The organism is Mesorhizobium sp. M0243, assembly GCF_040321775.1.
GTDB lineage: Bacteria > Pseudomonadota > Alphaproteobacteria > Rhizobiales > Rhizobiaceae > Mesorhizobium.
Genome location: NZ_JAMYSF010000010.1, coordinates 57672 through 113428 on the forward strand (window position 1 = coordinate 57672; position 55757 = coordinate 113428).

Below are 55757 nucleotides of genomic sequence, written 5' to 3' on the forward strand. Positions count from 1 at the left end.
CAGAAGCAATTGCCGATACCAGGCCACCGCGCCGGTAATCAGTGTCGGCGGCAGGAAGGTCTCGTCCAGAGAGACGCCACCATCGGCTCGAACCCCCTTGAGGTCGGCTATCGGCAAGGCTGTGTAGCCACCGACCGACTTGCCGGGTGCAAGCAGCAGCGCCTGCGGACGGGCGATCTCGATTTCTTCAGGATCTGAACCGCCCTGGACGGCGTCACGCACCGAAACGACCCGCCCGTGATAGCGTGCTCCCGAGGCGGCTGCGTGTGCCGGATCGAAGCCGACACCTCCCGGAGGCTCCAGAGGCAAGGCCACCAGCACCGGCCCGGCGCTCGTGTCCGGGGTGACCGGCAATGGTCGCGGCGCGTCCATCATGTCTGGAATGGAGAAAGGTGTTCCGTCCGGAAAGATGCCCCGTGCGGACAGGATCGAGATCTGGCCGGCCTCCAGCAATGCCTGATCCAGCGTCAGCTGCTGGAAGCCGAACGTATGCAACTGCCCGGCCTGCAACGCGCCGCGCACCGTCGCCTCGAAAAAGCGATCCTGCTGCTGGAAATGCTGGGTCCGGAGAAACAGACCTTCGGACCACAGCACCCTGTTTGCATCGCTCATGCCGCTACTCTCTGCATCGAGCTCCCCTTGCCCTGGCCGTTAGGCGGAAATGCCGCCGCTGCCAAGCGAGACGTTGACCGTAAATTGTGATCCCGCCGACACTGACTTGGTCGTCCGCCAGTTCCGGCCGCCGGGCTCGCGGATCAGTGCAACGAAGCCCAGCGCCGTCGCGTCCGGCTCGACCGTGATGGTCTTGGACGCGGTCTTTCCCGGCCCGACGGCTATCTGGTCGGATCCGATGAGGTCGCCTGCGAGTGCCGAACCGGCATCCCCCTGCAAGGCAAAGTAGTCGGCGGAATTGAATTTGCCGGTGCTGCGCAGCCGCATGACGAGGACCGTCACCGGCCGGTCGCCGCCGCCCGGTCCCGGGTTCATACCGGCCCCGCCGGTCAGTTTGACGGTGATCACCGATGGTTTCGGCGGCCCGCTCTGGCAAGCCGTAAGCAGCCCGGTTGCGCCCAAGGCGACAATGAATTCGCGTCGATCGATCATGTCTCACTCCTCCTCATATGCATCCCGAAAATCAGCGCCGATTTCGCCCAGAAAGCTTTTTTCCGCGCTCTCGGCGATTTCACGGTGGCGTTTCTGGTAAAGCTCCCACAGCTTGGCGCTGCGTCCGCCCGAAAGCAGCGTGCCGATCGCGGAATTCGATTTCAGCTCTTCCTCGATCGCTGTCGGGTCAAAACGGTCAATCATCCGCCGCAAGGCGCCCTGTACGCCGCGCCAGGCGCGCACGTGATGTTGGGCGAGGTCGCGAACCGCGTCGGCGATTGCCGCTTCGCCGGCGAGAAATCCAGGGCTGCGCTCGGCGAGAAGCGTGACGATGGCGTCGTCGACCGTCGGCAGAAACTTGAGCGGATTGACTTCGGAAGCCCCAACCATGGTCTGGGCGACGCGAGCGTTTCCCTTTTCCTCGGCCCGTTTGCGCAGAAGCTGCATCAGGCCTTCCATCATCAACCGATATTCGCGGCCAAACTTCTCCATTTCCGCAATGCTGTCGCGCTCGGGGAAATCGGCTTCCTCGACACCCATGCCATGCAGGAATGCGGAGCGGAGCGCCATGTCCCCCAGTTGCGGCGCTGCCGGCAGGCGGGCGGGTTTGGCAGCAGCACCTGCCCGCGCCGGAGGCGGGACGTCAGCCGCTTGCGCGGGCAAATCCCAGGGATTGGCGGATTGTGGTCGTTGGGCGATGCGCTCGCGCTGCCCGGCCGAGCCGGTGCCGTTTGCCGAACCGGGCGCCGCGGCCGATCCGAAACCAAAATCATCCTTGAAATCGGACGGCTTTCCATGAGCGGGCTCGGCTCCCCGGCTGGGAGACGGCACGGGGTCGAGGCCGAAGGGGTCCGCCTGGTTCGCCGCGCCGCCCGGTTCGCGGTAAGAGGCGGCATTTTTCGACACAGGCGTTGAAACCGGATCGAGGCTGAACGGGTCATCGAAACCAGGCGAACTGCGCTGGCCGGAGGTGGCACGCTCGAACGCGCCTGGAACCGGCCGTTCGAACGGGTCCGGCAAATCCGCCGGACGTGGCCGTCGCGGCTCTTCTTCGACCGTGGCGGAAAAGAAGTCGTCGTGGCCGATGCTCACCGGCGCCCGGGATGCCGGCGGCAGGCGTTCCGGAGCCGGCTGGCCGGCTGTGGGTGCTTGGGCGGTTGGCGTCTGCAGATCGACATAGACGACGTAGTCGCCCAGTCTTAGCCGCATACCGCTTTGAAGACGCGTCGACTTGCCGGCGCCGAGCGGGCTGTCAGAATCGTTTATGAACAATCCGCTGCTTGACGTATCGGTGACGAAATATCCATCTCGCCCGCCCGAGATCCTGCAATGAGCTCGCGAAACGAACATGTCGGGATCGTCGATCTGCCAGCCTGCGTCCGCGCTGCGGCCGATCACCAGGTCGCCTTCGTCCAGCCGGGTGTGCCGTACGGCCTGGGTGCGTGGCCCTTGCTCCAGCGTCAGCAGCAGGCTCATGTCGCGACCCCCGCCATTTCCGGCTGCCATCCGACGATTGTGCGCAGCCGCAGATCGTCAGCATCGCCCCTTTCAACAGGCCGCGCAAGCCAGGCAGTTCGGCCGAGCAGTACCGCTCCGAGACGGGGCGGCGGCACGGCTTCCCGCGCAAGCACGATGCGCAGATCGACGTCGAGCGATTCCCCGACCATGTCGCGAACGGCTTGCTTGAACAGTTTGAACCGCTGGCCACCGGGCAGGAACGCCTTGAAGTCCTCGTACCCCAGCGGGCCGACACGGAGCTCGATTCGGCTTTGGCGGTTGAAAACGCGCGGGCCGATTGTCGCTCCTCGGCCAAGCCCTGCATAGGCTTTTGCAAGACGGGTCTGGAGCCCGGTTGGGATGATTATCCAGGCGGCGATGAACTCCTTAATCTGAACCGGCACCTTGAACGCTTCCGCCAGGAACAGCGTCAGCCGTTCCGGGCCGTCGACCTGGCTGGCGAGCGAAGCCGCCTGGCGAAGCTTCACCGTATCGAGATCGGTGTTCTGGGTGCCCGGAAGTCCTATTCCCGCCATGGCTTCGAGCATGGCGCGAACGCGCCCGCCGACCGCGCGTTCGACCTGTACGGCCGGATGCGCATCCGCCCATGCCCGATAATACAGGGCGATCATGCGGTGCTGAAGAATGTTGACGAAGTCCACGAATGTCGTGTCGCTGGTTTGCTGGGCATCGGCGCCGGTGAACCAGCGCTGCGACAGACGATCGAGCACCCAGCGTGTCAGATGCAGCGGCAGCGGACCTTCGGGTCCCATCAGGCCGAGATTTGCGACGGTGACCCTGGCCGGAGCCTTGTCCTTCGCGTCGTGGAATTCAACCACGTCCCTGGCCGAAAAGCTAAGACGCACATGCTGTCCGAGCCTTGCAGGCTCGCGCTCTGGCGAGCCGGAATAGCCGAACAGCCCGCCCCTCCGTTCGAGTCGGCGCAACAGTTCGAAGAAGTCGAACGTCCCGGACAGCGCCTCGGCATGGTTCGGGTCGACTGTGTCTAGATCAGGTAGCGATTGCCGGGCGTCATCGGCCATGGCACATCCTCCTGCTTCTGCAGCAGCCGCGTACGGGTTCGCACGAAGCCGTTTATCCCGGCATGCCGGGCAAACAGCCGTGCCAGCAGGGCCGAAAGCAGCAATGTGCTTTGCCCTGCCAGGACCAACTGGTCGACATGCAATGTTACTTCCGTGCCACGTCCAAAGCACATCGGGCCGTCGATCTGCAGCCGTTCGATGACCGACCGCGAGTCGATGCGAACGATCGAATGCACGTTGCGGGCAAGGCTCGGATCTCCCCGGTCGGCGTAAAGATCAAGCAGCGCATGCAGCGGATCGACGCCGCGGCCTTCCTTGGCAAGGCTGAGAAAATTGAGCGCCAGTTGCGCCACCAGCCGCCAGGCGAGATTGTCGGCGCGCGATTCGCCCGCCGCGCCCGAAGGCAGCGCCGCGGGGATGGCCGGGCGAGGCGGACGCAACGCGCCGAGAAGCCGCACCGTTTCGACCGGGTCGCCGGCCTCCAGCGTCAAAGTGGGATTGTCATCGAGGATCGGCAGATCGCGGTTGGTGCAAAGCGCCACGATGTCGACACGCTTCAGCGACCGGTTCGCCTGGCTTTCCACCGGGCGTGAAATTGCCAGGAAAACATCGTCCCCTGCGTAGGAGGTGCGGGTCAGCCCGTCGCGCCGCTCGTCTTCCGTCGCGCGACGAGGACGCCGCTCGGTCGAGTAGACCCAGCCACTGCCACGATTCTGACCCAGGCTGAAGAGCTCCGGAATTTCGGCATCGCTGCCCCCGGTGTCGGCGTCCTCCACGCGGATGACCCGATAGATTTCGAAGTCACGCGCCCGCGTTCGGTCGGCATGCAGCACCTGGCGCGTCCTGCGCGGATCAAGCTCGATGACGTTGCACTCACGCTCGAAGAGATTGATGATCGGCGTTGCGAAAAGTTCGAAATCGGCCGGGGTCAAGTCGGCAAGCTCGGGCACTGGACGCCTGAACATGAAGATGATCTCGAGCCCGGCGGCGCATCGGCGCACGACGGGCTGCAGTCCGGAAACCCGCGCATAGTGAAAGCGCTCGGGCATCATGAAATATTCGCGCAGCAGACGGTACCCCTCGAATGTCGGACGGGTCCGAGGCATCAGGGCTTCGTCGTCGCTGATGCCGATCATTTCGGGTTCCGGCAAGGGCGATACGGGGTTGGTCTTGCCTTCCGCGCGTGCGCCAACGGCCGAACAAGCGCCAAAAATCGCGTCGAGAATCAAGGGTGCCTTGGTGCGCCCGGAAAAATAGAGATCAAGCTTGTCGAGCGACAATTCGTCGAGCCTGCCTTTTCCGGTTCGGGCCAGCACGATGCGGAGCGCCGCCTCGCCGGCCACACCGCCGATCGGCCCTATGCCGGCCGCCGCCAGCGCGCTGCGATCTTGAAAATAGCTTACCGAAGTCACCCCTATCGGCCACAGCGTGACGTCCTGGGCGGTGGTGAAGGTGCAGCGCGTCGAAAGGCCGGGCTGCAGGCCGGAAACCAGCCGGGTGTTGCGCTTGACGACATGGCCGGCAACCATCGTCTGGACCTGCTGGCCGGGTTTCAGCACCACCATAGCCGTTGCCGGCGCCGGCGTGACCAGATCGGGATAGAGGACATCCAGCACGCTGCGTGAAAACCGCGAGCGCTCGGCATCGACTTTCAGCCGGGTGCGCGCCGCGAGAAAAGCGACGCCGTCAAGCAACCGCTCGACATACGGATCCGGACACGGCACCGTGTCGAGGGAGAGATTGCGCGCCACCGCCGGATGCAGGTCGGCAAATTCCGCCGCCAGCGCACGGATATGGGTCAGTTCCTCCTCGTAATATTCCACGAAGACCCGATCCATCTCAGGCCTCCCTAAATTCGGTCCGCGCCAAGCCGTTGTCGAGATTGATCGTGGTGCGCAGACGCATGCGTTCCGGCGTCGGCGTCATGATCAGCACCGCGTCAATCTCGATCTTCAAACCCACGCTCTTGTCGCCAAGCGTCACCGTGACCTTCGTCGTACTTTCCTTGAGGCGTGGCTCGAAGGTAGCAAGCACCGAGCGGATCTCGCGGGCGAGCGCCTCGCGATCAAAATCGCGGGAGGAACGGCCCGAAAAGGAGGGCACGCCGTAGTTGATCACGCTTCGGCGCACCTCCGGGAAATCGGCGAGCGACGGCGGGTTGTCCGCTGCCTGCTCGCTTTCGAGATCGGAAAGAAGCGGAACAGCCTCGAAACGCTCGGTGTTGAACAGGGCCTCGATATCGCGCCGCACGGCCTCCCGGAGCACGCGGGCCGACACGACCACGCCGCGGCTTTCCATCTCCACGCGATGCTGGATCTGAAAGGCCAGGCGGTGCAGGCGCCGCTTCTGATCGGCCGTCAGCTCCGCATCGGCATCGATGAGCCGCGCGCTGCCCGCAACCAGACCCTCCAGCCGGTCGGCGCCGAGTTCGTCCTGCAAGGCCTGGCGCAGCCCGTCTATCTCGGAGGTCATGCCCGGCAGGTCGTTTACGAGGCGGTCCCAGAGAGAGGGCTGGACCGCTTCGCGTTTTGCTCGCGAACCAGCGGTGACCTGCAGCTTGTCCGCGTCGGGCCGCCGGCCCTCACTTGCCGACATAGACATCCATTTCGATTTCGTCATTGCCGTCATAGACGAACTTGATCTTCTTGTAGGCGAAGCTGACCTCTTCCTCGATCAGGTCTTCCTCATCCTCCGCCTGCGACAGGTCGTATTCCATGATCGAGGCGTCGGTGAGGGTGACGACCAGGTAATCATTCGTCTCGCCATCGATGGTCCGGCGAGCCGAGAACACCACTTCGTCCAGCGCCTTGTTCTCGAACAGTGCTTTCTTCAGATAGGGCGAGGACTTGTCGTAGTGCTTGGTGAACTTGATCATTCCCAAGGAGACACGGCCGCGGCGCGAGAGCGAATTCGGATCGTATGGCGCGACTATCTTGTAATCGACCCCATGGATTTCGATTTCGTCCTCGTGGCCGTCACGAACGCTTGGGCCTTTGATATCCGGAACTTTTAGAAAGCCATCAATCTTCGTACCTGTGGGCATTGTCTTTCTCCACCGCTTTCAAAAAACCAAGATGGTGTTGCTGCAATTCAAGTCTTCACGGACGGTAGTTCCGAGACCAGTCGGAGCGAGGCATTGATGCCCTCGAGCTGGTAATGCGGACGCAAATAGAAGCGGGCGTTGTAATAGCCCGGCCGCCCCTCAACGCTGTCCACCTGAACCTCGGCCGCGGCAAGCGGGCGCTTGGCGCGCGCCTTGTCGTCGGCGAAGGCCGGGTTGGCCAGCACATATCGGTTGATCCATTCGGTCAGCCAGATCTGCATGTCGGAGCGCTCTTTGAACGAGCCGACCTTGTCGCGCGCAATGGCCTTGAGGTAATGCGCAAAGCGCGAGACCGGGAAGAGATAGGGCAGGTTGGCACTCAGCCGCTCATTGGACTGCGCGTCGGGGTCGACCAGCCGCCCCGCCCGCGTCTCGTCGTCCTGCAGTGAGTGTGCGCCGATGAAGGCCGCGAGATCGGTGTTCTTTCGATGCAGGATCGGCATCAGGCCTAGCTTGGCCAGTTCCGCTTCGCGCCGGTCGTCGATGGCGACTTCGGTCGGACATTTCATCGCGATCGATCCGTCATCGGTCGGGAAGCTGTGCACCGGCAGGTTAAGCACCGTGCCGCCATTCTCGACGCCGCGGATCTGCGTGCCCCAGCCATAGAGCTTGTGGCTGCGGTTTATGTTCACGCCCATAGGGAAGGCGGCGTTCATCCAGACATATTTGTTGTGATCGCCCTGCACCTCTTCCTCGAAGGTGAAGCCCTTCACCGGAACGGTATCCGTGCCGTATGGCAGCCGCGCCAGAACACGCGGCATGGTCAGGCCGATATAGCGAGCGTCCTCGCTCTCGCGCAACGACTGCCACGAGGCATAGGCCGGGTTGGAGACGATCTGCTGGAGATCTTGCGGGTTCGGCAATTCCTGCCAGCTGTCCATGCGGAACAGGCGCGGCGAGGCGGCTGCGATAAACGGCGTGTGTGCTGAAGCACAGATGCCGGAGATGTTACGCAACAAACCGACGTCGCGCGGGTGGTTCGAGAATTCGTAGGCGCCAATCACACAGCCGATCGGCTCGCCGCCAAGCATCGAATACTCGTCCGTATAGACTTTCTTGAAGATCGGGCTCTGATCCCACATCTGGCCTTCATAGTCTTCGAGCGTGTCGGCCAGTTGCTCCTTGGAGATGTTCATCACCCGGATCTTCAGCTTCTGATCCGTCTCGGTGTTGTTGATGAGATACCAGAGGCCGCGCCATGTGCCTTCCATCTCACGCACTTCGGGCGCGTGCAGGATCTCGTTGACCTGTGTCGTCAGCATCTTGTCGATGCCCGCGATCAGCGACTTGATCGACTTGATCGCATTGGAGGAGATGGTGGTGGTCTCGGAACGGGACTGCGCCGCGAGTGCGAGATTGCGCACGAGTTGCTGCAGTTTCTCGCTGTCGTCCTTCTTGACCTTGAAATCCTTCTCGAGAAGCCCGCTGAATTCTCCAAGATCTATGGCTTCCGCCTCGGCGGCGACGGCGGCGGTCTTTTGCTGTTCGGCCATGATTTACTCCCCAACCTTGTCGTCGTCGGCCAGCGCCTGGCTGGCGATCTTGCCAAGAAGTGGTTCGTTGTTCAGAAGTTGCGCGATGCGTTTTTCGGCGTCGACGCGGCCATCCATGAAGCCAAGCAGCTCCTCGAGCTGGCGCCGCATCTTGAGGATCTCGGCCAGTTGCGGAACTTGCTCGGCAATCTTGTCCGGGGCGAAATCGCCCATTCTGGAAAATGTAAGGTCGAGCGCCAGTTCCTCGTCCCGCTCGGCGCCCTCAACCTGAGGCAGCGTATTCTTCACGCGGGCTTTCACTCGTGGTCCGAGCGCCTCCATGAATTTGGGGAAGCGGTTTGCGTCGGTCTCGACAAAGGAACGGTCCAGCACCGACTTTGACGCTTCCTTGGTCTGCGAAGCACCGGAAAGGTCGGCCATCACGCCCATGACAAACGGCAATTCGATCGTCGTCGGGCTACCGTAGGTTTCCACGTCGTAGGCGATCTGCACCCGCGGTGCGCGATTTCGTTCGATAACCTTCGCTTTGCTTTCGGCTGGCATGTGCTGTTACCTTTCATCCTTCTGAGCCGTCTTCTTGACATCGGGAACGCCGGCAAGGAGCCGGAATTCCTTCAGCCCCGACGGCGCGAGATCTTCCATCAGTTCAACGAAATCCATATGCACCATCCGGCGCACGCGCCGCGCTAGGTGCGGAATCGGGCTCGACGGTTCAGTGCGGTCATAAAAGGCGACGACGAGGTCGAGGCATTTCACCACGTCGTCGCGCGAGGAAATCCGGTTGGGAAGCCCCGTGCTCGAGTCCGCGTAGCTTGCCGCACTTGCCATAGTATCGGCTCCATGACCGTTTCGAGCAGGCGTTGCCGGTTCTGCCGGCGTGGGCGGCTTGGCCGCGCCATTCGCCAAGGCGCCGGCTGCCGAATTCCGTTCGAGGGTCGTCAGCAGACGCTGCAGAAACCGCTTCAATTCCGGAACAGGAGCGCCGCCGCCCTCGAGACGGGCGTTGAGAGCGGTCTCGACCGCATCAAGGGCTGCGATCGCTGCCCGGGCGTCGGCGACGAGCAAGACCATTTCTGCGTTGGCTTGATCCATCTGTGCCGCACATCCAGCACGCACCCGGTTCAACAATTGTCCGTGCGCACTGACCAGTGCGGCCTTTTCTGCCGCGTTCAATCCCGAGGCGGCTTCCTGGAGCATGACACGGTCGTCGAGCGCACACCTTTCCAGATCCTTGCCCTGGATCGGGCCGATCGCACGTGGCGCAAAGAACGTCATTTGCCGCAGGTTCGCCAACAACCCCTCCTGACCATTCTGGAGGTCGAGCAGCGCGTTGATACGGCGCAAGGCGGCATCGCGTGGCAAAGCGTTGGGCCGCAGTGCCGGATGCATTGTTTCCCAATGCTGATCGAAGGTCTGCGCAATAAGGGCCAGCCCCTGCGCGAGCCCGGCCAGTCCTTCTTCATTGGCCAGCGCGCGCGTGACGACGACGAGCAGGCGCAGGTCCCGGCCATGCGCACGCAATTCCTCCGCCTTGGCGAGCACCGCGGGCCAGTCGACCGGAATGGTGCTTTGCGAGGCGGGTTTGTTCTGGCCGTCGTGGACGACCTTGATCTCGGGTTCCGTCAGGCGCTCCAGCTCATGAAAAGCCGGGTCGTTGCGCAAATCCTCCCCTGACGGATTTTCACCGTCGAGCGGAGCAAGCCAGAGTGCGACATCAATCACACCAACCCCCAGCGATCGGCCCTCAAACCGTACGTGACCCTACGGTATCACACGGTTGCACTTTACCACAATTCAAGCACTGCTCAAAAAATTAACGAAAGCTGACCAAGCCGCGTCTTGGGTGCTGGAACCCTTGACCAGATTGCTGACCCTGTATGTGAAATGCATTACACCGAGGCGGACAATTGCGTGGTTGTTTGCATCTGATGGCGCGGCACTCTCCACAAGTGGAAGGGGCGCTGTTCATCACGCTTTGTCAAGTGACGGCTTATGTGGCAGGTTATCGACTGGCAGATTGCAGGAGCACGTTCGATGGAACAGCGCCGGTCATCGCAGACCTTCAAACGCAAGGAACTGGTCGGCAAGCTCAATCCTGTCGGTGTGCGCGCCTTCAAGGCTGCGGCCGACACCGCCAAACTGCGCGGCAATCCTTACGTCGAGCTCGTCCACTTCATCGAGCAACTGGTACTTTCCGACCGTTCGGATATGCAAATGATAATCGCCGATGCGGGCCTTGATGCGAGCCGGCTCACGGCCGATATGACCCGCGCCGTCGACAAGCTGCCTTACGGCGCAACGTCGATCGAGGAATTTTCCGACCATATCTTCCATGCCATCCAGGAAGCCTGGAACCTAGCCACGCTGGAGTTCAGCGTCGAGGAAGTCCGCAGCGCCCACATTCTCCTTGCCTGCCTGAAGACGCCGGTCCTGGAAGGCCTGCTGTCGAAGATCAGCGGCGAGTTTGACAAGATCGACGCCGCCGCGGTCATCGCACGGTTCGCCGTTGTCATGGAGGGCTCGCTCGAAGCCGGCGCCTCGACCACGGTCTCCACCGCAGAGGCGCCGCGGCGGCCTCCGGGTGGGGATTCGGCGCTGGCGAAATACGCCACCGACCTGACCCAGCGCGCCCGCGACGGTAAGATAGATCCGGTTGTCGGCCGCGATCCAGAGATCAGGCAGATCGTCGATATCCTGATGCGACGCCGGCAAAACAACCCGATCTTGACCGGTGAGGCCGGGGTCGGCAAGACCGCGGTCGTCGAGGGCTTTGCCTTGCGTATCGCTGCGGACGACGTGCCGCCGACACTGCAAGGGGTCAGTGTGCGCATGCTCGATGTCGGATTGATGCAGGCGGGTGCAAGCGTAAAGGGGGAGTTCGAAAAGCGGCTGAAGGCAGTCATCGATGAGGTGCAGTCTTCCGAAACGCCGGTCATCCTGTTCATCGATGAGGCTCACACCTTGATTGGCGCTGGCGGCGCGGCTGGAACAGGCGACGCGGCCAATCTGCTGAAGCCGGCGCTGGCGCGCGGCGAACTGCGCACGATCGCGGCAACGACCTGGGCCGAGTACAAGCAGCATATCGAGAAGGATCCGGCGCTGACCCGCCGTTTCCAGGTAGTCAAGATCGACGAGCCGTCCGAGGCGGTGGCCGTTCTCATGTTGCGCGGTATCGCCGGCGTTCTTGAACAGCACCACAAGGTGCAGATATTGGATGAGGCGATCGAGGCGGCGGTTGGTCTCTCGCATCGCTATATCCCGGCGCGGCAACTGCCTGACAAGGCGGTGAGCCTTCTCGACACCGCTTGCGCCCGTGTCGCCATATCGCAGCACGCCACGCCGGCGGAGGTCGAGGACATCATGCGCCGACGCCAGGCGCTGGAGGTCGAGCGCGGCATCATCGGTCGCGAGGCCGCGATCGGCATCGAGGTGAGCGACCGGCAGGCACGGGTCGACACCGGGTTAGCCGAAACCGAAGTCATGCTCGCCGCCGCACAGGAGCGTTGGGACGGGGAAAAGGCACTCGTTGCCGAAATACTCGAACTGCGCGCCAGGCTGCGTGGCGAAGGTGTGCCGCTCGATGCGGTGGAGACGCCGGAGACCAATAGGGAAACAGCAGGCACGGACTCGGTTGAGACTCCGCTGCCCAAGGTCGAAACGCCCAAGACCAAAACGGCCAAAATCAATGTGGAGGCACCGGCGGCTGCCAATGCCCCTCCACCCGATCCGGCCGCCGATCTCACCCGGTTGCGCGAACTGATGGTCGAACTGGCCGAGGCGCAAGGCGAGACGCCGCTGATCCTGCCGTCGGTCGACCGCAACGCCGTGGCGGCGGTCGTTCAGGACTGGACCGGCATCCCGACGGGGCGGATGCTGTCGAGCCAGACCGAAAAAGCGCTGCGGCTGGCCAGCACTCTGTCCGAACGCGTGGTCGGCCAGGATCACGCCATGGAGATGATTGCCAAGCGTGTGCAGACCAGCCGCGCCGGGCTCGGCGCGCCGGAGAAGCCGGTGGGCGTGTTCCTGCTCTGCGGCCCCTCGGGCGTTGGCAAGACCGAAACCGCATTGGCCTTGGCCGAGACGCTCTACGGCGGCGAGCAGAACCTGATCTCGATCAACATGTCCGAGTTCCAGGAGGCGCACACGGTCTCTACCTTGAAGGGGGCGCCGCCCGGATATGTCGGCTACGGCAAGGGCGGCATCCTGACCGAGGCGGTCCGCCGCAAACCCTATTCGGTGATCCTGCTCGACGAGGTCGAGAAGGCGCATCCTGACGTGCACGAAATCTTCTTCCAGGTCTTCGACAAGGGGATGATGGACGACAGCGAGGGCCGGCGCATCGATTTCAAGAACACGCTGATCCTGCTCACCTCGAATGTCGGCTCCGAAGTCATCATGGATCGGACCAGGAATGGCACGCTGCGGGCAGGGCTCGACGATCTGGACACCGCGCTGCGCAGCCCGTTGCTGAAGGTCTTCCCTGCGGCCTTTCTTGGCCGGGTGGTGACCATTCCTTACTATCCGCTTTCGGGTTCGATGATCGAAGCGATCACCCGTCACCAGTTTGCCAGGATCGCTCGCCGGCTGCGTGCGACCAACGACGCAGAATTGGTGATCGGCGATGGCGTCATGGACCTAGTCAAGGCCCGCTGCACCGAGATCGAATCCGGCGGGCGGATGATCGATGCCATCCTGACAAACACGCTGCTGCCGGAATTGAGCCGCGGCGTGCTGAACCGCTCGCTCGAGGGCGAAAGGATGACAAGGGTAACCGTCGGCGCCTCCAAGGAGGGCTTCACCTATTCCTTCGAGTAAGGAAAGTTGATGACGGTTTGCTTCGGCTTCTTCGTGCATAGGCAAGCTGAGCCGACTAGCCTGGGAGCGGCCGGTGGCGGTGAATTCGTATGACGCAATCGGTTAGAAGAATGACGGTATTCTTTTACCTGCCACGACACCGGATCTGCGAGTGGCTTTAGTCAAACACGCTGCGGCCGCTGTGGGCGAAGGCATCCAAGGGTCGCGGAGAAGGTGCTACAGATTGTGATACCTATTGTGATACAAATCGGACGTTGGAGCAGAAAAAACATAATAAAAACAATAGCTTGATCCGGGGATAGGTCCCAGCCAAGGGTACCATAAATAGTCAGGTCATTTCAAAGACTTAAAGATTTCTGGCTTAGCCAAGCTGGCTTGAGTGTCAGTGCATTCTGTGGACGTGTACCATAGGGAGCTCGTCGAGCTATGCCTATGACGGTCGAACCTGCGACGTCGGCCGTCGTTTCGCTTGAGATCTTTGCGCAGCCAAAAATGCCGGCGTCCACAGGAGGCTAACGCTTGCGGAAACCGCAGGCCTGAGGCCGAGCGGCTATAGCCGGCAGGCCAAGTACCTTCTCGCCGGGAGCGGAATTGCTGGCCCGGTGGTGAGCGGATCTGGTTCTGACGCAAAAGCTGCGTTGCCCGCGGCCGGTGCCCCAATCCCTTTCTTGGCCAAGACGGATACTCCAGCGTTCAGCGGGCGTTGCGGCTCCATGCATACCGCCTCGTTTTCAGCAGCCCTGCATGAGGCGATCTCGAATCATCTCTGCAATCGGGATCGCCGAGGAGGCGGCGGGTGAAGGGGCGTTGCAGACGTGCAGCATGCGGTCCGTTTGTGCGAACAGGAAATCATGGATGAGGGCACTGTCTTTGCGCACGGCTTGCGCGCGGATGCCTGCTTCGTGCGGGAGCAGGTCGGCGAGGCCGAGGCTCGGACAGTATTTCCGGCCAACAGCATCAGGCTGCAGCCGGGATATGTCTCAACCAGCCGCATGGCCGTCGCCAGGCCGACGATGCCGCCGCCGATAACGCAATAGTGGGGCACGCTTGCACAGCCTTTGGCCGGCAGTTTCAAAACTCATTGTCCAGAGGGGCTTCCAGACCCGCGATCTGTCGCCGTCCTTGTCGGCAAGCAGTAGCTGACGATCAATCTCCTCGCGTGGTATCGACATTTCACGGCGGCCAGATATCGCTGCCCAGATCTCGCTGCCAGCGTGGACCGGATGTCGCCGCAGCATACCAAGAAGGACGGTGCTCTTTGACAATCTTCCCCTTCACCGAAGCCACCCCGATCCAGTTCCAGCAGCCCCTGCCGAAGACTTCGGACGTCGTGATCATCGGCGGCGGGGTCATTGGCGTGAGCACGGCACTGTTCCTGGCGCGACGGAACGTCTCGGTGACGCTGCTGGAAAAGGGCCGCATCGCCGCCGAGCAATCCTCGCGCAATTGGGGCTGGATCCGGCAGCAGGGCCGCGATGCCGACGAACTGCCGATCGTCATCGAAGCGCAGCGCCTCTGGCGGCAACTGGCGCAGGAATGTGGCGAGGACATAGGACTGAAGCAGACGGGCGTTACCTATCTTGCGCGGACAGACAAGGAGATGGCCGGTTTCGCGAAGTTTCTCGAGATTGCCCAGGCTCATGGCGTCGACACGCGTCTCCTCGACCAAGGTGAGTTGGCAAGCCTGATCCCGGCCATGTCGCGACCGTTCAAAGGCGCAATGATCACCCCATCGGACATGCGGGCGGAACCTTGGGTCGCGGTGCCCGCGCTTGCTCGCCTGGCGGCCCGCGAAGGTGTGACGATCATCGAGAATTGCGCGGCACGTATGCTCGACATCTCCGTGGGACGCATCAGTGGCGTCTGGACCGAGAAAGGGCGCATCGCGACCTCGAGCGTCGTCGTCGCCAGCGGCGCGTGGACGTCGCTCTTTCTGCGCGCCCACGGCATCTCGATTCCGCAGCTCAGCGTCAGGGCGACCGTCGCCGCGACAGCCCCGATGCCGGAGATCCACGCCGGTGCCGCCGCGGACGAACGCATCGCTTTCCGGCGCAGGCAGGATGGCGGGTATACGCTCGCATCGGGAGGCAGCAGCCAACTCTACATAGGGCCGGACGCATTTCGCCATGCGGGCAAATATTTCAGCGCCCTGATGGCCAATCCCTTCGGCACGCGCTACCTGCCGGCCGCGCCGCGAGGATACCCGGATGGCTGGTCGACGCCGCGCAGATGGAACGCGGATGAAGAAAGCCCTTTCGAACGGATGCGGGTCCTCAATCCCGCTCCCGAGACAGTCGGCGCTCCGCGCCATCGACCGCGGGTTCAGGGAGCTTTTCCCTCAGTTCACGACTGTACCGCTCAAGGCGAGCTGGGCGGGCATGATCGATGCGATGCCTGATGTCGTGCCCATCGTCGATCGCGCCGCTGCGATCCCGGGTCTCGTTATAGCGACCGGGATGAGCGGCCACGGCTTCGGCATCGGACCCGGCATCGGCCGTGTGTTGTCCGACCTCGTCCAAGGCAACGAGACCGGGCACAACCTCTACAGGTTCCGTCAATCCCGTTTCAGCGACGGCAGTCCGATCCGATTGGGGCCATCGCTGTAAGCGTTCCTGCCGCCCGCCAGCCCATCCGCTCTGGCCTTGAAGGACCGGACGAGGATCTCAGGTGCCGCATGCCCGGGCGTAGGCCTCGATGCTCCGCCGGACGTGACCGATCGCGATCTCCTCGACGTCGCAGGCCCGGTCAGCCCATGTGACTGCAGAAGGCAGGTGCTGGAGAAACAGCGTCACCGGCACCTTGCGGCCGTTCAGCGTATCGAAGAGACGGTTGCAGGCGGCACGGGCTTGCGGGATCGCCCAATAATATCGGATGCGATCGGAATAGGAGTAGTGGCGCAGCGTCCGCTTGTCGGCATCGCTTCCATGATAGTGGCTTGCCCAATTCTTGGGGGTGCCTTGCATCAGCTCTTCCATTGCGTGGTAAAGCGGCCGCTCGCCATAGTCAGGCACCAGGTCGGAAGCGATCAGGTCGAGCGCGTACAGCGCCTCGCGCAGCTTGAAGGTCAGCTCGGGTCCGACCTTGAGGACGGCGAAGCCGTCCTCGACGAGTTCACGCAACGGCCTCTCACCCTGATAGTCCGTCGAATGGGCTTCGAAAATGAGCGACGGCAATCTGTCGAGGGTTGCCGCCAGGTCGCGGGCCTTTGCCCGATCGTAGAAAATCACATTCTGGTTGCCGAACTCCACGCCCGGCTGCACCACAAGCCCGATGACGCGGGAAAATGCGCTTTCAAGCCCGGCTGTGTGGAATGCTTGGGCGTGAATGGCATGTGTCTGGCGAGCGGCCTCCGGACTGGTCGGGGTGATCGCATCCAATGTGTGATCGGCGCCACCGGGCGGCGGCACCTCCGTCCCGATGATGTAGACCGGGCTTGCCCCGCCGCTCTGCGCTGCCGCCTGCTCCGCGACGCCCGCCAGCCTGGCCGCGCGCCCGGCCACCGTGTGGTCGTCTAGCGTCGCCGGTTCACCCGCGCAGCCCATCGAAGCATCGAGGTGGATCTTGCGGAAGCCGGCGCGGACATAGGCATCGACCATCGTCCCGGCCTGCGCCATCGCCTCCTCGGCGGGCCGGTCTTTCCAGGGATTAGGGCCGAGATGATCCCCGCCAAGCACGATCAGCTCTTCCGGGCACTGCTCGACTGCCGCGAGCGCTTCCACCATCGCCGCGAAATCGGCCGGCGTCATGCCCGTATAACCACCCAGATGATTGACCTGATTGCACGTCGCCTCGATCAGCACGGTGGTGCCGGTTTCCCGGCCGTGGCGCAGTGCGGCTTTAAGCACCAGCGGGTGCGCCGAGCACACCGAGGTCACCCCGATTTTCTTCCCGTCCCTGTGCAGGGCCGGCAAATCTTCGATCGCCACACGCATCAATTTCTTCTCGCCGTTCTTGCCATGAAATCTTCCAGCTCGGCCGGCGTGCCGGCTCCCTCCATGGGACCGTGGCGTGTGACGTTGCGCGCCCCTGCCGCGTTGGCGAATTCGAGCGCCGTCTGCAGCGCCATGCCCAGCCGCCGGCATGCGACATAGGCTCCCCCGAAACAGTCGCCGGCCCCGGTGGGGTCCGTTTCCTCGACGATCAGGCCGGGGCAATCGGCGCGGGCTCCGGTGCTTTGACGGGCTGACGCGCCATGTTCGCCGCGCTTCACGGCGATCTCCTTGACCCCTCGTCTGAACAGCGCCTCGATCGCGCGTTCCTCGCCGTCCGTGCCGGCGGCCAGGAACAATTCATTGCCCGACGGCAGCAGCAGGTCCGCTTCGTCCACCAGACCGGCGAATTTCTCCTCGGTCTGGCCGTGCGCCAGCAATTCCTTGCGCAGGTTCGGATCGAGCGACATCGTGCCGCCGCGTGCCTTGATCAGCGGGATCGCGCGTTCGGTGATCGCCCAGGCTGCGGGACTTGCGAACACCGTTCCCATGACATGGATATGCCCGCAACGCGCGATCAGCGCCTCGACCTGCGGGGTCCATTCCAATCGAGCGGCGGCGGATTTGGCGATGTTGTAGACGAAATCGCGGCTTCCGTCCGTGCGGTAGCGAACAAAGGCGCTGCCCGTCGGATAATCCGGGGAAACAGCGATGGCGGAAGTGTCTACGCCGTCCCGCTTCAGGCGCTCCACGTTGACGACGCCGAAATCGTCGTCGCCGACCACGCCCACCATTGCGGCCGCTCCGCCCATACGTGCGCATTGATCGATGAAGATGGCGGGCGCGCCGCTCGGAAAGGGGCCAATGAGGTCGATAGGTTCCCGGAAGCCGGTGCCTGTCTGCCTCGCGACGATCTCTACCAGGATTTCTCCAATCGTCACGGTTGGCCCGAGCGAGTCCGCTGCAAGTGTTTGGGGGAGGTCGTTCATCAAGCGTCCATCCTGGTGTGGTGTCGTTTGCGGTTTCACGACGCCGAGGCGCAAGGGGGATTCCTACCGGTCGATGTGAATCGATCAGTTGCCATCACGCTACGATCCTGAATGCATGGTCAAGCGCACACCTGGAAGGTAACGACGCGCAAATCCTCAGCCTGGAAACAGATCCAGGATCGACGACAGACGGTTGGTGCTGAGATCGACGTCGCCGAGCAGGCCGCCGCTGGGGAGATAGCCAACCACGAACAGACCGGCGGCTCGTGCTGCCTTAGTGCCGGTGCGGCTGTCTTCCACGGCCACCACCGACCCTGGAGCTACGGCGAGCTGCCGGCAGGCCTCGCGATAGGGCGTGGGGTCGGGCTTGCCGGCCGACACGTCGTCGAGGCTGATTGTGAGACTCATATGATCGAGCACGCCGAGCGCATCGAGATTGGCATTGACGACTTGCCGGCCGGAATTCGAGACGCAGACCTGCGGGACGCCGCGGTCAGCCAGGGTTCGAATCGTCTCGACCGCCTCGGGGATTGGGACGGCGTTCGCCCGGTTCGCGACGTAGTGGGCATTGATAGCGGCGAGCCACTCCGCCTGGTCGAGCCCGACTGGGAGACGCGGACGCAGCATTGTCCAGACGTCGCCCATATGGATGCCGCGAAAGGCTTGGTCGGGCAGGTCGTCAAGATCGACGTTCCAGTTGCGGCAGCCGGCGAGGAGGGATTGATGATGCAACGGCTCGCTGTCGATCAGCGTTCCGTCGATGTCCCAGGCGACGGCGCGATACATCACGATGACGATCCCGCTCTGGTCGCGCCAGGAGCCGACAGGCGCGCATAAAGATCGCGATAGCGGCGATAGCCGTCGCGGTAGATGTCAGCCTTGCGCGGGTCGGGATCGAGCCGGTCGGCGAAGCTGACGAAACCGGAAACGCCCGACCAGTCGTCGGTTAGGCCGACGCCGATCGCCGCCGTCCAGGCAGCGCCGATGCAAGAGCCGGGGTGCCCGGTCAGGCGTTGGACCGGCTTTTGCAGGACATCCGCGACAATCTGCATCCAGACCTTGCTGCTTGAGCCGCCGTCGGAGGCGAGATAGCGCTCGGTCCGGTGGCCCATGTCGTTGAGCACCTCGACATGATGCGCGATGGCAAAGGCATAGGCCTCGAGCAAAGCGCGCCAGACATGGCCGATATCGTGCGACAGCGTCAGCCCATCGATCACGCCACGGGCCGCTGGATCATGGATCGGCGTCTTCTCGCCGAGGAAATAGGGCAGGATGATGAGGCCATCGGCACCGGCGGGACGCTCTGCCGCCAGCGCATCGAGCCGCTGGTGTACCGAAATACCCTCGGCCTGTGCCGCGACCATCTCGCCGCCGGCGAAATTGCGTACGAACCAGTTGAGGCCCGAGCCGCCGGTCGACATGCAGCCATTGGGCATGAACAGGCCCGGCACCAGATGGTAATCGAGATACATGCGCGGATCTGGCTTGATCTGATCGGTGGCGATCAGGATATCGACCGAGCCGCCGAATTTCAGGAGGACATCGCCTGCTTTGGCAACTCCGGCGCCGAGCGCGGAAGCGATCATGTCGGCCGCACCACCGACGACAGGTGTTCCCGCCATCAGGCCGGTCTCATCCGCGGCCTTCGCCGAGACGGAACCGAGGATCTCATGCGAGGCGATCTTTCGTGGCACGGCCGAGCGCGGTATGTGAGCGAGCGCCACCAGATCGTCGTCGATCCGGTGCGTCGAAACATCGACGAAGCCTGCCTCCAGCGCCCAGTTCTGCTCGACCGCACGTTCGCCGGTGAGGCGCCAGTTGATATAGTCATAGGAGCCGAAAACGGTGGCGATGCGGCTGAACACCTCCGGCTCGTGACGCTCTATCCAGCGCAGCTTTGCGGTGACGAGCTGTTGGTTGATGCCGTTGCCGGCCTTGGCGATGAAAGCCGCCTCATCGCATTCGGTCCGCAGTTCGGCCACTTCGGCGCCACAGCGGCCGTCGCTCTGCTGAATGCTTGGCCGCAGCACTTCGCCCTGGTCGTCCAGGAGAACGACCGCCGGCAGCATGCCGGTGGTGCCGACCGCCACGATCTCCTCGGCCTTGATGCCGCTGGTCCTGAGCAACTCCTGCACGATGTCGCGGACATTGATCCACCATTGCGCGGGATCTTCCTCGGCCCAGCCCGCATGCTCGGAATGCAGCGTGACGGGGCGCGAGGCGAGGCCCAGCACCTGATCGGGAAGCCGGATCAGAATGCCGATCGTCGAGGTGGTGCCGATATCGAGACCGAGAACGAACGTCATGTCGAATCCATTGAAATGCCGGGAAGGGCAGGCGGGCGAACCTGTCTGCCTCGTTGTGTCCCACTGCTCGATACCAGTCGATCATTCCGGACGCCGGCCCGCAACGATCGATATGATCACCGCGAGCCGGCGGTGGCCGGCATCGCCGTGGAAGCCGTCCTCAGCGCAAGGTGGCGACAACGTCCATGAAGCGCTTGACCCGATCGCTGTCGACGGCGTTCCAGGTATTGCCATCGATCTTGAAATGGGTGCCGATCACGACGCCGCTCGCCAGCGAAAGGACATCGCGGACATTGTCGAGGTTCACGCCGGTGTTGGCGAAGACCGGCACGTCCTTGATCGTCTCGCAGACGCTGCGCAGGTGGGACTGGTCGGCCGGCTGGCCAGTGATCGGACCGGAAACGAGGATGGCGTCGGCCATCGACGAGAACACCGCGCTCTTGGCGCGCAATTCAATAGGACGCTGGTCGAGCGAGTGTGCGAACTCTGCATTGATGTTGAAGAGAAGCTTCATGTCGTCGCGGCCAAGATTGTGCCGCAGGCGCGAGGCGGCGGCGCAATCGGGCTCCCACAAGCCCATGTCGGAAGCGAACAGGCCGGTGAAGATCTCGCGCACGAAACGGGCTCCGGTGGCAGCCCCGATCGCGACGCTGGCGGTCGGATCCCAGAGATAATTGACGCCAAACGGCACTTTCAGTTCGGGCTTCACCGCCTGGACGATCGCAGTCATGGCGGCAATGCCTTCGGGCGGCGCCTTGAAGACATAGGGGCGGTCGTTCTCGTTGCCGAACATGATGGCATCGACGCCGCCGCTCTGCAGCTTGCGAATGTCGGAGAGCACGCCATCGATCAGCTTGTCGAGGCCGCCATCGGCATCATAGAGGGGCGTTCCCGGCAGGGCACCGATGTGGGCCATCGAGATGACAGCCTTCTTCTTGTCGCCGAAAAATTCAAATACCATCGAGTCGTCTCCTTGGGGATAAAGTGAGAATGTTGCGCCTCAGTCGCGCGTCAGTGGCGGCGCGATGCGCAGGTCGACCTTGGCCGCGGCGAGCGCCGCGGCGATCTTGGCCGGCGGCTCGGCATCGGTGATGAGGATATCGATGTCCGATAGTGGCGCTATCCGCACCAGCGACATGCGCAGGAATTTGGCGGAATCGCAGAGCACGATCTTGGTGCCTGAGCGTCTCAGATAGGCGCGCTTCATATCGGTATCATCGAAGGAATAGTCGAAAAGGCCGTCCGCCGTGATGCCGGAGACGCCGATCACGGCGACGTCGAACCACAGCGCCTCGAACTGGGCGATAGCCGCGGGTCCGCCGGTCGACATCTCGTCGGCTCGTACGCGGCCGCCGGCAACATAGACTTCGGGCATACCGCCGTTCAGCGCCGCCGCGATCCTGAGGCTGTTGGTGAACACCTTGGCGTGCGGAAGGTCCTTGAGGTGCTCGGCCATCAGATAGGTGGTGGTGCCGACATCCAATGCGATCGTGCGGTATCCCGAAACCAAGGCGGCCGCGGCGGCGGCAATCGCGGCCTTCGGGTCACGGCGCTGGCGCAAGCGCGAATCGAAACTCGGCTCCTCACTGTCCATGGCGACCAGCGGCGGGTTATCGGCCTCGATCGCGCCGCCATGGATTCGCACCAGCCTGCCCTCGCGTTCCAGTTCGACGAGATCGCGGCGGATCGTCATGTCGGAAACGGCGAGTTCGGCCGCTGCCGCGGCGACGGTGAGCGACCCCGTCCGGCGCAGGAAAGCGAGGATGCGGGCTTGTCGATCGTGCGCGAGAAGGCGCTGACGATCGGCATCGCGCGGTGCGCCATGCGTGGATGTCTCAGGAGCGGCGGTGTCGTCTGCCATCGATGTATCCGGTGGGTAAGCCGCTGACGAAGCGGTCTGCAGTTTTGACTCTATCGCATGATCAAACATTTTCAAACAAAAATATGTTTGCAGTGTTCGAATTTATGGTATGCATCTCCATATCAACAGAACGCATTCCGTCACCAAGCAGAGAGAATACGACCATGCCGGCTGTCTCCGTCATTCCTCCAGTGCTTGCCGAACTCGCGGGCAAGCGTGCCTTCGTGACGGGCGGCGGCGCGGGGATCGGTCGCGCTATCGCGACCGCCCTGACGCGGCAGGGCGTCGCCGTGGCGATCGGTGATCTGGATCCCGACGCGGCACGCAAGGCGGCTGAGGAAATTGGCGGCGATGCCGCCGCCGTCACGGTCGATGTTCGCCGCCGCGATTCCGTCGAGACGGCCTTTGCCACTGTGCTGGAAGCGCTAGGCGGCTGCGACATCCTGATCGCCAATGCCGGCGTGTCCACCATGCAGCATGCGCTGGACCTGACCGACGAGGAGTGGGACTTCAACTTCTCCGTCAATGCACGTGGTGTATTCCTGGCAAATCAGATCGCTGGACGGCATTTTGTCAAGCAGGGCACGGGCTGTATCGTCAACACCGCCTCGCTTGCGGCGAAGGTCGGTGCGCCGCTCCTGGCGCATTATTCGGCGTCCAAGTTCGCCGTGCTCGGCTGGACGCAGGCCTTTGCCCGCGAGCTCGCGCCCAAAGGGATACGCGTCAATGCCGTCTGCCCGGGGTTCGTCAAGACCGGCATGCAATCGCGAGAAGTCGAGTGGGAGGCGCATCTGCGGCAAGTCACGCCCGAACGGGTGGTCGCCGACTATATCGCGCAGACGCCGCTCGGCCGGCTCGAGCTGCCGGAGGATGTCGCCGACGTCGTCGTCTTCCTCTGTTCGGATCAAGCCCGCTTCATGACTGGCCAGGGGGTCAACGTGACCGGCGGCGTCTACATGACCTGACGGCTTTTGGCGGCTGTAACCGGATCCTGATGCTGGCACGCGCCATCCAAAAAAAGTGAACACATATGATCAGAAGGCAGGCTTTCAATGTTATATTTTGTTCTCTAAGATGACCGTTCGCTCGACTCCGGCCTTCGGCGTTCAGCCGGGTCAGACGGGTTCATGAGGAAAGTCTATGGCGTCTATCGAGCTCGATCGCGTTTCCAAGCTCTACGGCAATGGCAATTACGGGGTGCATGAGGTCGATCTCACCATTCCTGACGGTGAATTCGTGATCTTTCTCGGCCCGTCGGGATGCGGCAAGTCGACGACGCTGCGGATGATTGCCGGCCTGGAGAGTATCTCTTCCGGCGATCTCCGCATCGGTGGCAAGAGCGTCGCCAATGTCGCGCCGCGCGACCGCAACGTCGCGGTGGTTTTCCAGAGCTACGCGCTCTATCCGCATATGTCGGTGCGGCAGAATATGGCCTTCGGGCTGAAGATGCGCGGCACCGACGCAGCGGTCATCGATGCCAAGATTGCGGACGCCGCTAACCTGCTCGGGCTGCAGAATCTTCTCGGCCGCAAGCCGGCAGCGCTTTCGGGCGGCCAGCGGCAGCGTGTCGCGCTCGGTCGGGCGATCGTTCGCGAACCGGCGGCCTTCCTGCTTGACGAGCCGCTGTCCAACCTCGATGCGCAGCTGCGTGCAGAGATGCGGCTCGAACTCGTCAAGCTGCACCGGCGCCTTGGCCGCACCATCGTCCATGTCACGCATGACCAGGTCGAGGCCATGACCATGGGCGATCGCATATGCATCATGCGCGATGGTCGCCTGGTCCAGGCCGGCCGGCCGCTTGAAGTCTATGCCGACCCGGTCAACACCTTCGTCGCGCGCTTCCTGGCGACGCCGCCGATGAACCTCATTCCGGCCACGCTTCAGCCCGCACCTGGCGAAGGGCTCTCCGTCGTGACCGACAGTGGTGCCGTGCTTACCGTCCCCGCCCGCCACCGCAACGCCTATGGCGAGCGTGTCGGGCGCCGCGTCATTCTGGGCGTTCGAGCCGAAGATTTCCACGAACGCGCCGACAAGCCGGACTGGCAGAAGATTGCCGTACGGGTCGTGGCCGTCGAGGCTCTCGGCGCCGAGAACGTCCTGATCGGCCAGATTGCGGGTCAGGCCACCGGCATGGATGATGCCCACCCCGCCGGAGACGACAAGCCGTTGGAAATCGCCGCCCGCCTGAGCCGTTATTTCACGGCGCCCGTCGGCTCGATCGTCGAGCTCTACATCGACCCGTTGCCGATGCACCTGTTTGATCCCGAGACCGAACTGGTCATCGCACGGCCGAGCCTCATGGGGGCCGCTCAATGACCAGCATGGACGGAAACGAACGGCCTGCCTTTCGCCGCCGCTTCGGCCTGCATTTCGGGCTGATTGTCGTTTGCGCCATCGTGCTGCTGCCGCCGCTCTGGGTACTGCGGACGAGCTTCGTGCCCGAGCAGCTATCCTACAGCAACGAGCTGATGCCGGCCTTTACGACGGACAATTATTCGGCGCTGCTGTCAGGTCGCTTTGGTCAGTCCTACCTCAACAGCCTGATCGTCGCGCTCGGCTCGGTTCTGCTCGCTTTGCCTTTCGCCGCCACCACCGGCTATGCCTTCGCCCGCTTCCGTACGGGCGGTCGTTGGGCGCGCTTTGCGGTTCTGGCGACGCAAATGCTGCCGCCCGTGGCGCTTGTGCTGCCGACCTTCACGCTGTTCCGAAGCCTGGAGCTCAGCAATTCGCTGACCGGGCTGATCATTGTCTATGCCGCGCTCAACCTGCCTTTCCTGACCTGGATCCTGATGGGCTTCTTCGAAGGCATTCCAGTCGATCTGGAGTGGGCGGCGATGACCGACGGCGCGACCGCCTGGGGCGCCTTCTGGCGCATTGTGCTGCCGGTGTCGATGCCCGGTATCGCGGCCGCCGGCGTGCTCGGTTTCATCCTGGCGTGGAATGAGTTTTTGTTTGCCCTGGTTTTGAGCGGGCCGAAGACGGCGACCATACCGGTTGCGCTCGCCGCGTTGCAGACCTCGAACGGCGTCCAGATCGCCAAGGTTTCTGCCGGCGTCGTGCTTGCCATCCTGCCGCTGGTCGTGGCTTCCCGCTTCATCCAGCGTTTCATCGTCCAGGGCTTGACGTTCGGCAGCGTGAAATAGGCCGGCCGCTCCGAGAGCCGACATGGCTCGCTAGCCGGTTAGGAAATCGTGGCGGGATCACCGCCGCGTCCAGAGGGAAAGAGGAGTAGAGAGTTATGACTTGGAACAAGCAGACCTTGATCAAAATGCTGATGACGGCCGTGAGCGGGGCAGCTGTTGTCAGCGCATCGCTTCCGGCCAGGGCGGCTGAGCCCATCACCTTGCACGCCTTGATGGAGGACGTGCCGGAAACCAAGATCATCGAAGCGCTGTTGCCCGAATTCGAGAAGCAGACCGGCATCAAGGTCGAGTTCGAGAAGATCGGCTATCCCGACATGCACGACAAGCTGGTGTCCCAGCTGACCGCGCCGCAGAGCTACTACAATGTGCTCGAGGTCGACTTCCTGTGGGCCGGCGAATTTCCGGCCGCCGGCTGGCTCGCCGATCTGAAACCCTTCGTCGAGAAATCCAAATACGATCTGAGCCCCTTCATTCCCTCGACGCTTGACCTGCTCGGCCGGACCAAGGACCAGCTGTTTCTGGTGCCCATGTACAACTACTCGATGGGCCTCCTCTACCGCACGGACCTGATCGGCGACGAGAAGCTCAAGGCCGCCTACAAGACGGCAACCGGCAAGGAGCTCGCTTTGCCGACGACGCTCGAAGACTATGTGAGGATTTCCAAATTCATGAAGGCCAATGCCGGCGTCGCCGGAGCCGCGATGCAGGGCCAGCGCGGCGATCCCAACAGCATGGAATTCTCCAATTACCTGTTCTCCGCCGGCGGCAGCTATCTCAATGCCGACGGCAAGGCGAGCCTCGACACGGCAGAGGCCAAGAAGGCGCTCGATCTCTATGTCGACAACATCCAGCACGGCGCCCAGCAGGGTGCCGTGTCGGCGACGCTCGATGACACCATGCGCCTGATGTGCAGCGGTTCGGCCTTCAGCATGGTCACCTATTGGTGGATGCTGCCGCAGATGGACGATGCCGTGAAGTGTCCGACGGTCGCCGGCAAGGTCGGCCTGTCGGTGATGCCGGGTGGCCACGGCGAAAGCGGCGGTTGGGGCTGGGGCATTCCCAAGAACACGTCGCCGGAAGAGCAGGAAGCCGCCTGGACCTTCATACAGTGGGTGCAGAGCAAGGATGTTTCGGTGAAGCGCGCGCTCGAGGGCCACGCGCCCGTGCGCAGCGATGTTTATGCCGATGCGGCGGTGCTGGCGAAATATCCCTTCTACAAGACCGCCGAGGATGTGGTGGCGACCGGCAAGTCGTTCCCGATCTTCACCTATTCGGCGCAATACGAGGATCTGCTCGGTACCCAGCTCTCGCTGGCGGCTGGCGGCCAGGCGACATCGGACGCGGCGCTGAAGGCGGCTTCCGACGGCCTGCAGGGGCTCCTCGACAAATAGCGGTCCGGCTCGGCAAGGAGATCCGGCGCGGCGGTGTCAGCCGCGCCGGACTTGTCCAGACCCCGGATCTTGACGAGATCAGCAACGCCACCCCGACCAAGGCTCGGCTACGATGCACAATGCGATCAAAAAAGGATGGGCTGCCCGTGGCCGCGAGTGGCGGACCGGCTGGGCCTTTGCCTTGCCCGGCCTGCTGCTGCTGGCGATCGTGATGGGCTTTCCGCTGGCCTATGCCTGCATCCTCTCGATCTCCTCGATGACCTTGATCAAGCCGCAGCTTCTGCCGCTTGTCGGGTTCAAGAATTTCGCCTCGATGATCGGCGATGAGCTGTTCTGGAACGCGCTCTGGCTCACCGTGCGCTATTCGGCGGTGACGGTTGTCGGCGAATTCGTGATCGGGCTCGGTATTGCCCTGATGCTCAACCGGACGGTCCGGATGAAGCCGGTCTATTTCGCGATTCTGACCATTCCCATGGCGATGTCGCCGATCAGCGTCGCCTTGATCTGGCGCATGCTGCTCCAGCCCAATCTCGGCATCGCCAATCATCTGATGGAAACGTTCGGCCTGCCGCGCCTCGACTGGCTCGGCACGCCAGGCATGGCGCTCTGGACGATGGCGGCGATCGACATCTGGCAGCAAATGTCCTTCGTCGTGCTGATCCTCGCCGCGGGGCTCGCCGCTCTGCCGCGCGATCCCTATGAGGCAGCTGAAGTGGATGGCGCACGCGGCTGGCAGCAATTCTTCTACATCACGCTGCCGATGCTTCGGCCGGTCGCGGCGATCACCATCATCATCCAGCTGATCAACGAGTTCCGGACCTACGATCTGCCCTATGTCCTGACCAAGGGCGGGCCAGGCAATGCGACCGAAGTGCTGAGCTTCTTTGCCTATCGCCGTGCCTTTCTCGGCCTTTCGCTCAACGAAGGCGCGGCAGCCGCGTTCGTGCTGCTGCTGATCGTCCTTCTGCTCACCGTGATCTTCTTCGCCGTCCTCGAACGCTCGCAATCGGGAGAGGGCAGGAAGTAGGCTGTTAAGCCTTGAGCAATCTATGCGGTCTATCCTGGCTTGCAGATTGTCGAGGGAACATGAAACGCAAGCCGCTTCTGCTTTTCGCCTTTCCGTTTCTCATTCTGGCGGTTCTGGCAGGGGAGCGCGTGGCGACCTTGTTGCTGGGCACCTATCCAGCCAGCCCCACCGCATGGTGGCTATGGCTTGAACTGCGCCCTCTGTCGACGGTGCTTTGGCAGCAGGTCGATGTCTGGCTGGGTGGTTCCATGGCTGTCGACGCCGTCATTCTTGCCGCGGCAGCGATCGTCTGCTGGGTGGCGTGCCACACCAAAAAGTCGGCATTCTCGTTCCTCGCCAACCACGTCGCCTTGATTTTCGCTGGCCTGATGATCGCCGTCGGCAGCCATTCGGAAACGGCGAGCACGATTGCCGAATTCACCTCGCCCAAGGGTCTTCCGTATTCGCTGGCCGTCGATTTCACCTTGAAGAACAGCCTGGTTCTGCTTTTGGGCATCGTGGCCTGTGCCTACTGCCACATCGTCTTCCTCACTGAGGCGCGGGAGCGGTCCGTCCGGGCCATCCGTATCCTGGCGCTGCAGCGCGATCTCTAGACCGATCGCCACCTGCAACCCGCCCGCTCCGGGCTCGGCCGGGTCTAGTTGATCCGGCGGTAATAGACCTTGCCGTCGGGCTGCTGGATGCGCTGGTAGTTGGAGCTTGGAGCAGGGGGCGAGGCCGATGCAATTCTCCTCCTGGGTGCGGGCGCTTCGATGACGCCGGGTTCGCTCGCGCTCTCGCCGTCGAGCGCTTCGGGCGCTTGCGCCAGCGTGCTGGTGGCGAATTCGGACGGTTCTTCCGCACCCGGCATGGCCTCGCCGCTGGCGACCGGTACATTCTGCCCCAGCCGGGCAATGCCGGCATCGATCTCGTTGAAGCTGCCTTGCAACTGGCTGTCCAGTTTCTCGAACCGGCTCTGGAAGCCGTTGTTGACCGTGTCGAGCCGGGCCGCGATCCGCTGCTCGAACGCGCCGAGCTGCTCCAGCCGCGCTTCGACGAAACGCAGGTCGCTCATGCCCCGATAGAGATAGACCGCGGCCGCCATGTTGATCGCGGTGATCAGAAGCGCGCCACCGGCGACGATGACGGCGATCGTCTTTGCCTTGCTGGGTTTCCCGGTGGCAGCCGGTTCGCGCTGTTCCTGGTTTCCGATGTCGATCGCCGGCATGTCCGGTTCGCTGATCATCGTCATTGGACCACCACCTTTGCGCCGACCGCGACGCGTTTGAAAAGATCGATCACATCCGTGTTGGTGAGACGAAAACAACCCGATGTCCCGTCGAAGCCGACACCCGACGGGTCGTTGGTGCCGTGTATGCGGTAGAGCGTGTCGCGCCCGTCCCGCGACAGGTAGAGCGCCCTTGCGCCGAGCGGATTGTAGGGGCCGGCGGGCACCATTTTCGGCAGCTCCGGCTGGCGGGCGCGCATTTCCTGCGGCGGGCGCCACTCCGGCCATTCGGTCTTCGCCCCGACCTTGACGATTCCGGTCCAGCCGAACCCGTCGCGCCCGACGCTGATCTGGTAGCGCAGCGCCTGGCCCTGGCGGGTCACCAGGTAGAGCGCCTTCTCGTCCTTGCGGATGACGATCGTGCCCGGCTGCTCGGCGGTCGCGAAGGCAACCGCCTTGCGCAGGCTGGGTCCCATCGCCGGCAGCGGCGGCCGCTCCGAAAGTGCTGATCGCGCCTCGGCGAAGTCGTGGACGGACAGCGCCAGCGCCACGCCGAGCACGCAGGCGCCGGCGAGCTTCGGGGCGATCCGAGATCTATCGGGCAGCGTCATCGAGCCGCTCTTTGAACATCCGCTTCAGATCCTTGTTGAAGCGCGCGCGCCCATCCACTTCGGAAGGCGGGATGGCCCTGTTCAGCGCGTCGGTCAGGAGCGCGTTGTCGAGCGCGACCGACTTGATGTGCGGCGCCTTGAAGATCTTTTCGAGCTCGCTGCGCGAAAAATGGTTCCCGAACCATTTGCGCTTGTGCTTGTTGGCGACCAGCGTGATCGAGACCGCATTGCCGCGCAGCTCGCGGATCTTCTTGTAGAGCCGCTTGCCTTGCCGCAGCGAAGCGACGTTGAGTTCGAAGACGATGAAGATCTCGTCGCTCGTCGACAGCACGGAATTGTGCCAGGGCGTTTCCAGATTGGGCAGGTCGATGACGATGTCGTCGAAGCGGTAGGCGACGAGGTCCAGAAGCCGGAAGACGAAATCGCTGCCATGCGGCTCGAAGGGCAGTTCCGGCCGCTCGAACGCATAGAGCGTGAGCCCGGACGGGCGCGACAGCTTGATGACGTCCATCAGCTCGACATCGAGCCGCTCCGGCTGGCCGATGATGCCGGCAAGGTCGAACTGGTTGAACAGATTGAGATAGGCGCCGCAATTGGCGCTCTGGAAATCCAGGTCGACGAGACAGGTGGACGCCGCGCGCTCGGCCGATTTCGAAGCCAGGAATTCGGCCGCCGACAGCGCCAGCGTCGTGGCGCCCGCGCCGCCGCTGGCGCCGATGAAGGTGATGATCCGGCTCTTCGTTCCCTGGTTGCCGGTGTCGTGGAAGGTCACCGCATTGAGCAGCTCCTTGCCGTCGAGAGGCTTGTGCAGCCAGTCCGAAGCGTTCATGCGCACCAAAACGCGCGTCTGCTCCGAACTCAGCTCGTCGGAAACCGCGATCAGCGGCACGCTGGCCCACAGCGCGCGCGCCTCGACGATGCCGGGCCTGCCGAGCAGCTCGCCATTGCCGAGATCGAGGATGACGATGCCCGGGCGCGTCTCGGCCGGCGGACCTTTCAGAAAGTCGCTCGTCTCGGAAACCCTGACATCATAGATCGCCAGCGCATCGAGCCGCGTCGCCACATCGCGCTTGAAATTCGGATCCGACGAAAACAGCGCCACCTGCTTGCGCTTGGTCGGCGTAACCTTGGTGTTGATGGCATTCATGGCCAGGTACTCTTTAGGTCTTCGCCCGTAACCGTGCTCAGCATGGAGGGCATGGTGATGTTCCCGAATCCGAGCAGTCCGCCTAGGAAGAAGAACTGGAAGGGATGATTGGTGATGCTGACAGTGATGGTCGGCACCGGCCCGCTGGGACGCGTCCAATAGCCGAGACCGGACGCCTGATATTGTATCCGCACTTCGGACTTAGCCAGCATTGGCAGGAATGTCTTCATTCCGGCCCGGCTGCTGTTGCCGCTGAAAATGAAATCAAAGGCGGCCTGGCTCACATTGAGGTTCTGACACGTAGCGCCTGTGCCGCAAATGCAAGAGACGCTTCCGGCGGTATTGGCCGTGCAGATATAGTTATAGGTGTTTGCGGCCACCGCAGTGCCGACTTTGGTTACATCGCTCTGCGTTATCGTCTCGGCCAGGAGCCCGCTGGCGACGGGTGTAGAAATCTGCGCCAGCCTTGCGCCGGCTTGCACCGCTTTATTCCCTGCATTCCATTGGTAAAACGCATAGCCGAAATCGACGAAGCCAAGCAGAAGCGTCAACAGCAGCGGCATTGCAATGGCCATTTCGACCATTGCCGCTCCAGACTGGTTAGCCCAAAACTTGGTGCGTCCCGTCACCATCCAATGACTCGTTCCTGATGGGATACGCTAAGGGTCAGGGCCCCAAAGCCAAGATACGACCAGAATCCAACGCCCGGATAAGAATAGGACGTGCTGACGTCCACGACGTCGACATTGGCCGTGCTGCTAAGATAAAGCTGCGTGCCCGTGGCCACATCGACCGCCGGCGTGGACAAAGCTTTGGTGATCAAAACTGTGGCTGGAAGCCATCCGGTCACCCTAGCGCTACCGCCAGCGACCGCCCCATTGGCGGCAAGGTTTTGAGCCCGCGCCTTGCAGGTATCCCAATCGCTGCTGCATCGTGCCATGTAGCGACCCGCATCCTCGACGCCGGCTTCGAGAAGCAGGCGCGTGTTCAGGATGTTGGAGAACTCAAACACACCAGCCGATAACAGCAGCACGAGTGGTGCGGTAATCGCGACTTCCACCAAAGCAGCGCCACTTTCGTCGCCTCGGAACCGCCCAATGATTTTGCCGAACCTGGTCATGTCGACTTTACCGATACAGCTGGGCTTCGTTGCGGAATGCTTTGTCTAGAAGGGTGTTGTTGGCAAACCCTCCATCGACGTCGACGATCTCCAGACTGATGGGCTTCTCGCCGGCCGTGGAGTCCTCATCGTCCTTGCTGTTGTCCTGCTTCTGGATCGGGCTGTTCAAAAAGACGCTGGCATAGCCGTCCGGCTTGAGCTGGATATGGCCATTGATCTTGGCTCGGTTGGCAATGCAGTCGACGATCGCCATGTTGAGCAGCCGGCGATCGGGATCCAAGTTCGGCGTCGCGCCTTTGAAGCAGGCTGGAACGCCGGTTTCCTTTGTCGGCGCGAGGGACTTGTCCCCGACGAGCCCGTTCGCGATCTCGTATTTATAGACGTCATATCTGGAAGCCGGCACAGCGGCGCCGGTCGGGTTGGTGGTGCTAGGGACGTTGGGATATGACGCACCATGATTGATCTGCCAATAATTGCTGCGGTCCCATGTCGAATTCGTCATGCCCGTGGCGGAATCGAAGCTATCGCCCGGCGGCAGCGCCATGGCCGTTCCGTCTGTGTTGGGTGTGTATTTGTTGCAGTTAGCGGTCTTGTCCACGCCCTTGCGCACATTGGTTGCCGGCCGATATGCCCAGTCCTTGTCATGTGACTTAAGCGAGGAACTGTAGATGTCGAAGCGGACGTTGAGCCCAGCATTGACCTGACCCAAGGTGACGCCGGTTTTCGTGATGAGCTTGTCGCGTTGATAGCAAGTGCCTGCGGTACCGGTAGCCAGGGCGTCGCGCAGTGAGGCCAGGCTGTTGTCGATCAGCCCGAAATTGCCAGGGCCAGGATTCGAGTCAACCTTGAGAATACGGTACTCGCGGCTATAGGTGAGGCCGGCGGCAAAAGCCTGCTGGATGGTCTTGCTGGTTAACGGGTCGGTCGTCTCGAACGGATTGCACATGAAGATTGGCACCGTTTCGCAGATCGACTGGACAAATCCGGCCACAGCCTGGGGCCGGATGTCGAACGTATTGTTGCTGCCGACAAAGCTGGCCGGAAAAATTGTCGCGAAAGCACCGGGGCCATCCGCCAGGCCGGAAGCGTTCACCGTCACCAGAGAGAATGTCACGGCTTTGGGGTCGGTGCTTGCCCAGTTCACGCCATTGGTGTCGACACCGGCGGCATTCAACCCGATGCTGTCGTCGGCAGGTATTCCGGTCAGATATGTGACGGTCACATCAGCCACGCCAAGCGTGTGATCGTGAGAAGTGGGATCGTCGGAGGTAGAGAATTTGGTTTTGTTGGTAAGTAGGGTGGTCTTCGCCAAGTTGGCCCGAGTGATTGAATCGGCTCTGCCGTCCAGTTCCGCCGCTACAGCAAGCGCGAGCGCATCGACACCTTTCTGCAGATCGTTATGCAGTCCGTTGGCCCGGCTCATATCGATTGCCAGCAGAGCGAAGCCGATGATCACCGGCAGCATGATAGCCACGAGGATCATCGCAACGCCGCGTTGATCGTTCCAGAAGGCCCGAATGGTCCCCAACATGACCTTGCTTTCTCTCATTGCGCCAGGGCCCCTCGCATGCCCGGCGCCCTCCGCATCCTTCCGTTCAGTTCACTGCGTCACGCCCGACCCGCCGACATTGACCGTGATCGCCGGCGGCGGCGGCGGTGGCGGTGGAAATTTGTAGTTACGTGCGACAAGTGCGGCGCGCGTGCCGTCGCCTTCGATATGTGTGTTCCTGGACGCCGGGTTGAGCGGGTCGACCGTCTGCAGCATCGAATTGAATTTCTGCGTGTCGCCGGCGGCCAGGGTCACCGTGTCATAGTGGTTCAGATAGTCCGCGGCGCAACCCGACAGCGCACCGGCACAGAGAATGAGGATCAAGGCGCTATTTCTTGACATAGAGCATCTTGTCCTTCGATTTGAAGTCGAGCATGTGGCCATAGGGGCCGGTGACGCCTTCGCCCAGTTCATATTTGCGGACCATGTCCTTGGTCACTTCAAGCTGGCCCAGCACGAAGAATTCCGGATCGTTGGCGGGCCGTGTCTTGTCGAACGGCGTTGCCAGCTGCTCGCCGGGCTTCACCGGCCGCACGATGTGCGGCGTGACGATGACAACCAGCTCGGTCTCTTCCTTCTGGTTGCTCGAATTGCGGAACAGCGTTCCGATCACAGGCACCTGGCCGAGCCATGGCACCTGCTCCTGAAGCTTGGTGGTCTTGCTGGACAGCAGCCCGCCGACGGCGAAGCTCTGCCCGTCGCGCAATTCGACGACGGTGGCCAGCTTGCGGTTGGTGAAGATCGGGTCGCCGGCGGTGGTGAAGCCAGTCAGGTCGCTGACTTCCGGTGCCAGCCTCATGTGGATCTTGCCGTCGTCGAGTACCACCGGTGTGAACATCAGATTGACGCCGAATTGCTTGTACTCGATGCTTATCTGGCCATCCTTGTCGAGAGTACGGATAGGCACTTCGCCGCCGGCATTGAAGCTGGCTTCCTCGCCGGAAAGCGTAGTGAGGTTGGGGTTGGCGAGCGTGCGCACCACGCCCTTGGCTTCGAGCGCCTCAATGTACAAATCGACTTTGATGTTGCTATCAATGACGCGTGTCAGCAGTGCGCCAAACGGAGAGGATACAGACAGCAGGTTGCTGAGCAATCCTCCAGTGCCTAAAATCACGTTGTCTTTATCGGCAGCGGCGATGCCTGTTCCGACCTGAGTGGAGCCGTCGCGGTTCGTGGTTTTGATCGACACGCCGAGATCGCGGCCGGCGTTGCGCTTGGCTTCCAGCACGCGCACTTCCAGATTGACCTGCTGGCTGTCGTCTACGATGACCGAGTTGATGATGGCATCGGGTCCATATTGCTGCGCCACCTCCAGGATCGCCGCCAGCGTGGGGCCGTCCTTGACATGGCCCCCAAGCCTGACCCTGCCGTTGACCGAGCCGATTTCGATGCGCGACTTTGGCGCCACCTGGCGGATCGCCTGCGCCATGTCGCTGACATCGACGCCGACCTCGATCTGCAGGGCGCCGAGCGAACGCTTGTCCGTCGAGAACAGGTTGACCGTGGTGGTACCGGCCCCCTTGCCGATGACATAGAGCGTGCGGTCGGTCATCGGCTGGGCATCGGCGATCTTCTCGTCGCCGACGACGATGTCGCCCAGATTGGCGCTCACCTGGATCGTCACCGATTGCGACATCGGCAGGAAAACCCGGTGGACGCTGGGGGTCGACACGTCGATGAAGCGGTCTGCAGCCTGAACGGCGAAGCTAAACGACAGCAACACACAGAAAAAGGCCAGAACGGTGGTCAGTGATCCCCGAAATACGCGCATTAACACTACCCCCTCGCCGGCTGATTCGCTCTCCACGTATCTGATATGCCGGTGTTATTTTTGTCGCGGCACATCATATGTTTCAAGCTTTATACCCCGAAAGACACCGACTGTCGCCCGCGCCGGTGGTTCCGGCTGCACATATTTGACCACTTCCTTGACAACTTCTTTCACCTGCGGCTCAGCTGCCACAGCCGGCGCCGGTTTTACCTTGCCCAACTCATCGAGGCGGCTTCCCACTTTCTCCACAGCCTGGGTCAACCCGGCGATCTTGTCTTCGGCGCGCTTGCGCTCGGCTGCAGCCGCGGCTTCCGCCGCTGCCTTCCTGTCGAGCTCCGCCTGCCTGGCGACGACATCGGCCGGCGTCTCGCCGGTCAGGTCGGAAAGCGTCACGCGTTCCGTCGTCTCGCCCTTGCTGGCCGCGGCCTGGCGAAGCGCCAGCGACAACTGGCCGGCCCCTGCCGCCAGTGTCAGCTTCTGCGCGTCCCTGGTGCTGGCCTCCAGCGTCACGGACTTAACTACCGTCGGGCTGTCCTTGCTTTCGTCGGCCACCTGGTCGATGGCCAGCACCTTCATGCTCTGCAGCAGCACGTCGACGAAACTCTTGTCCGTGCCATCATCGCCGCGCGCCGTGCGGGTGAGTAGAATATCGACTCGATCGCCCGGGAAAACGAAGCCGGCAACGCCGAGCACGTCATTGACGCGGATGGAAACGGCCTTCATGCCTTCGCCAAGCACTGCCGAAAGTGTGGCGCGTTGGCCGGGGCCAGTAATCTTGGTAGCAAGAATCGGCTCATTGACGCCGATCGCTTGCAGTGCCTGCTTGGCACCGTCACCTGCTAACAGGTCTTTCGTTGTCTTGAACGCCCCGGCCGGAACCGCACCAGCAGGCCATGCGACTTCGCGCAATTTGTCTGCGCTAAGCGCATCGCCGAACTTCAGCGGCATCGCCGCAACGACAACCGTGCTGCCTTGGACGATGCCCGTTTGCGCAATGGCGCTTCGCTGACCAGCGAGCCATATGTTGACAAGTACGACCGCGAGAACGCCGAACACGCCGGCGAGCACGATCATGATCAGTGTGTTGGCACGCATGAACCCCAAGCCCCAGCAGACGCGGGAATTCGCCCGCAGCGATTTGAATCCAGGCCCGGAAGGTCAATTCCGGGCCTGGGGATTATCGATCAGCTGCCGGCACCAGTAGCGCAGGCGCCGACGCCGCTGGCTTGCATCGCTGCGCAAAGACCGGTGAAGCGGCCCGTTACCCACCCGCCAATGCCGATGATGAAACCAATCGCGGCGACCGCGATGATTCCGATCAGGATGGAATATTCGACCATGGCAGCGCCGTTTTCATCGTCGCGGAACTGCCGGGTCATCGTCATGAGCTTGTTCATGTCAATTTCTCCCTTGGAGTTTGAACCCGACGAGACAGAGCAAGAGATGAAATCCATACCCAAGCATCCCCCGTCATCTCGATCCTAGGTCCCGAGAAAACGCAGAGTCAAACGACATTAAGGGTTCCTTAACTTTCATGTACCTGATTCGGCAAGAAGATTGCAAAGCAGAATCTCGGCAAGGGATTGATTCGTTTGAATTTTCAATCTCCCTTAACCATTCGTTCACAATTTGGCCGCGGATGTGGCGGAATTAGGGAAGTATTAGTCATAACGCATATTCCTTTATATCTAAGGGGTTAGGGGGCAGTTCTTGCCGGGCTTTCCCGACAAGGACCGGGTGAACCGAAACTCGTGGCAAATGGGGAAGCCCCCAGCGCCGACCCGCATCAAATAAACAAGGGATTGCCAGCTCTTGCTCTTAACTATGTCTGAAGTAATGACCGTACGGAGGGCATCCAGGCGCTTGTGTCGTCGTTGGTTAACGTTTAGTTTCCGCTAATACGCAGCCGAGGGGAGTATAAGCGACTATGCTGGGGCGGTTCATCAAGGGACCAGGCGATCCGAAGGTCGAGGCAAGAGCCGAGCCGACAGCAGCGCTGACTGTTGTTCCAGCACTATCTCCGGCCCCCGAAATCGAATCGTATGGTGACGATTTCCTGACGCTCAAAGTCGAGCTTCATCGCCATTTGATTGATCGCTTCAATCTGACCGCTCTTGAAAATGCCTCCAAGGATGAGATCCTGAACGAGATCCGCCCCATCGTGCGCGAGTTCGTTCGTGCTCGTGCGGTGCCGCTCAATGCCCGCGAACTCGATCTGCTGACCAGCGACACTGCCGACGAGATGCTGGGACTTGGGCCGATCGAGCCCCTGCTCAAGGACGATTCGATTACCGACATCCTGATCAACACCCACAAGCGCGTTTTCATAGAGCGGCGTGGTATTGTCGAAGAAACGCCGATCCGGTTTCGCGACGAGGCGCATCTGTTGCGCGTCATCAACAAGATCGTTTCGGCCATCGGCAGGCGTGTCGATGAATCGTCGCCTATGGTCGATGCCCGCCTGGAAGATGGATCGCGCGTCAACATCGCGGTGCGGCCGGTCTCGGTCGACGGTCCCCTGGTGTCGATCCGCAAATTCTCGAAAAATCCATATTCACTCGAGCGTTTGATGGCGTTCAATTCGATCCGCCCGCCGATGATCGAATTGTTGCGGATCGCCGTGCAGGCGCGCAAATCGATCCTGGTTTCAGGCGGCACCGGCAGCGGCAAGACCACCTTGCTCAATGCATTGTCGAGTTACATCCCCTCGAAGGAGCGCCTGATCACCATCGAGGATGCGGCCGAACTGCAATTGCAGCAGCCGCATGTCGGGCGCCTGGAGACGCGTCCGCCCAATGTCGAGGGTCGGGGTGAGGTGCGCCAGCGCGAGTTGCTCAAGAACGCGCTGCGCATGCGGCCGGACCGCATCATCGTCGGCGAGGTGCGCGGCGAGGAAGCCTTCGACATGCTGCAGGCGATGAACACCGGCCATGAAGGCTCGATGACCACCATCCATGCCAACACGCCGCGCGATGCGATCTCGCGGCTGGAGCAGATGGTGGGCATGGCCGGCATGCCGATGACGCATGATTCAATCCGCGCGCAGATCGCGTCGGCCATCGACATCATCGTGCAGACACAGCGTCTTTCGGACGGCGGCCGGCGTGTCACCTCCATATCGGAACTGACCGGCATGGAGGGCAATGTCGTGCAGCTCCAGGAAATCTATCATTTCGTCCGCCGTGAGGTTACAGCCGAGGGCAAGGTCATCGGAGATTTTCGCGCAACCGGTGTCCGTCCGCGCTTCGCTCCGGAGGCCGCGACGCTTGGTCATCATTTCGCCAAGGACGCCTTCAACCCGCAGGTTGCCCTCTGATGCCGACCGGTCAAGCTCTGCTCTACTTCATCTATATGCTTGCGGCGGCTTCACTCATTCTCGCCGGCGAAGCCCTTTATCTTTCCTTTGCCGGCCGCCGCTCCCGGTCCATGGCAGTCAATCGCCGCCTGAGGCGGCTCGCCGGCGAGGTTCCGGCCGAACAAACGTTACAGGGATTGCTGCGGGAGCGTGGCCTCACGGACTCCGGCGATTTTCTTTTCGGCATGGTCTGGCTGAACAGGCTCTATACCCAATCCGGCATTACCGGAAATCCCCTGACCTTCGCCGCAACGTTCCTGTTTGCGGGGCTGGCGATGGCGTTGCTGCTGGCGTTCCTTTTCAATGTCTCCACCTTGGCATCGCTCATTGTCTTTCTGGTCGTCGGGCTCGTCTTGCCGCTTCTCGTCCTCCGGCGTGCCCGCAACAAACGAATTCAGAAGTTTGCCAAACAACTGCCGGATGCGCTCGACATGATCGTTCGTTCGCTGCGCGCCGGACACCCCGCTTCGGTCGCCATCGGTCTGGTCGCGCGCGAAATGCCGGATCCGCTCGGCACCGAGTTCGGCATCGTCTCCGATGAGATCACCTTCGGTCTCAGCATCGAGCAGGCCGTGCGAAAGCTTTCGCAGCGTGTCGGCTTCGAGGGCCTTCAACTGCTATCGGTGTCGCTGTCGATCCAGGCCAAGACCGGCGGTAATTTGACCGAAATTTTGTCCAACCTGTCTTCTGTACTCCGCGAAAGGCAGAAGCTTCGAATGAAAATCCGGGCGCTTTCCGCCGAGGGGCGCGTGTCGGCCTGGGTCATATCACTGTTCCCCCTCGTTATGTTCGCGGTCCTCCAAATAATTTCCCCATCTTATTATGGGGGCGTGTGGCACGACGAACTAATATTCCCAATCTTCACATTATTCGGGATGTTGGCTCTGCTAGGAGATTTTATCATGTATCGGATGGTGAATTTCGATTTCTGACAGGAGCGAAGAATAACTTGTCTCCATATATTCAGGATATTGGTTTCTTGGTGTCTATCGTCGTATTTGCGGCGGCGGCGTCCTTTTTCCTGTTCGGTGCGCTTGTCTTCTTGCCGGCTCTGCAAACACGAAAGCTTGTCGCGCAGAGCTTGATAGGGGAGGGAATTACAGACCGCCGGTCCATGCTTGGACAAGACGTGCTTGCCAAGGTTGCGGCGCAGCGGCCGGTCGACGCATATTTCAAGTCGATCGAGAAGGAACGCGATGAGCCAAATGCTTTGGAAGCGAAGCTCTTTCGCGCCGGCTTTTATAAATCAAGCGCGCCACTGCTTTATACTCTGTCCCGTCTGGTCGCGGTCTGCCTGGGGTTTTTGGCCATCTATGCGCTTTTGTCTCGGATACTTCCGCCACAACTGCCAGGTTTCATAACCTTTGCTGGATCTGCTCTGTTTGGCCTGGCCTGCATGGTGATTCCGAGCATCATGCTCGATCGCTTCGAGAACGGTCAGAAACGAATCTATCGCCGTGCCTTTCCCGACTTCATGGACATGATGATCACTTGCGCCGATGCCGGTATGAGCCTGGAGGCGGCGGTCGAACGTGTCAGTCATGAAATGGCTGCCACCCACAAATGGCTGGGAATACAGCTGTCGATCATGAATTTGCAACTGCGTGCCGGCAAGCCGTTGCGGGAGGCACTACGGGAACTCGCCGATCGCATCGGTCTTGAGGAGGCGAGGGCACTGGCGGTGCTGTTCCGGCAATCGGAAGAACTCGGCACCAGCCTTACCGATGCCCTGCGTGTTTATAGCGCCGAAATGCGCAGTCAGAGAATTCTGAGTGCCGAGGAGCGCGCCAATGCACTCCCGGTGAAGATGATGATTCCGTTGGGCCTCTGCATCTTCCCAGTCGTTATGATGGTGATAATGTTGCCGGTCATCATCCGGATGAAAGGCATTTTCTTCTAGTTTGCTATATGATTTTATCCTAATGTGAGTCGGGGGGCCAGGGGACACAATTTATGAAGAGGGTTATCGCGGCCGCGGCCTGTCTGCTCATGGCGGTGCTTGCCGGCTGCCAGACGGCGGACGTAACCGACGGTGTCGTTCGCACCAACGAACCGTCGAAAGGCGACCTGACGTCTTTTGGCGATGCTTTCGACGGGCTGAAGACGGTCAGCGATGTCGAATACTATGCCTCGGACCAGGCTGTCGCCGAAGCCAAGAACCAGTTCCGTGCCGAGAATTACGGCAATGCCGGCGCGCTGTTCTTCAAGGCGACGCAACTGGCGCCCAATGATGGTAACGCCTGGATGGGGCTGGCCGCCTGCACCGACCGGATCCACCGCTTCGACCTGTCCGACAAGGCCTATGCCAGGGCGTTCAAGCTGGTCGGCGCGACGCCCGAATATTACAACAATGTCGGCTATTCCTACCTGCTGCGCGGCAAGCTGCAGGATGCGCGCTCGAACTTCCTCAAGGCTTACGAACTGGCGCCCAACGACCCGACCGTCGCCAACAATCTGAAGCTTTTGTCGTCAAGCGTGCAGAACGTCGAGCGCTAGCATGCTGCTGGTCGAGGCGCTGCTGCTGAAGGTGCTCGCCATCCCTCTGCTGGCAAGGATTGGCTGGCTCGATTTCACCACCCAGAAGATTTCCAATCGCGACGTGCTGCTGCTGCTCTGCCTGGGCGCCGGGGGCCTGCTGTTGCTGTCGCTCCAGTCCGGCTCGTGGTGGGACATGGGGCTGAGCGCTCTCGCCGGACTTCTGCTGTTCGTCGCGCTCTTCCCCTTCTGGGCCTTGCGCAAGATCGGCGCCGGCGATGTCAAGCTGCTGGCAGTCGTGCCATTCCTGATCGGCGGCAGCGATCTCGCGGTGTTTTCAGTGCTGCTTCTGGTTTTCGCCCTGGCAACCGCGGTGATCGTGAAAAACCCGTTCATGCTGCCCGCGGGCGCTTTTCGGCTTGTCGTGCAGCATCTGGATCGCAAGGGAGTGGTGCCATTCGGCGTGCCGATCGCGCTGGCCGCGATCTGTACGCTGGCGTTCCTGATCTACAGGAGTTTGGTACTGGCGAGCAGTTCTGGAATTCTCAACCAGCTCAACTGACCCTGACATCTCACGCGGCTGAATTTGTCAGGGAGATTTGACGGAGCATCAAACGAAAAACCCGCCTGTGCGGCGGGTCATTGGCGCAAATCTGCACCATAGACAAAAATGTACCATAGCTGAGGGCAGGAAGTCAAGAAAAGATTCCTATCGTGAAACGCTGCCGGCGCTGCGGCGCTCCGTTCAGTCCCGCAGCAAATCGAACATCAGCTTGAAGAAGCGGTCCGCGTCGACCCCATGGGCGATGCGGGCATTGTCCTTCTCGCCGCGCTCGCCCCAGTAATCGGCGATGGTCGCGCCGAAGGCGTAGGTGCCGGACAGATCGACGCCGATATGGGCAGGGCGCGTGCGCACCAATGTCGGGTCGATGGCCAGCGCCAGCGCAAGCGGATCGTGCATGGCGCCGCCGACGCCCATCGAGTTGCGGTGCAGCTTCTCGTAGAACAGCAGCCAGTCGTTGACGAGCCGGCCGAGCGGCGTGTCGATGGTGGCGAGTTCGGCATATTGCGGCGCCTCGATCAGCACCTGCATGGTGACGTCGAGGCCGACCATCAGGATCGGCACGCCGCTGTCCAGAACGATCTTCAGCGCTTCGGGGTCGCAGAACGCATTGAACTCGGTCGGCGTGATGATCTCGCTCTTGCGGTAGAACACGCCGCCCATCCAGATCAGCTCCTTGATCTTGGGCAGCACGTCTCGATGCTTGAGGATCATCAGGCCGATGTTGCTGAGCGGGCCGGTCGCAACGACCAGGATCGGTACGGGCGCGGCGCGCAGTCTGTCGGCCAGGAAATCGACGGCGTGCTGGTCAACCGGCTTGATCGTCGCCTGCGGCAGGTAGGGCGAGCCCTCGAGCCCGCTTGGGCCATCGGCGGTGCCGAGCACCAGCGGGCGCGCCAGCGGACGGTGACAGCCCTGCGCGACAGGCACGTCGCCGGCGCCGATATACTCCAGGATGCGCAAGGCATTGGCGGTCGTCTTCTCGACTTCCGCATTGCCGCAGGTCGTGGTGACGCCGAGTAGCTCGATGGCCGGCGAGCGATGCGCCATGACCAGCGCGATGGCGTCGTCGTGGCCGGGATCGCAGTCGAACAGGATAGGGGTTGGCTTGGTCATCATGTCGTCTTTCACGCCGCCCGCTCGTAGCGCGCTATGGTTTTCTTGAAGCCGTCGAGGAAACGCCGGCCGTCGAGGCCGGTACAGATGCGGGTGGTCTTGGGCCCGCCGCCGGGCAGCAATTGCCGGCCGCGATAGGCGACGGTCTGGCCGCGCGCCAGCCTGCCGTCGAGCACGACATCGGCGAACAGCGGCTCGGTCATCGTCGCCAGGCCCGGATCGAAAGCCAGCGCCACGGTGATCACGTCGTCCATCGGGAACCCGACGAGGTCGAAGAATTCGCGCCAGATGTCGATGTAGATCGGGAAGCTGTCGGCGATCATCTCAAGGACGGGATTGTCCCTTGCCACGGCCTGCATGTCGGCGATGTCGTCGCGCGTCAGCATCGAATCGGCGACGCGGTTGTCCTCGCAGATGTCGAGCGGCACGAGGATCTTCTCGACATCGGCGTTGAGCACGATGCGCGAAGCCTCCGGATCGGCCCAGATGTTGTACTCCGACAGGGGTGTGATGTTGCCCGGTGTCTGGAAATTGCCGCCGAGCACGATCATCCGCTTGAGTGCACCGGTCAGTCCCGGCTCCTGCAACAGCGCCATCGCCGCGTTGGTCAGCGGGCCGGTCGTCACCAGCGTGATCTCGCCCGGATTGGCCATGACCGTGCCGATGATGAAATCGACCGCATGTCCCGACGTGGCCTGCCGCACCGGCGTCGGCGCCGGCGGGTTGAACTTCTTCAGGCGATCGCCGAAACGGGCAACGAGCCGTTTTTCGAAATGCACCGGCGCCTCCATGTCGGCCTTGGCGTTGCCGACGATCGGCCGCCACGCGCCGGCGTGAACCGGGATGTCGTCACGCCCGGCGAGCGTCAGCGTGTTGAGGACGACGTTGGTGACCTGTTCGATCGGGCCGGCGGCACCGGTCACGGTGGTCACGCCCTCGAGCCGCAGCTTGGGATTGACCGCTGCAAACAGCACGGCGAGAATATCGTCGCCGGCCGAATCCACGTCGAGGATTATGCGTTCCATAAAGGCTTCCTTCACTGGGGATTTTTGCGGCCGGGTTCGGTGTTCTTGTCTACCGACAGCAGCTTCCGCATCGATTCCAGCGTCTCGGCGATAACCCTTGGACGCGCCCGGTAGGACAGCGCGAACAATGCGATCAGCGCGACGACGTAGGGGACGGTGAGAACCAGGTAGGACGGGTAGCCGAACGTTTGCAGGCGCAACGAAAAAGCATCGGCGAAGCCGAACAGCAGGCAGCCGGCCAGAACCTTCAGCGGATCGCCGTTGGAAAAGATCAGGATCGCCACCGCCATGAAACCACGGCCCGACGACATGTTTTCGGTGAACATGGTGATGTAGCCGAGTGACAGATGAGCGCCGGCGAGGCCGGCCAGCAATCCGCACAGCAGGGACGCGATGTAGCGGACGCGGGTGATCGAGATGCCGAGCGCCTCGGCGGCTTCCGGCTTTTCGCCGACGACGCGGATATAGAGGCCGAGCCGCGTCCGGTTGTAGCAGACGACCAGCAGCGGCACGGCGATGAAGGCGACATAGACGAGCGGCGTGAAGCCGGAGATCAGCGGCGCCCATGAGCCGAGAAGGTCGCGGGCACCGGGCAGCTGGACTTTCGGCAGGCCGACGATGCCGTGTCCGACGATCGAGCCGCGCGTGCCGAAGATCGCTTTCATCAGCGAGATCGTCATGCCGCCGGCCAGGATGTTGAGCGCCAGCCCGACGACCACTTCATTGGCCTTGAAGCTCACCACCAGGACGGCAAAAACCAGGGCGAAGACGAGCGCCGCCACGACGCCGCAGGCGACCCCCGCCAGCGCGGAACCGGTCCAGATCGAACCAAGGACGGCGAAGAAGGCGCCGACCAGCATCTGCCCCTCGAGGCCGATGTTAAAGATGCCGGCCTTGGTGGTGAACGAGCCGCCAAGCGCGACCAGAAGGATGGGCGCAGTGGTGCGAAGCGTCGCAGCGATCAGCGCGACGTTGATGAGCTTGTCTAGAATTTCCATCGCCGCTCCCCTGCCTGGCTGTCGCCACGCTTTCTCACCAGCACCTGGGCCGACACGCTGAGGATGATCAGCGCCTGGATCACGGTGATGATCTCGCGCGACGCGCTGGTATCGACCTCGAGCAGCAGCGATCCGTTGCGCAGGGCGCCGAAGAACAGTGCGGTGAAGATGGTGGCGACAGGCGAGCCATTGGCAAGCAGGGCGGCGATCAGCCCGTCGAAGCCGAAACCGGGGGCAAATCCTTCCATGAAGCGGTGATGGACGCCGAGCGTCTCGACGCCGCCGGCCAGCCCGCCGACGGCCCCCGAAAGCAGCAGGACCAGGAAACCCTGCCGTTTCACGTTGACGCCGCCATATTCGGCGAATTTCGGCGCCGAACCGACCATCGTGACGCTGTAACCCCATTTGGTGTAGCGGAAGACAAGGGCTGCGCCGACCGCCAGCACCAGGCCAATGACCAGGCCCCAGTTCAACCGCGAAAAGGTGAAGATCTCCGGCAGATAGGAAGTCGCCAGGATCGGCGGCGTCTCCGACCAGCCGCCCGGCCGCTTGAACAGGAAAATGGTGAAGTAGGACGTGAGCAGCACCGCCACGTAGTTCGACAGGATCGTCGAGACGACCTCGTTGGTGTTGTAGCGGGCGCGGAAGTAGGCGGGGATGGCGACCCAGGCCGCGCCTGCCACGACCGCGAGCGCCAGCGCGGCCAGCGTGTGAATGCCCGCGGGCAGGGGCATGGCAAAGCCGACCCAGGCGGCAGCGAAGCCGCCGAGGAACAGCTGGCCCTCGATGCCGACGTTGAACATGCCGCCGCGCAGGCCGATGCAGGCGGCGACACCGCAGATCAGGATCGGCGTCGTCTGCAGCAAGGTCCCGGCGATCTTCTCCTGATCGCCGAAGGCGCCGCGCAACAGCGTCATGAACACACGCAACGGGCTTTCGCCGACCATGAGGATGATGATCGCGCCCATCAGCAGCGCCACGCCGATGGCGATGACCTGGCCGGAAACGGCACGCAAATGGTCTTTCATGATGCGGTCTCCGCGGCGAATTCCGGCGCGGCCACGCCTGCCATCATCATGCCGATGCGCTCCTCGTCGGCATCGTCGCCGGCGACCTCGCCCATGATCCGCCCGTTGAACATCACCAGGATGCGGTCGGCAAGGGCGGCCAGTTCGTCGAGCTGCACGGAAATCAGCAGGATCGCGCGGCCGGCGGCCCGCTGGCGCATGATCTCATCATGAATGGCCTCCTGGGCGCCGATGTCGACGCCGCGCGTCGGCTGATCGATCAGCAGGAAATCGGCGCCGTTGGTGAATTCGCGTGCCAGAACGACCTTCTGGATGTTTCCGCCCGAAAGCCGCTTGACCGCATCGCCGGCTGCGCGCGCGCGAATATCGAAGCTCTTGATCAGCGTTTCGGCGTTTTGATTTATGGCATTCCAGTTGAGCATGCCGCCGCGGCTCCATGGTGCGCGATGCTGGCGGCCCATCAGGGTGTTGGCCGCTATCGAAGCGTTGCGATCGACCCCGCGCACCATGCGGTCGCCTGGAACATGGGCGAGGCCTGCCTGGCGGATCGCGGCGGGGGAGAGAGCGGTGAGATTCCGGCCCTTCAGCCACGCCCCGCCATGGCTTGCCGGTCGCAGGCCCGAAAGCACTTCCGCCAGCTCTGTCTGCCCATTGCCGGCCACACCCGCGATCCCCACCACCTCGCCGGAGCGGACCGTGAAACTGGCATCGCGAAGGGCCGGCAGCAGGCGATCGTCGCGCGCCCACAGGTCCTTGACTTCGAGCACCACGTCGCCGTGCAGCGACGCACGCGCCCGGCGGTCGAAGCTGACCTCGCGGCCGACCATCATGTGCACCAACTCGTCCTTGCTGAGCTCGGCCGTCGGCCGGGTCGCCACCTTCCTGCCATTGCGCAGCACCGTCACCGTGTCGGACACTTCCATCACCTCTTCCAGGTGATGCGAAATGAAGATCACCGTCATGCCTTCGGCCACGAAGCTGCGCAGTGTCTGGAACAGTTCACGGCTTTCCTGCGGCGTCAGCACGGCGGTCGGTTCGTCGAGGATGATGGTGCGCGCGCCGCGCACCAGGACCTTCAGGATTTCGATGCGTTGCTCTATGCCGACCGAGAGCAGCCCGACGCGCTCGGTCGGATCGACCTGCAGGCCGAAGCGCTTCGACAGGTCGCGCGTGCGCGCAATTTGTGCGGCGTGGTCGATCAGCCCATGGCGACGGATTTCCATACCGAGAAAGACGTTGTCGGCAACCGAGAGCGAGGGAACCAGCTTGAAATGCTGGTGAACCATGCCGAGGCCGGCCTTTATCGCCACGGACGGGTCGGCGATCACGATCTCTTCACCGTTCAGCCGGATCGAGCCTTCGTCCGGCTGCAAGAGGCCGAACAGGATGTTCATCAGCGTCGTCTTGCCGGCACCATTCTCGCCGATGATGGCGTGGATCTCGCCGCGGCGGACCGCAAGGTCGATGCCGTCATTGGCGACGAATGCGCCAAAACGCTTGGTGATGCCAGTCAACTCGACGGCCATCGCGGCATTGCTGTGGAGGGTCGGCGACCCCGGCGTGTTCGACAACGTGGCTCTCGCAGATTGGACACTGATCCGCCGCGGCAAGCCGCGGCGGATCAGTGTAGCGCTTTCTTGGGAGGGAGGCGCTGTTGTTGGCTTATTTTGCCTTGGCGATCACGATCTTGCCGTCGACGATGCCCTTTTTGATCTCATCGAGCTTGGCGGTCATCTCTGCCGGGATCTTGGCGGCGATGTCATCGCAGACCTTGACCTCGACACCGCCCGAGGCGAGGTCGAAAGTGCGGGTGCCGGCGGTGATCTTGCGGCCCTCGACCTCGTCCTTGATCAGCGTGTAGACGGCGATGTCGCCGCGCTTCAGCATGCTGGCGAGCACATTTCCGGGAGCCGAGCCGCACATGTCGATGTCGACGCCGATCGAATATTTGTCGACCGCGGCACTTGCCTGCATCACGCCTTCACCCGTCGGGCCGGCGACGTTGTAGACAATGTCGGAGCCTTGGCCGTAAAGCGCCTGGGCAAGTTCGCTTCCCTTGGCGGGATCGTCGAAGGTTCCGGCGAAGACGGAGTTTACCTTGACGTCGGGCGCGGCATATTTGGCGCCTTGCTCGTAGCCGCCCAGGAAGTTGCGGATCACCGGGATATCTCGGCCGCCGACAAAGCCGATCGCCTTGCCGTCGCCGATCTTGTCGAAGGCGGTGCCCTTGGCTTCGATCATGCCGGCAAGCGCGCCGGCGACGAAGGATCCCTGCTCCTCGGCGAAATTGGCATAGATCATCTTGGGGTTGTCGAGGACGCCATCGATGAATACGAAGCGCTGGTCAGGATATTCGGCGCTGACCTTTTGCAGCGAGTCCACCAGCTCCCAGCCCATCACGAAGATGAGGTCGTACTGTTTGCCCTTGGCAAGATTCTCGAACTGCTGCTGGTAGTCGAGCGCGCGATTGCCGGTGTCGACCAGCTTGAGGTCGATGCCGAAATCGGTCTTGGCCTTGTTGAGGCCGTTGACGATCGAAACGCCAAAACCCTGTGCAAAATATCCCGAGATGGCGGCCACGGAAACCTTGGCCTGTGCCGCGGCCGGTCCGAACGAAATGGCAAGCATCGTGCCGGCCAGAAATAAACTCTTGAGCGCCCTTTTCATGTCATTCCCCTTCAGCTTTTTTCAGCTTTTGAAGCCACGCTTTGACCATCCCCACGTGTCCGCCGGGACAACGGCGAGTTCGTTGATGGTCATATGAGTTTAGGAGCGGCTTAACAGGCTGTCAATCGTCATCCGATGCAGTTTTCTTGGCCCTTCGCCCACTTGCTCGACGTCTGCGCTTGACAAATGTCCATGGGCATAATTGTTGATACTCTAATGAGTTTTTATGAACGACGGGATGAAGGAAGCGAACGATGCCGGCTGTGGTGGTCAGGAAATTTCTGGTTCAGGTCGAAGAGATATTCCATGAGGGCGGACCCCACGCGGCACGCCCGCTCAAGCGGGGCGCGGTCGTCGCGGTCATCGCCAACCCTTTTGCCGGACGTTATGTCGAAGAGATCACTGGCTTCATGGAAGACCTGAAGCCGCTCGGTCTCGATATGGCTCGGCGCCTGATCGACGCCATTGGTGAAGGCGGCCAGGCCATCGAAGGCTATGGCAAGGGTGCCATAGTCGGCGCCGCCGGCGAGCTTGAACACGGCGCGCTCTGGCACAATCCGGGCGGCTATGCGATGCGTGAACTGCTCGGCAATGCCAAGGCGATCGTGCCTTCGACCAAGAAGGTCGGCGGCCCCGGAACGCGCATCGATATCCCGATCACGCACATAAACGCCTCCTATGTGCGCAGCCATTTCGATGCGATCGAGATCGGCATTGCCGATGCGCCGCGCGGCGACGAAATGGCCGTCATCCTGGCGATGACCACCGGCGCACGCGTTCATGCACGGGTCGGCGGCCATTCCGCCCCCGACATCAAGGGCGAGGACGGATTGCGATGAACCCGGAAATCCGCCGTATCATCACCATCGTCGAGGAAACCCGGATCGAAGGCGGGCGGCCCGTCGATCCGCCGACGCGGCGTGCCGCGGCCATCGCGGTGATCCGCAACCCCTATGCGGGTACCTACGTCGAGGACCTGTCGGCACTGAGCGCCATAGGCGAAGCATTGGGAGATATCTTGCCCAAGCGCGCCGTCGCTGCTCTGGGCATTGCCGGCGACCGGGTCGAGAGCTTCGGCAAGGCCGCCGCCGTCGGCGCCGACGGTGAGCTCGAACATGCCGCCGCCATCCTTCATCCAAAGCTCGGTGCCCCGTTCCGCGATGTGCTCGGCAAGGGGGCCGCGCTCATTCCTTCATCGAAGAAGCGCGGCGGCCTCGGCGTGCCGCTCGATATTCCGCTCGGTCACAAGGATGCGGCGCGGGTGCGCAGCCATTTCGACGGCATGGAGGTTCGTGTTCCCGACGCACCGCGGGCCGACGAGATCGTCGTCGCTATCGCCGTCACCGATTCCGGCAGGCCGCACCCGCGCGTCGGCGGGCTGACCAAGGACAAGATTGTCGGGATTGACGGCGTCGGCTGACCGTCAGGCCGCCAGGACTTCCGGCACCCGCATCGCCGGAGGCGTATTTCTGCTCCGGCCGGTCCGCACCACGCCGTCGATGACGACCATTCCAATGCCTGGAAGATTGCCCAGCGCCACGCTGTCGAGCAGCCCGTCGCCGGCACCGCCGATCGCTTGATCCATGAAGATCAGGTCGGCGGCGCGACCGGCCTCGATGATGCCGCGATCATCCAGTCCGCGCACACGCGCCGTGTTGCCGCTGGCAAGACAGAACGCCACTTCCGGCGCGATACCACCCAGCGAAGCCAGCATGGTCAGGGTTCGCAGGATGCCGAGCGGCTGCACGCCGGATCCGGCCGGGCTGTCGGTGCCGAGGATGACGCGCGAAAGTTCGCCGCGCTGCCTTGCCAGGTCGAGCACGAACAGTCCGGTGCGCAAATTGCCGTTATGGACGATTTCAAGCGCCCTCGAGCCCTTCTCGCAGATCTGCCGTATTTCCGCGTCGGGCAGGGCGGTTGGCCCGCCATTGACGTGGGCGACGATGTCGGCGTCGACCTCCAGCACGACATCCGCGCCGATGCGGCCGGAGCCGGGCAGGGATGGACCGCCCGTGTGGGTCATCGAGGTCATGCCGTATTTGCGCGCCCAGGCGATCATCTGCCGGCCGGTCGGCCCGTCCTTGACGCCGCCAAGTCCGACCTCGCCGACAAGCGTCACGCCGGCCTCGGCGAGACTGCGGAAGTCTTCCTCGGTAAGGCCGGGTTCCAGGATCGGTGCCCCGGCCAGGATCTTCATGCCGTTCGGACGGAAGTTGGAGAAGGTGCGTTGGGCAGCGATCGCCAGCGCCTTCAGCCCGACAAGGTCGCGCGGTCGGCCCGGCGTGTGGACTTCACCCGCCGAGATCATGGTGGTGACGCCGCCATGCACAGTCGAATCCATCCAGCCGATCTGGTTCTGCCGAGGCGTCCAGTCGCCGGCCACCGGATGGGCGTGGTTATCGATAAGACCCGGCGAGACCGCACAGCCCATCGCATCGATGATCGTCGCCGCGCTGCCGCCATCAATGTCGCCTGCCTTGCCAATGCTGGTGATGCGTCCATCGCTCACGACGATGGTGTCGGCGTCGATGATCGGTTGTGCGAGATCGCCACTCAGCATGAGACCGATATTGCGGACGACGAGCGTGTTGGCAGACGACTGGGAGTCGGACGACATCGGTTCTCACTTTTGCTGTTATGGAAAAAAGGACTGGACGCGGCTTATTTGCCGCCGTCGCCATTCGATGGGTCGTCGTCGTTGATGCGCTGGAGCAGGCGAAGCAGCGTCGCCTGCTCAGCCGGTGAGAGCGGCGACAGGAACCGCCGCCCGACCTCGACGCTGCGTTCGAGCCGCTCCAGCGTATAGTCGGTCCCTTTGCCGGTCAGCGCGATCATCGTCAGGCGTTGGTCGGTTTCGGAGGCGCTGCGCGTGATCAGCCCGTGTTTGAGCAGTTTGCGCATGACGATGCTGATGGTCGACGGGTCCATCGCCGTCAGCCGGCCGAGATGGTTCTGCGAGACTTCGCCATGCTTGAGGATCGTGGCGAGCGCCGCGAATTGCGTTGGCGAAAGGTCTTCGCCGGCCATCACCTGCTGGAAGCGCAACGTCGCGCGCTGATGCGCCCGGCGGATGACGTGCGCCGGGTGGCGGTCCAATTCATAGCCGGTCTCGGCGTATTGTTGCAGCACTTGCTCGCGGCTCGGGGGTGCATCGCCGCTCGGCGTTTTCGGCGTCGCGCCTTTTTCGGATTGCGGTTTCTTTTCAGTCGTCACACCGGACTCCTATCGCCGCTGTCTTGGATGTCGCCGGTTTGAAAAAAGCTCAAGCCGCGACCTCCGCTGGTTGAAGCGACCTCCCGTCGCGGAGGGCTGCGGCGACATCGGCCGAATCGCTGACCACGCCGAAATGGGTCGCTATGTCGTAGAGCGAGCTTTCCTGCTCACGCGGTCCCGTCGCCGCGCAGCAATCGCTTGGCACCACCACCTCATAACCCTCGAAAAAGGCATCGTGGACGGTCGAGCGCACACAGATATTGGTGACCACGCCGAAGATGATCAACTGATCGATCTGCATGTCTTTCAGCGTCAGGTCGAGGTCGGTTTGGAAGAAGGCCGAGTAGCGTCGCTTGATCACATGGATCTCATCATCGCGGGCGCCGAGATCCTCGATGATCTCCGGCCCCCAGCTTCCGTCCAGGCAATGCGGCGTGCGCTTCAGCCATTCGCGCTCGCGTCGCATGCCCGGCCGGTGGCTGTCATGGACCCAGATCACCGGCACGCCGGCGGCGCGCGCGGCCTCGATCACGGCCACTTGCGGCCCGACCAGCGTCTCGTACCCAGGCAGGACCATGGCCCCGCCGGGCTTGCAGAACTCATTGACCATGTCGATGACGATAACGGCTGCACGGCGTGGATCGAGGCGCACCGCGTCATCGTGCCGATGTGAGGAAAAACTGTCCACGGACATGGCGAGCTCCTTTGACCGATCGTTGATGCTCATACAAAAAACCTTGATGGATGCCAAGTCAATCCCGTTCGACGCAAAGCGTGCTGGTCGGCCTTGCGCACCGCGCTCCGACAAGCGTATGCGCTATTTGTCCATCGCGAAATGGCCTTGACAACGCTTGTCAGGGATGTGCCCGATTTGTATGACCATCAATGATATTCAAGCCGCTGAATTGCGGAACCGAGGCCGAGATATGAAAACCATCGTCACCGGAGCCAGTGGCCTGCTTGGCCGCCATGTGGCCGAGGCTCTGGTTGCGGCCGGCCACGATGTGCTTGGTGTCGATGCCGTGGTGCCGGGTGAGGTCGCATGGCGCCACGCAACCGCCGATTTGACCGATCTGGGATCGACGCTGCAGCTGGTGCGCGATTGCGATGCCGTTGTGCATGTCGCGGCCATTCCGCGGCCGACCGGCCGGGCCGGCGGCGAGGTGTTCACGACCAACATCGCGACCGCCTACAATGTGGTCGAGGCAGCTGCCATGGCTGGCGCCAGGCGCTTCGTCTATGCCTCGTCCTTCAGCGTTTTCGGCTATCCCTTTTTCGAGAAACCTGTGCGGCCGCCCTATCTGCCGGTCGACCTGAACCACCCGGTCGGCGCGCAGGATCCGTACGGCCTGTCGAAATGGCTGGGAGAGGAAATCGTCGACGCGGCGGTGCGCCGCGGTGCCTTCTCGGCGGTCAGTGTCCGCATGCCGTGGATCCAGACGCCGGGTTCTTTTTTCGAGGGCGTCGGGCCGCGCCGCGCCACCGCCGACAGTGCCCGCGACCTGTGGGCCTATCTCGATGCGCGCGACGCCGGGCAGGGCTTCCTGCGGGCGCTTGAATGGCAAGGCGACGGCCATCTGCGCGTCCTCCTTAGCGCTGCCGATACGTTCATGGAAGAAGAAACCGAAGCGCTTTTGCGCCGGGTCTACCCTGATGTCGCGCTGTCGCGGCCGATCACCGGCTTCGGCGCCGTGCTTGATACGATCCATGCGCGCGAAACGATCGGCTTCGAGCCAAGCCATTCGTGGCGTTCCTATCCGAAGCCGGAGGCTGGACAATGAAACGGTTCGACAAACAGAATGTTCTCGTCACCGGTGGCGCGGGGGCGATCGGCAGCGCCGCGGTGCGGCGCTTCCGTGATGAAGGCGCGCGGGTCGCGATTGTCGACCGCGATGGCGCGGCGGCGCGGCAACTGGCCCGCTCTCTCGGCGAGGACATCCTGGCGATCCAAGCCGACGTCACCGATGAAGCGGATGTGCGGCGCGCCGTCGCAACGACCGTCGAGACGTTCGGCGGCCTCGACGTGGTGTTCAACAATGCCGGCATTTCCGGCGTCGTCGCTCCCGTTCACGACCTGCCGGTCGAGGACTGGGATACGACCATCCGCATCAATCTGCGCGGCATCTTCCTCGTGCTGCAGGCTTCGCTTCGGGCGATGATCAAGGCCGGGACCGGTGGCTCGATCGTCAACATGGGCTCGTCCATGGCCGGTTGGGACGTCCTTTCGGGGGGTGCCGGCTATGTCGCTTCCAAACACGGGGTGGTCGGCCTGACGCGGGTCGCGGCGCTCGATGCCGCGCCTTACGGCATACGCGTCAACGCCATCTGCCCCGGCGTGATCGAGACGACGCTTGGCGTGCCGGTTTCCGGCGACGGCGAATTCAAGAGCAGCGTCCAGCATTTCGCCGACCGCATTCCGTTGCGCCGCATTGGCCAGCCGGACGATGTCGCGGCCGCCGTGGCTTTCCTGGCCTCCGACGAGGCGAAGCACGTCACAGGCGTGGATTGGCTGATCGACGGCGGCCAGACCTTGCAGAGCTGGGCCAACGCGCCGGCTGGCGGCGCGTTTCCGAAATTTCGCTAAAGTCTTTTCGGCGGCATTGCCTGGATGATCCGAACGGCAAGATCGAGATCGGCGAGCCCGCCCGAAAGCGGCGTGCGCGGCTTCGCGCCGCCATGGACGCAATCGGCGAAATGCAGCCATTCGCGGCGGAACGACGTATCCGGAACGCCAGGCAGAGCGCGTTCGGATGCAGCTTCGCCTGTGGTTTCGCGCAGCCGGACGGTCGCCGAGGCATTGCGGAAATAGGGGTTCTGGAATTCGATCCGCACCTCGTCGCGCTCACCATGCACGTGGATCCACTCGTCCCACCATTCATACTGGGCAAGTGCCATGTCGAAGAGGCAAGGGACGCCGCCATAATCGAGCACGGCCAGCAGCTGGTTGGGACCGGTCTGCTGTGCATGCACGACGCGGTCCGGCGTGCCGAAAGCGCCGCGCATGACGGCAAGGTCGTGGCTGGCGAGGCTGAGCAGTACAAGATAGAGATCGCGATAGCCGGCATGGTCCACACCGAGCGCCGCCTCGATGCGCCGAGCGACCGTTTCGCGTCCCGCCGCTAACACATCGGCCGGCACGTCGGTGACCCTGGTCTGCGTGTAGAGTTGGCCATAACGGTCGAAGCGGCCCGCGAAATCGTGGACATGGATCGACTTCGGCCGGCCGATGGCGGCGATGCGCTCCAGCCCGATCTCATAGCCGGGATCATAGAATTTCATGTAGCCGACAAGGGCGACGAGGCCGCTCCGCTCGGCCTGCTCGACCAGCGGGCGCGCCTCCTGCGGCGTGAAGGCAAGCGGCTTCTCGACGATCAGGTGCTTGCCGGCTCGGATTGCATCGGCGACCATCTCGCCATGATCGTAGGTGCAGATCACGACCGCATCGACATTCGGGTCGGCAAGCAGCGCGCGATGGTCGGTATATCTGGCAGTGACGCCATAATGTTCCGCCACCTTGTCGACCGTGCCGGGAGAGATGTCGCACAAGGCGGCGATGCGAAACGCCGGCAATTCCATGAGATAAGGCAAGTGCATCAACTGGGCGATCTCGCCGCAGCCGATGACGCCAACGCCAATGACGCGATCCTGCATGTCAACCCTTCACGGCGCCGGCTGTCAGGCCGGCGATGAACTGCCGTTGCATGGCGACAAAGACGACGATCACCGGCAGTGTCGTGATCGTCAACGCGGCGAAATAGAGCGTCCAGAGCGAGTCGTATTGCTGGAAGAAGCTGACCAGTCCAAGCGGAATGGTCTGCACTAAAGGGTCGCGCAACAGCAGGAAGGCCAGGAAGAAATCGTTCCAGATCTCGATGAAGCCGAAGATGAGGATCAGCGCCACGCCCGGCCGCACCAGGGGCAGCATGATGTGGATCAGGATCTCGAGCCGGCTGGCGCCATCGATGCGAGCGGCATCTTCGAGGTCGGCCGGCAATGTGATGAAGAAGCTGCGCAGGATGAAGACCGAAAGCGGCAGCGACGTCGCGGCATAGATGAAGGCAATGCCGAGCCGGCTGTTTATCAGGCCGAGATCGCGCGCCACCAGGAACAGCGGAATGGCCATCACCTGCGGCGGCACCAGCATGGCCGCAACTGCGACTGCGACCACAAGACCGCGTCCGGGGAAACGAAGACGCGCCACCGCATAGGCGC

General features: G+C 62.5%; 54 protein-coding genes and 2 pseudogenes (2 of these 56 cut by a window edge). 18 read left to right on the top strand and 38 right to left on the bottom strand.

Features of this window, described 5'->3' with window-relative positions; genetic code table 11:
* The 10 genes in view from tssK to tssA are tightly spaced (at most 47 nt apart) and all read right to left on the bottom strand, a layout consistent with a single transcriptional unit that may run on beyond the window.
* A protein-coding gene (tssK, locus tag NKJ11_RS15625) for a type VI secretion system baseplate subunit TssK (RefSeq protein ID WP_023809148.1) crosses the window boundary here: on the bottom strand, positions 1 to 612 show its 5' end (the start). The gene continues 723 nt to the left of window position 1, outside the view; the window shows 612 of its 1335 coding nt (coding positions 1–612); its start codon is at positions 610 to 612; its stop codon lies beyond the left edge, outside the window.
* 39 nt (positions 613 to 651) lie between these two features.
* A complete protein-coding gene (gene tssJ / locus NKJ11_RS15630; RefSeq protein ID WP_023809147.1) occupies positions 652 to 1104 on the bottom strand; it encodes a type VI secretion system lipoprotein TssJ in 453 nt (150 codons plus the stop codon).
* 3 nt (positions 1105 to 1107) lie between these two features.
* Positions 1108 to 2580, bottom strand: a complete 1473-nt coding sequence (gene tagH, locus NKJ11_RS15635) for a type VI secretion system-associated FHA domain protein TagH (RefSeq protein WP_023809146.1) — start codon at positions 2578 to 2580, stop codon at positions 1108 to 1110.
* Entirely contained in the window at positions 2577 to 3644 is a 1068-nt protein-coding gene (gene tssG, locus NKJ11_RS15640) for a type VI secretion system baseplate subunit TssG (protein WP_352793708.1), read from the bottom strand. The genes tagH and tssG overlap by 4 nt, the downstream gene beginning before the upstream one ends.
* A complete protein-coding gene (gene tssF, locus NKJ11_RS15645; protein WP_352628278.1) occupies positions 3608 to 5482 on the bottom strand; it encodes a type VI secretion system baseplate subunit TssF in 1875 nt (624 codons plus the stop codon). Before tssF ends, tssG begins: the two co-directional genes overlap by 37 nt.
* Position 5483: 1 nt before the next feature.
* Entirely contained in the window at positions 5484 to 6239 is a 756-nt protein-coding gene (gene tssE / locus NKJ11_RS15650; protein ID WP_023809143.1) for a type VI secretion system baseplate subunit TssE, read from the bottom strand.
* On the bottom strand, positions 6226 to 6687 hold the full coding sequence (locus tag NKJ11_RS15655; protein ID WP_027035516.1) for an Hcp family type VI secretion system effector: 462 nt from the start codon (positions 6685 to 6687) through the stop codon (positions 6226 to 6228). Before NKJ11_RS15655 ends, tssE begins: the two co-directional genes overlap by 14 nt.
* Positions 6688 to 6734: 47 nt before the next feature.
* The gene (tssC, locus tag NKJ11_RS15660) at positions 6735 to 8240 is read right to left on the bottom strand and encodes a type VI secretion system contractile sheath large subunit (RefSeq protein ID WP_023809141.1); all 1506 of its coding nucleotides are present in this window, start codon (positions 8238 to 8240) and stop codon (positions 6735 to 6737) included.
* A 3-nt stretch (positions 8241 to 8243) separates the two neighbouring features.
* Entirely contained in the window at positions 8244 to 8783 is a 540-nt protein-coding gene (gene tssB, locus NKJ11_RS15665) for a type VI secretion system contractile sheath small subunit (RefSeq protein WP_352440778.1), read from the bottom strand.
* Positions 8784 to 8789: 6 nt separating this feature from the next.
* Positions 8790 to 9962: a type VI secretion system protein TssA gene (tssA, locus tag NKJ11_RS15670; RefSeq protein WP_352440777.1), complete on the bottom strand. Its 1173-nt coding sequence runs from the start codon at positions 9960 to 9962 to the stop codon at positions 8790 to 8792.
* Positions 9963 to 10274: 312 nt separating this feature from the next.
* On the opposite strand from tssA, the gene tssH reads away from it, so the two are divergent.
* On the top strand, positions 10275 to 13055 hold the full coding sequence (tssH, locus tag NKJ11_RS15675; protein ID WP_352793710.1) for a type VI secretion system ATPase TssH: 2781 nt from the start codon (positions 10275 to 10277) through the stop codon (positions 13053 to 13055).
* A gap of 731 nt (positions 13056 to 13786) precedes the next feature.
* Here tssH and NKJ11_RS15680 read toward each other — a convergent pair.
* Positions 13787 to 14002 (bottom strand): annotated as a pseudogene (locus NKJ11_RS15680) (L-2-hydroxyglutarate oxidase); the annotation flags it as partial.
* 410 nt (positions 14003 to 14412) lie between these two features.
* Between NKJ11_RS15680 and NKJ11_RS15685 the strand changes: the two are divergent.
* Positions 14413 to 15075: pseudogene (locus NKJ11_RS15685) on the top strand (NAD(P)/FAD-dependent oxidoreductase); the annotation flags it as partial.
* Between the two features lie 220 nt (positions 15076 to 15295).
* A complete protein-coding gene (locus tag NKJ11_RS15690) occupies positions 15296 to 15661 on the top strand; it encodes an NAD(P)/FAD-dependent oxidoreductase (protein ID WP_352793712.1) in 366 nt (121 codons plus the stop codon).
* Between the two features lie 57 nt (positions 15662 to 15718).
* Here NKJ11_RS15690 and NKJ11_RS15695 read toward each other — a convergent pair whose 3' ends face one another.
* From NKJ11_RS15695 to NKJ11_RS15720, 6 genes are all read right to left on the bottom strand, one after another.
* A complete protein-coding gene (locus NKJ11_RS15695) occupies positions 15719 to 16987 on the bottom strand; it encodes a D-tagatose-bisphosphate aldolase, class II, non-catalytic subunit (protein ID WP_352793714.1) in 1269 nt (422 codons plus the stop codon).
* Positions 16987 to 17973, bottom strand: a complete 987-nt coding sequence (locus NKJ11_RS15700; RefSeq protein WP_128302642.1) for a tagatose kinase — start codon at positions 17971 to 17973, stop codon at positions 16987 to 16989. Before NKJ11_RS15700 ends, NKJ11_RS15695 begins: the two co-directional genes overlap by 1 nt.
* Positions 17974 to 18129: 156 nt before the next feature.
* Complete coding sequence (locus NKJ11_RS15705; RefSeq protein ID WP_292336009.1) at positions 18130 to 18759, bottom strand: HAD family hydrolase; 630 nt, start codon at positions 18757 to 18759, stop codon at positions 18130 to 18132.
* Positions 18759 to 20279: an FGGY-family carbohydrate kinase gene (locus NKJ11_RS15710; RefSeq protein ID WP_352679261.1), complete on the bottom strand. Its 1521-nt coding sequence runs from the start codon at positions 20277 to 20279 to the stop codon at positions 18759 to 18761. Before NKJ11_RS15710 ends, NKJ11_RS15705 begins: the two co-directional genes overlap by 1 nt.
* Before the next feature lie 160 nt (positions 20280 to 20439).
* Entirely contained in the window at positions 20440 to 21240 is an 801-nt protein-coding gene (locus NKJ11_RS15715) for a BtpA/SgcQ family protein (RefSeq protein ID WP_352793716.1), read from the bottom strand.
* Between the two features lie 39 nt (positions 21241 to 21279).
* The gene (locus NKJ11_RS15720; RefSeq protein WP_352609946.1) at positions 21280 to 22140 is read right to left on the bottom strand and encodes a DeoR/GlpR family DNA-binding transcription regulator; all 861 of its coding nucleotides are present in this window, start codon (positions 22138 to 22140) and stop codon (positions 21280 to 21282) included.
* A gap of 164 nt (positions 22141 to 22304) precedes the next feature.
* Here NKJ11_RS15720 and NKJ11_RS15725 point away from each other — a divergent pair, with 164 nt between their 5' ends.
* The 6 genes from NKJ11_RS15725 to NKJ11_RS15750 all read left to right on the top strand — a co-directional run bounded on the left by NKJ11_RS15725 (position 22305) and on the right by NKJ11_RS15750 (position 28294).
* Positions 22305 to 23105: an SDR family NAD(P)-dependent oxidoreductase gene (locus NKJ11_RS15725; RefSeq protein WP_352610107.1), complete on the top strand. Its 801-nt coding sequence runs from the start codon at positions 22305 to 22307 to the stop codon at positions 23103 to 23105.
* Between the two features lie 175 nt (positions 23106 to 23280).
* The gene (locus NKJ11_RS15730; protein WP_352793718.1) at positions 23281 to 24456 is read left to right on the top strand and encodes an ABC transporter ATP-binding protein; all 1176 of its coding nucleotides are present in this window, start codon (positions 23281 to 23283) and stop codon (positions 24454 to 24456) included.
* Positions 24453 to 25283, top strand: a complete 831-nt coding sequence (locus NKJ11_RS15735) for a carbohydrate ABC transporter permease (RefSeq protein WP_128302635.1) — start codon at positions 24453 to 24455, stop codon at positions 25281 to 25283. Before NKJ11_RS15730 ends, NKJ11_RS15735 begins: the two co-directional genes overlap by 4 nt.
* 95 nt (positions 25284 to 25378) lie before the next feature.
* Complete coding sequence (locus NKJ11_RS15740) at positions 25379 to 26674, top strand: ABC transporter substrate-binding protein (RefSeq protein ID WP_352609949.1); 1296 nt, start codon at positions 25379 to 25381, stop codon at positions 26672 to 26674.
* 112 nt (positions 26675 to 26786) lie between these two features.
* Positions 26787 to 27701, top strand: coding sequence for a carbohydrate ABC transporter permease (locus tag NKJ11_RS15745; protein ID WP_128302633.1), 915 nt, complete (start codon positions 26787 to 26789; stop codon positions 27699 to 27701).
* A 59-nt stretch (positions 27702 to 27760) separates the two neighbouring features.
* Positions 27761 to 28294, top strand: a complete 534-nt coding sequence (locus NKJ11_RS15750) for a hypothetical protein (RefSeq protein ID WP_352793720.1) — start codon at positions 27761 to 27763, stop codon at positions 28292 to 28294.
* A gap of 44 nt (positions 28295 to 28338) precedes the next feature.
* Here NKJ11_RS15750 and NKJ11_RS15755 read toward each other — a convergent pair whose 3' ends face one another.
* The 10 genes from NKJ11_RS15755 to NKJ11_RS15800 all read right to left on the bottom strand — a co-directional run bounded on the left by NKJ11_RS15755 (position 28339) and on the right by NKJ11_RS15800 (position 36503).
* Complete coding sequence (locus tag NKJ11_RS15755) at positions 28339 to 28932, bottom strand: hypothetical protein (RefSeq protein ID WP_352793722.1); 594 nt, start codon at positions 28930 to 28932, stop codon at positions 28339 to 28341.
* Positions 28929 to 29519: a L,D-transpeptidase gene (locus NKJ11_RS15760; RefSeq protein ID WP_352774188.1), complete on the bottom strand. Its 591-nt coding sequence runs from the start codon at positions 29517 to 29519 to the stop codon at positions 28929 to 28931. The genes NKJ11_RS15755 and NKJ11_RS15760 overlap by 4 nt, the downstream gene beginning before the upstream one ends.
* The gene (locus NKJ11_RS15765; RefSeq protein WP_352774186.1) at positions 29503 to 30666 is read right to left on the bottom strand and encodes a CpaE/TadZ family protein; all 1164 of its coding nucleotides are present in this window, start codon (positions 30664 to 30666) and stop codon (positions 29503 to 29505) included. The genes NKJ11_RS15760 and NKJ11_RS15765 overlap by 17 nt, the downstream gene beginning before the upstream one ends.
* Complete coding sequence (locus NKJ11_RS15770; RefSeq protein WP_352584239.1) at positions 30663 to 31250, bottom strand: TadE family protein; 588 nt, start codon at positions 31248 to 31250, stop codon at positions 30663 to 30665. Before NKJ11_RS15770 ends, NKJ11_RS15765 begins: the two co-directional genes overlap by 4 nt.
* Before the next feature lie 41 nt (positions 31251 to 31291).
* On the bottom strand, positions 31292 to 31786 hold the full coding sequence (locus NKJ11_RS15775; protein WP_128302627.1) for a TadE/TadG family type IV pilus assembly protein: 495 nt from the start codon (positions 31784 to 31786) through the stop codon (positions 31292 to 31294).
* Positions 31787 to 31793: 7 nt separating this feature from the next.
* Complete coding sequence (locus NKJ11_RS15780) at positions 31794 to 33335, bottom strand: TadE/TadG family type IV pilus assembly protein (protein WP_128302626.1); 1542 nt, start codon at positions 33333 to 33335, stop codon at positions 31794 to 31796.
* 51 nt (positions 33336 to 33386) lie between these two features.
* Entirely contained in the window at positions 33387 to 33677 is a 291-nt protein-coding gene (locus tag NKJ11_RS15785) for a hypothetical protein (protein ID WP_128302625.1), read from the bottom strand.
* Positions 33664 to 35106 carry a type II and III secretion system protein family protein gene (locus NKJ11_RS15790; RefSeq protein ID WP_352774181.1) on the bottom strand — a complete coding sequence of 481 codons (1443 nt, stop codon included), beginning with the start codon at positions 35104 to 35106 and terminating at the stop codon, positions 33664 to 33666. The genes NKJ11_RS15785 and NKJ11_RS15790 overlap by 14 nt, the downstream gene beginning before the upstream one ends.
* Positions 35107 to 35160: 54 nt before the next feature.
* Positions 35161 to 36201, bottom strand: a complete 1041-nt coding sequence (cpaB, locus tag NKJ11_RS15795) for a Flp pilus assembly protein CpaB (RefSeq protein ID WP_352584244.1) — start codon at positions 36199 to 36201, stop codon at positions 35161 to 35163.
* Positions 36202 to 36290: 89 nt separating this feature from the next.
* A complete protein-coding gene (locus tag NKJ11_RS15800) occupies positions 36291 to 36503 on the bottom strand; it encodes a Flp family type IVb pilin (protein ID WP_352584246.1) in 213 nt (70 codons plus the stop codon).
* 530 nt (positions 36504 to 37033) lie between these two features.
* On the opposite strand from NKJ11_RS15800, the gene NKJ11_RS15805 reads away from it, so the two are divergent.
* The 5 genes from NKJ11_RS15805 to NKJ11_RS15825 are packed head-to-tail and all read left to right on the top strand — an operon-like array spanning position 37034 to position 41498.
* Complete coding sequence (locus tag NKJ11_RS15805) at positions 37034 to 38422, top strand: TadA family conjugal transfer-associated ATPase (RefSeq protein ID WP_352584248.1); 1389 nt, start codon at positions 37034 to 37036, stop codon at positions 38420 to 38422.
* The gene (locus NKJ11_RS15810) at positions 38422 to 39393 is read left to right on the top strand and encodes a type II secretion system F family protein (protein ID WP_352584250.1); all 972 of its coding nucleotides are present in this window, start codon (positions 38422 to 38424) and stop codon (positions 39391 to 39393) included. The genes NKJ11_RS15805 and NKJ11_RS15810 overlap by 1 nt, the downstream gene beginning before the upstream one ends.
* A 50-nt stretch (positions 39394 to 39443) precedes the next feature.
* The gene (locus tag NKJ11_RS15815) at positions 39444 to 40361 is read left to right on the top strand and encodes a type II secretion system F family protein (RefSeq protein WP_502905798.1); all 918 of its coding nucleotides are present in this window, start codon (positions 39444 to 39446) and stop codon (positions 40359 to 40361) included.
* 53 nt (positions 40362 to 40414) lie between these two features.
* Positions 40415 to 40957 (top strand): tetratricopeptide repeat protein, encoded by a 543-nt coding sequence (locus NKJ11_RS15820; protein ID WP_352584254.1) that lies wholly within the window; start codon positions 40415 to 40417, stop codon positions 40955 to 40957.
* Between the two features lies 1 nt (position 40958).
* A complete protein-coding gene (locus NKJ11_RS15825) occupies positions 40959 to 41498 on the top strand; it encodes a prepilin peptidase (RefSeq protein ID WP_352584256.1) in 540 nt (179 codons plus the stop codon).
* 183 nt (positions 41499 to 41681) lie between these two features.
* Here the strand turns inward: NKJ11_RS15825 and NKJ11_RS15830 are convergent, their stop codons facing one another.
* The 6 genes from NKJ11_RS15830 to NKJ11_RS15855 form a co-directional block, all read right to left on the bottom strand.
* A complete protein-coding gene (locus NKJ11_RS15830; RefSeq protein ID WP_352774178.1) occupies positions 41682 to 42617 on the bottom strand; it encodes a nucleoside hydrolase in 936 nt (311 codons plus the stop codon).
* A gap of 8 nt (positions 42618 to 42625) precedes the next feature.
* Positions 42626 to 43639 carry a nucleoside hydrolase gene (locus NKJ11_RS15835; RefSeq protein WP_352793724.1) on the bottom strand — a complete coding sequence of 338 codons (1014 nt, stop codon included), beginning with the start codon at positions 43637 to 43639 and terminating at the stop codon, positions 42626 to 42628.
* Between the two features lie 11 nt (positions 43640 to 43650).
* Positions 43651 to 44637, bottom strand: coding sequence for an ABC transporter permease (locus NKJ11_RS15840; protein ID WP_352793726.1), 987 nt, complete (start codon positions 44635 to 44637; stop codon positions 43651 to 43653).
* Positions 44625 to 45665, bottom strand: a complete 1041-nt coding sequence (locus NKJ11_RS15845) for an ABC transporter permease (RefSeq protein WP_352793728.1) — start codon at positions 45663 to 45665, stop codon at positions 44625 to 44627. The genes NKJ11_RS15840 and NKJ11_RS15845 overlap by 13 nt, the downstream gene beginning before the upstream one ends.
* Positions 45662 to 47191, bottom strand: a complete 1530-nt coding sequence (locus NKJ11_RS15850; RefSeq protein ID WP_502905799.1) for an ABC transporter ATP-binding protein — start codon at positions 47189 to 47191, stop codon at positions 45662 to 45664. The genes NKJ11_RS15845 and NKJ11_RS15850 overlap by 4 nt, the downstream gene beginning before the upstream one ends.
* Before the next feature lie 136 nt (positions 47192 to 47327).
* Positions 47328 to 48332 carry a BMP family lipoprotein gene (locus NKJ11_RS15855; protein WP_013530296.1) on the bottom strand — a complete coding sequence of 335 codons (1005 nt, stop codon included), beginning with the start codon at positions 48330 to 48332 and terminating at the stop codon, positions 47328 to 47330.
* Positions 48333 to 48586: 254 nt separating this feature from the next.
* Between NKJ11_RS15855 and NKJ11_RS15860 the strand changes: the two genes are divergently transcribed.
* Together NKJ11_RS15860 and NKJ11_RS15865 are read left to right on the top strand one after the other, a co-directional pair.
* Entirely contained in the window at positions 48587 to 49171 is a 585-nt protein-coding gene (locus NKJ11_RS15860) for an amino acid synthesis family protein (protein WP_352793732.1), read from the top strand.
* Positions 49168 to 49752 (top strand): amino acid synthesis family protein, encoded by a 585-nt coding sequence (locus NKJ11_RS15865; RefSeq protein ID WP_023809102.1) that lies wholly within the window; start codon positions 49168 to 49170, stop codon positions 49750 to 49752. The genes NKJ11_RS15860 and NKJ11_RS15865 overlap by 4 nt, the downstream gene beginning before the upstream one ends.
* Positions 49753 to 49755: 3 nt before the next feature.
* On the opposite strand, the gene NKJ11_RS15870 is transcribed toward NKJ11_RS15865, so the two are convergent.
* The 3 genes from NKJ11_RS15870 to NKJ11_RS15880 are packed head-to-tail and all read right to left on the bottom strand — an operon-like array spanning position 49756 to position 52239.
* A complete protein-coding gene (locus tag NKJ11_RS15870) occupies positions 49756 to 50949 on the bottom strand; it encodes an amidohydrolase family protein (protein ID WP_023809101.1) in 1194 nt (397 codons plus the stop codon).
* A gap of 44 nt (positions 50950 to 50993) precedes the next feature.
* The gene (locus tag NKJ11_RS15875) at positions 50994 to 51545 is read right to left on the bottom strand and encodes a MarR family winged helix-turn-helix transcriptional regulator (protein ID WP_023809100.1); all 552 of its coding nucleotides are present in this window, start codon (positions 51543 to 51545) and stop codon (positions 50994 to 50996) included.
* A 49-nt stretch (positions 51546 to 51594) separates the two neighbouring features.
* Positions 51595 to 52239 (bottom strand): cysteine hydrolase family protein, encoded by a 645-nt coding sequence (locus tag NKJ11_RS15880; RefSeq protein ID WP_352793733.1) that lies wholly within the window; start codon positions 52237 to 52239, stop codon positions 51595 to 51597.
* Positions 52240 to 52471: 232 nt separating this feature from the next.
* Between NKJ11_RS15880 and NKJ11_RS15885 the strand changes: the two genes are divergently transcribed.
* Positions 52472 to 53326, top strand: a complete 855-nt coding sequence (locus NKJ11_RS15885) for an NAD-dependent epimerase/dehydratase family protein (RefSeq protein ID WP_352793735.1) — start codon at positions 52472 to 52474, stop codon at positions 53324 to 53326.
* The gene (locus NKJ11_RS15890; protein ID WP_352628333.1) at positions 53323 to 54129 is read left to right on the top strand and encodes an SDR family NAD(P)-dependent oxidoreductase; all 807 of its coding nucleotides are present in this window, start codon (positions 53323 to 53325) and stop codon (positions 54127 to 54129) included. Before NKJ11_RS15885 ends, NKJ11_RS15890 begins: the two co-directional genes overlap by 4 nt.
* Here NKJ11_RS15890 and NKJ11_RS15895 read toward each other — a convergent pair.
* Positions 54126 to 55196, bottom strand: coding sequence for a Gfo/Idh/MocA family oxidoreductase (locus NKJ11_RS15895; RefSeq protein ID WP_352440742.1), 1071 nt, complete (start codon positions 55194 to 55196; stop codon positions 54126 to 54128). The genes NKJ11_RS15890 and NKJ11_RS15895 overlap by 4 nt on opposite strands.
* A gap of 1 nt (position 55197) precedes the next feature.
* A protein-coding gene (locus NKJ11_RS15900; RefSeq protein WP_352440741.1) for a carbohydrate ABC transporter permease crosses the window boundary here: on the bottom strand, positions 55198 to 55757 show its 3' portion. Its footprint extends 349 nt past the window's final position; only the last 560 of its 909 coding nucleotides appear in the window; its start codon lies off the right edge, out of view — the gene reads right to left on this strand; it ends in the stop codon at positions 55198 to 55200.

Coding starts and splice junctions, on each gene's coding strand:
- NKJ11_RS15890 (WP_352628333.1), top strand. CDS start 53,323: ATGAAACGGTTCGACAAACAGAATGTTCTCGTCACCGGTGGCGCGGGG.
- NKJ11_RS15765 (WP_352774186.1), bottom strand. CDS start 30,666: ATGAATGCCATCAACACCAAGGTTACGCCGACCAAGCGCAAGCAGGTG.
- NKJ11_RS15835 (WP_352793724.1), bottom strand. CDS start 43,639: ATGGAACGCATAATCCTCGACGTGGATTCGGCCGGCGACGATATTCTC.
- NKJ11_RS15870 (WP_023809101.1), bottom strand. CDS start 50,949: ATGTCGTCCGACTCCCAGTCGTCTGCCAACACGCTCGTCGTCCGCAAT.
- NKJ11_RS15710 (WP_352679261.1), bottom strand. CDS start 20,279: ATGACGTTCGTTCTCGGTCTCGATATCGGCACCACCTCGACGATCGGC.
- NKJ11_RS15885 (WP_352793735.1), top strand. CDS start 52,472: ATGAAAACCATCGTCACCGGAGCCAGTGGCCTGCTTGGCCGCCATGTG.
- NKJ11_RS15790 (WP_352774181.1), bottom strand. CDS start 35,106: ATGCGCGTATTTCGGGGATCACTGACCACCGTTCTGGCCTTTTTCTGT.
- tssC (WP_023809141.1), bottom strand. CDS start 8,240: ATGGCCGAACAGCAAAAGACCGCCGCCGTCGCCGCCGAGGCGGAAGCC.
- NKJ11_RS15775 (WP_128302627.1), bottom strand. CDS start 31,786: ATGACCAGGTTCGGCAAAATCATTGGGCGGTTCCGAGGCGACGAAAGT.
- NKJ11_RS15715 (WP_352793716.1), bottom strand. CDS start 21,240: ATGGTATTTGAATTTTTCGGCGACAAGAAGAAGGCTGTCATCTCGATG.
- NKJ11_RS15720 (WP_352609946.1), bottom strand. CDS start 22,140: ATGGCAGACGACACCGCCGCTCCTGAGACATCCACGCATGGCGCACCG.
- tagH (WP_023809146.1), bottom strand. CDS start 2,580: ATGAGCCTGCTGCTGACGCTGGAGCAAGGGCCACGCACCCAGGCCGTA.
- NKJ11_RS15865 (WP_023809102.1), top strand. CDS start 49,168: ATGAACCCGGAAATCCGCCGTATCATCACCATCGTCGAGGAAACCCGG.
- NKJ11_RS15840 (WP_352793726.1), bottom strand. CDS start 44,637: ATGGAAATTCTAGACAAGCTCATCAACGTCGCGCTGATCGCTGCGACG.
- NKJ11_RS15785 (WP_128302625.1), bottom strand. CDS start 33,677: ATGTCAAGAAATAGCGCCTTGATCCTCATTCTCTGTGCCGGTGCGCTG.
- NKJ11_RS15810 (WP_352584250.1), top strand. CDS start 38,422: ATGCCGACCGGTCAAGCTCTGCTCTACTTCATCTATATGCTTGCGGCG.
- NKJ11_RS15695 (WP_352793714.1), bottom strand. CDS start 16,987: ATGCGTGTGGCGATCGAAGATTTGCCGGCCCTGCACAGGGACGGGAAG.
- NKJ11_RS15750 (WP_352793720.1), top strand. CDS start 27,761: ATGAAACGCAAGCCGCTTCTGCTTTTCGCCTTTCCGTTTCTCATTCTG.
- tssE (WP_023809143.1), bottom strand. CDS start 6,239: ATGTCGGCAAGTGAGGGCCGGCGGCCCGACGCGGACAAGCTGCAGGTC.
- NKJ11_RS15770 (WP_352584239.1), bottom strand. CDS start 31,250: ATGGTCGAAATGGCCATTGCAATGCCGCTGCTGTTGACGCTTCTGCTT.
- cpaB (WP_352584244.1), bottom strand. CDS start 36,201: ATGCGTGCCAACACACTGATCATGATCGTGCTCGCCGGCGTGTTCGGC.
- NKJ11_RS15655 (WP_027035516.1), bottom strand. CDS start 6,687: ATGCCCACAGGTACGAAGATTGATGGCTTTCTAAAAGTTCCGGATATC.
- NKJ11_RS15825 (WP_352584256.1), top strand. CDS start 40,959: ATGCTGCTGGTCGAGGCGCTGCTGCTGAAGGTGCTCGCCATCCCTCTG.
- NKJ11_RS15755 (WP_352793722.1), bottom strand. CDS start 28,932: ATGACGATGATCAGCGAACCGGACATGCCGGCGATCGACATCGGAAAC.
- NKJ11_RS15735 (WP_128302635.1), top strand. CDS start 24,453: ATGACCAGCATGGACGGAAACGAACGGCCTGCCTTTCGCCGCCGCTTC.
- NKJ11_RS15830 (WP_352774178.1), bottom strand. CDS start 42,617: ATGATGACCAAGCCAACCCCTATCCTGTTCGACTGCGATCCCGGCCAC.
- NKJ11_RS15845 (WP_352793728.1), bottom strand. CDS start 45,665: ATGAAAGACCATTTGCGTGCCGTTTCCGGCCAGGTCATCGCCATCGGC.
- tssH (WP_352793710.1), top strand. CDS start 10,275: ATGGAACAGCGCCGGTCATCGCAGACCTTCAAACGCAAGGAACTGGTC.
- NKJ11_RS15730 (WP_352793718.1), top strand. CDS start 23,281: ATGGCGTCTATCGAGCTCGATCGCGTTTCCAAGCTCTACGGCAATGGC.
- NKJ11_RS15860 (WP_352793732.1), top strand. CDS start 48,587: ATGCCGGCTGTGGTGGTCAGGAAATTTCTGGTTCAGGTCGAAGAGATA.
- NKJ11_RS15880 (WP_352793733.1), bottom strand. CDS start 52,239: ATGTCCGTGGACAGTTTTTCCTCACATCGGCACGATGACGCGGTGCGC.
- NKJ11_RS15805 (WP_352584248.1), top strand. CDS start 37,034: ATGCTGGGGCGGTTCATCAAGGGACCAGGCGATCCGAAGGTCGAGGCA.
- NKJ11_RS15850 (WP_502905799.1), bottom strand. CDS start 47,191: ATGGCCGTCGAGTTGACTGGCATCACCAAGCGTTTTGGCGCATTCGTC.
- NKJ11_RS15895 (WP_352440742.1), bottom strand. CDS start 55,196: ATGCAGGATCGCGTCATTGGCGTTGGCGTCATCGGCTGCGGCGAGATC.
- NKJ11_RS15725 (WP_352610107.1), top strand. CDS start 22,305: ATGCCGGCTGTCTCCGTCATTCCTCCAGTGCTTGCCGAACTCGCGGGC.
- tssG (WP_352793708.1), bottom strand. CDS start 3,644: ATGGCCGATGACGCCCGGCAATCGCTACCTGATCTAGACACAGTCGAC.
- NKJ11_RS15855 (WP_013530296.1), bottom strand. CDS start 48,332: ATGAAAAGGGCGCTCAAGAGTTTATTTCTGGCCGGCACGATGCTTGCC.
- NKJ11_RS15780 (WP_128302626.1), bottom strand. CDS start 33,335: ATGAGAGAAAGCAAGGTCATGTTGGGGACCATTCGGGCCTTCTGGAAC.
- NKJ11_RS15800 (WP_352584246.1), bottom strand. CDS start 36,503: ATGAACAAGCTCATGACGATGACCCGGCAGTTCCGCGACGATGAAAAC.
- NKJ11_RS15705 (WP_292336009.1), bottom strand. CDS start 18,759: ATGTATCGCGCCGTCGCCTGGGACATCGACGGAACGCTGATCGACAGC.
- tssB (WP_352440778.1), bottom strand. CDS start 8,783: ATGCCAGCCGAAAGCAAAGCGAAGGTTATCGAACGAAATCGCGCACCG.
- tssJ (WP_023809147.1), bottom strand. CDS start 1,104: ATGATCGATCGACGCGAATTCATTGTCGCCTTGGGCGCAACCGGGCTG.
- NKJ11_RS15745 (WP_128302633.1), top strand. CDS start 26,787: ATGCACAATGCGATCAAAAAAGGATGGGCTGCCCGTGGCCGCGAGTGG.
- NKJ11_RS15700 (WP_128302642.1), bottom strand. CDS start 17,973: ATGAACGACCTCCCCCAAACACTTGCAGCGGACTCGCTCGGGCCAACC.
- NKJ11_RS15820 (WP_352584254.1), top strand. CDS start 40,415: ATGAAGAGGGTTATCGCGGCCGCGGCCTGTCTGCTCATGGCGGTGCTT.
- NKJ11_RS15740 (WP_352609949.1), top strand. CDS start 25,379: ATGACTTGGAACAAGCAGACCTTGATCAAAATGCTGATGACGGCCGTG.
- tssF (WP_352628278.1), bottom strand. CDS start 5,482: ATGGATCGGGTCTTCGTGGAATATTACGAGGAGGAACTGACCCATATC.
- NKJ11_RS15690 (WP_352793712.1), top strand. CDS start 15,296: ATGAAGAAAGCCCTTTCGAACGGATGCGGGTCCTCAATCCCGCTCCCG.
- NKJ11_RS15760 (WP_352774188.1), bottom strand. CDS start 29,519: ATGACGCTGCCCGATAGATCTCGGATCGCCCCGAAGCTCGCCGGCGCC.